At 69.8% G+C, this 56312-nt stretch carries 55 protein-coding genes and 1 pseudogene (1 of these 56 running past the window's edge); 24 read left to right on the top strand and 32 right to left on the bottom strand.

Annotation, left to right across the window (positions count from 1 at the left end; all coding sequences use genetic code 11):
- Window positions 1–322 precede the first annotated feature (322 nt).
- The 3 genes and pseudogenes from BUB75_RS19180 to BUB75_RS48525 form a co-directional block, all read right to left on the bottom strand.
- Entirely contained in the window at window positions 323–1747 is a 1425-nt protein-coding gene (locus BUB75_RS19180; RefSeq protein WP_073258909.1) for an ATP-binding protein, read from the bottom strand.
- Window positions 1748–2522: 775 nt separating this feature from the next.
- Window positions 2523–2729, bottom strand: coding sequence for a hypothetical protein (locus BUB75_RS19170; protein ID WP_073258908.1), 207 nt, complete (start codon window positions 2727–2729; stop codon window positions 2523–2525).
- A gap of 10 nt (window positions 2730–2739) precedes the next feature.
- Window positions 2740–2850 (bottom strand): annotated as a pseudogene (locus BUB75_RS48525) (peptide-methionine (S)-S-oxide reductase MsrA); the annotation flags it as partial.
- 334 nt (window positions 2851–3184) lie between these two features.
- Between BUB75_RS48525 and BUB75_RS19165 the strand changes: the two are divergent.
- From BUB75_RS19165 to BUB75_RS45290, 6 genes are all read left to right on the top strand, one after another.
- Window positions 3185–3367 carry a hypothetical protein gene (locus tag BUB75_RS19165; protein ID WP_073258907.1) on the top strand — a complete coding sequence of 61 codons (183 nt, stop codon included), beginning with the start codon at window positions 3185–3187 and terminating at the stop codon, window positions 3365–3367.
- On the top strand, window positions 3364–3795 hold the full coding sequence (locus BUB75_RS19160; protein WP_073258906.1) for a type II toxin-antitoxin system VapC family toxin: 432 nt from the start codon (window positions 3364–3366) through the stop codon (window positions 3793–3795). Before BUB75_RS19165 ends, BUB75_RS19160 begins: the two co-directional genes overlap by 4 nt.
- A gap of 199 nt (window positions 3796–3994) precedes the next feature.
- Complete coding sequence (locus BUB75_RS46320) at window positions 3995–4267, top strand: recombinase family protein (RefSeq protein WP_178379914.1); 273 nt, start codon at window positions 3995–3997, stop codon at window positions 4265–4267.
- Window positions 4268–4478: 211 nt separating this feature from the next.
- Complete coding sequence (locus tag BUB75_RS19150) at window positions 4479–5357, top strand: helix-turn-helix domain-containing protein (protein WP_218617629.1); 879 nt, start codon at window positions 4479–4481, stop codon at window positions 5355–5357.
- On the top strand, window positions 5354–5551 hold the full coding sequence (locus tag BUB75_RS19145; RefSeq protein ID WP_073258904.1) for a DUF397 domain-containing protein: 198 nt from the start codon (window positions 5354–5356) through the stop codon (window positions 5549–5551). Before BUB75_RS19150 ends, BUB75_RS19145 begins: the two co-directional genes overlap by 4 nt.
- Before the next feature lie 478 nt (window positions 5552–6029).
- A complete protein-coding gene (locus tag BUB75_RS45290) occupies window positions 6030–6728 on the top strand; it encodes a hypothetical protein (RefSeq protein ID WP_143175299.1) in 699 nt (232 codons plus the stop codon).
- A 21-nt stretch (window positions 6729–6749) separates the two neighbouring features.
- Here BUB75_RS45290 and BUB75_RS45285 read toward each other — a convergent pair whose 3' ends face one another.
- Entirely contained in the window at window positions 6750–7664 is a 915-nt protein-coding gene (locus BUB75_RS45285) for a hypothetical protein (RefSeq protein ID WP_143175298.1), read from the bottom strand.
- Window positions 7665–8322: 658 nt separating this feature from the next.
- Window positions 8323–9018: a peptide-methionine (S)-S-oxide reductase MsrA gene (gene msrA / locus BUB75_RS19135; RefSeq protein ID WP_073258902.1), complete on the bottom strand. Its 696-nt coding sequence runs from the start codon at window positions 9016–9018 to the stop codon at window positions 8323–8325.
- A 104-nt stretch (window positions 9019–9122) separates the two neighbouring features.
- Between msrA and BUB75_RS19130 the strand changes: the two genes are divergently transcribed.
- Window positions 9123–10724 carry a LuxR C-terminal-related transcriptional regulator gene (locus BUB75_RS19130; protein WP_143175297.1) on the top strand — a complete coding sequence of 534 codons (1602 nt, stop codon included), beginning with the start codon at window positions 9123–9125 and terminating at the stop codon, window positions 10722–10724.
- 74 nt (window positions 10725–10798) lie between these two features.
- Window positions 10799–11659, top strand: coding sequence for an alpha/beta fold hydrolase (locus BUB75_RS19125; RefSeq protein ID WP_143175296.1), 861 nt, complete (start codon window positions 10799–10801; stop codon window positions 11657–11659).
- On the opposite strand, the gene yczR is transcribed toward BUB75_RS19125, so the two are convergent.
- Complete coding sequence (gene yczR / locus BUB75_RS19120; RefSeq protein WP_218617628.1) at window positions 11636–13072, bottom strand: MocR-like transcription factor YczR; 1437 nt, start codon at window positions 13070–13072, stop codon at window positions 11636–11638. The two genes, BUB75_RS19125 and yczR, sit on opposite strands and share 24 nt — an antisense overlap.
- 142 nt (window positions 13073–13214) lie before the next feature.
- On the opposite strand from yczR, the gene yczE reads away from it, so the two are divergent.
- The 3 genes from yczE (at window position 13215) to BUB75_RS19105 (ending at window position 16469) form a co-directional block, all read left to right on the top strand.
- The gene (gene yczE, locus BUB75_RS19115; protein WP_073259186.1) at window positions 13215–13793 is read left to right on the top strand and encodes a membrane protein YczE; all 579 of its coding nucleotides are present in this window, start codon (window positions 13215–13217) and stop codon (window positions 13791–13793) included.
- Window positions 13794–13971: 178 nt separating this feature from the next.
- Window positions 13972–15114, top strand: coding sequence for a cystathionine gamma-synthase (locus BUB75_RS19110; protein WP_073258898.1), 1143 nt, complete (start codon window positions 13972–13974; stop codon window positions 15112–15114).
- Window positions 15111–16469, top strand: coding sequence for an amidase (locus BUB75_RS19105; protein WP_073258897.1), 1359 nt, complete (start codon window positions 15111–15113; stop codon window positions 16467–16469). The genes BUB75_RS19110 and BUB75_RS19105 overlap by 4 nt, the downstream gene beginning before the upstream one ends.
- Here BUB75_RS19105 and BUB75_RS19100 read toward each other — a convergent pair.
- Window positions 16444–16986, bottom strand: a complete 543-nt coding sequence (locus tag BUB75_RS19100; RefSeq protein WP_073258896.1) for a DUF2269 family protein — start codon at window positions 16984–16986, stop codon at window positions 16444–16446. The two genes, BUB75_RS19105 and BUB75_RS19100, sit on opposite strands and share 26 nt — an antisense overlap.
- Before the next feature lie 167 nt (window positions 16987–17153).
- On the opposite strand from BUB75_RS19100, the gene BUB75_RS19095 reads away from it, so the two are divergent.
- Window positions 17154–17672 (top strand): hypothetical protein, encoded by a 519-nt coding sequence (locus BUB75_RS19095; RefSeq protein ID WP_143175295.1) that lies wholly within the window; start codon window positions 17154–17156, stop codon window positions 17670–17672.
- Window positions 17673–17686: 14 nt separating this feature from the next.
- Here BUB75_RS19095 and BUB75_RS19090 read toward each other — a convergent pair whose 3' ends face one another.
- Entirely contained in the window at window positions 17687–18664 is a 978-nt protein-coding gene (locus tag BUB75_RS19090; protein WP_073258894.1) for an AraC family transcriptional regulator, read from the bottom strand.
- Between the two features lie 123 nt (window positions 18665–18787).
- On the opposite strand from BUB75_RS19090, the gene BUB75_RS19085 reads away from it, so the two are divergent.
- Window positions 18788–19579: an alpha/beta hydrolase gene (locus BUB75_RS19085; RefSeq protein ID WP_073258893.1), complete on the top strand. Its 792-nt coding sequence runs from the start codon at window positions 18788–18790 to the stop codon at window positions 19577–19579.
- Window positions 19580–19608: 29 nt separating this feature from the next.
- Here the strand turns inward: BUB75_RS19085 and BUB75_RS19080 are convergent, their stop codons facing one another.
- From BUB75_RS19080 to BUB75_RS19070, 3 genes are read right to left on the bottom strand one after another with little or no spacing between them, the layout of a single operon-like run.
- Window positions 19609–21606, bottom strand: a complete 1998-nt coding sequence (locus BUB75_RS19080) for a vWA domain-containing protein (protein WP_073258892.1) — start codon at window positions 21604–21606, stop codon at window positions 19609–19611.
- Window positions 21607–21615: 9 nt separating this feature from the next.
- Window positions 21616–23070 (bottom strand): sigma 54-interacting transcriptional regulator, encoded by a 1455-nt coding sequence (locus BUB75_RS19075; protein ID WP_073258891.1) that lies wholly within the window; start codon window positions 23068–23070, stop codon window positions 21616–21618.
- Between the two features lie 40 nt (window positions 23071–23110).
- Entirely contained in the window at window positions 23111–24073 is a 963-nt protein-coding gene (locus BUB75_RS19070; RefSeq protein ID WP_073258890.1) for a sensor histidine kinase, read from the bottom strand.
- A gap of 247 nt (window positions 24074–24320) precedes the next feature.
- On the opposite strand from BUB75_RS19070, the gene ilvA reads away from it, so the two are divergent.
- Window positions 24321–25553: a threonine ammonia-lyase gene (gene ilvA / locus BUB75_RS19065; protein WP_073258889.1), complete on the top strand. Its 1233-nt coding sequence runs from the start codon at window positions 24321–24323 to the stop codon at window positions 25551–25553.
- Window positions 25554–25578: 25 nt separating this feature from the next.
- Here the strand turns inward: ilvA and greA are convergent, their stop codons facing one another.
- From greA to BUB75_RS19050, 3 genes are all read right to left on the bottom strand, one after another.
- Window positions 25579–26079: a transcription elongation factor GreA gene (greA, locus tag BUB75_RS19060; protein ID WP_073258888.1), complete on the bottom strand. Its 501-nt coding sequence runs from the start codon at window positions 26077–26079 to the stop codon at window positions 25579–25581.
- 364 nt (window positions 26080–26443) lie between these two features.
- Entirely contained in the window at window positions 26444–27583 is a 1140-nt protein-coding gene (locus tag BUB75_RS19055) for a hypothetical protein (protein WP_073258887.1), read from the bottom strand.
- A gap of 228 nt (window positions 27584–27811) precedes the next feature.
- The gene (locus BUB75_RS19050) at window positions 27812–28210 is read right to left on the bottom strand and encodes a DUF4307 domain-containing protein (protein ID WP_073258886.1); all 399 of its coding nucleotides are present in this window, start codon (window positions 28208–28210) and stop codon (window positions 27812–27814) included.
- A 145-nt stretch (window positions 28211–28355) separates the two neighbouring features.
- Here BUB75_RS19050 and mca point away from each other — a divergent pair, with 145 nt between their 5' ends.
- The 4 genes from mca to BUB75_RS19030 all read left to right on the top strand — a co-directional run bounded on the left by mca (window position 28356) and on the right by BUB75_RS19030 (window position 34616).
- Entirely contained in the window at window positions 28356–29240 is an 885-nt protein-coding gene (gene mca, locus BUB75_RS19045; RefSeq protein WP_073258885.1) for a mycothiol conjugate amidase Mca, read from the top strand.
- On the top strand, window positions 29237–29533 hold the full coding sequence (locus BUB75_RS19040) for a hypothetical protein (RefSeq protein WP_073258884.1): 297 nt from the start codon (window positions 29237–29239) through the stop codon (window positions 29531–29533). Before mca ends, BUB75_RS19040 begins: the two co-directional genes overlap by 4 nt.
- A gap of 1315 nt (window positions 29534–30848) precedes the next feature.
- On the top strand, window positions 30849–33194 hold the full coding sequence (locus BUB75_RS19035) for a putative bifunctional diguanylate cyclase/phosphodiesterase (protein WP_084741481.1): 2346 nt from the start codon (window positions 30849–30851) through the stop codon (window positions 33192–33194).
- A gap of 201 nt (window positions 33195–33395) precedes the next feature.
- Window positions 33396–34616, top strand: coding sequence for a L,D-transpeptidase (locus BUB75_RS19030; protein WP_178379913.1), 1221 nt, complete (start codon window positions 33396–33398; stop codon window positions 34614–34616).
- On the opposite strand, the gene BUB75_RS19025 is transcribed toward BUB75_RS19030, so the two are convergent.
- From BUB75_RS19025 to BUB75_RS19005, 5 genes are all read right to left on the bottom strand, one after another.
- Window positions 34603–36252, bottom strand: a complete 1650-nt coding sequence (locus BUB75_RS19025) for an MDR family MFS transporter (protein ID WP_073258881.1) — start codon at window positions 36250–36252, stop codon at window positions 34603–34605. The two genes, BUB75_RS19030 and BUB75_RS19025, sit on opposite strands and share 14 nt — an antisense overlap.
- An 86-nt stretch (window positions 36253–36338) precedes the next feature.
- On the bottom strand, window positions 36339–36905 hold the full coding sequence (locus tag BUB75_RS19020; protein WP_073258880.1) for an NADPH-dependent FMN reductase: 567 nt from the start codon (window positions 36903–36905) through the stop codon (window positions 36339–36341).
- A 96-nt stretch (window positions 36906–37001) separates the two neighbouring features.
- The gene (locus BUB75_RS19015; protein ID WP_084741479.1) at window positions 37002–37469 is read right to left on the bottom strand and encodes a DUF3237 domain-containing protein; all 468 of its coding nucleotides are present in this window, start codon (window positions 37467–37469) and stop codon (window positions 37002–37004) included.
- Window positions 37462–39141: a CocE/NonD family hydrolase gene (locus BUB75_RS19010; protein WP_084741478.1), complete on the bottom strand. Its 1680-nt coding sequence runs from the start codon at window positions 39139–39141 to the stop codon at window positions 37462–37464. Before BUB75_RS19010 ends, BUB75_RS19015 begins: the two co-directional genes overlap by 8 nt.
- Window positions 39142–39153: 12 nt before the next feature.
- Window positions 39154–40698, bottom strand: a complete 1545-nt coding sequence (locus tag BUB75_RS19005; protein WP_218617626.1) for an AMP-binding protein — start codon at window positions 40696–40698, stop codon at window positions 39154–39156.
- Between the two features lie 131 nt (window positions 40699–40829).
- On the opposite strand from BUB75_RS19005, the gene BUB75_RS19000 reads away from it, so the two are divergent.
- Window positions 40830–41615, top strand: a complete 786-nt coding sequence (locus tag BUB75_RS19000) for an IclR family transcriptional regulator domain-containing protein (RefSeq protein WP_073259182.1) — start codon at window positions 40830–40832, stop codon at window positions 41613–41615.
- 13 nt (window positions 41616–41628) lie between these two features.
- Here the strand turns inward: BUB75_RS19000 and pcaC are convergent, their stop codons facing one another.
- The 8 genes from pcaC to BUB75_RS18960 are packed head-to-tail and all read right to left on the bottom strand — an operon-like array spanning window position 41629 to window position 48113.
- Window positions 41629–41976 carry a 4-carboxymuconolactone decarboxylase gene (pcaC, locus tag BUB75_RS18995; RefSeq protein ID WP_178379933.1) on the bottom strand — a complete coding sequence of 116 codons (348 nt, stop codon included), beginning with the start codon at window positions 41974–41976 and terminating at the stop codon, window positions 41629–41631.
- Between the two features lie 26 nt (window positions 41977–42002).
- On the bottom strand, window positions 42003–42785 hold the full coding sequence (gene pcaD / locus BUB75_RS18990; protein ID WP_218617624.1) for a 3-oxoadipate enol-lactonase: 783 nt from the start codon (window positions 42783–42785) through the stop codon (window positions 42003–42005).
- Window positions 42782–44104, bottom strand: coding sequence for a 3-carboxy-cis,cis-muconate cycloisomerase (gene pcaB, locus BUB75_RS18985; RefSeq protein ID WP_218617623.1), 1323 nt, complete (start codon window positions 44102–44104; stop codon window positions 42782–42784). The genes pcaD and pcaB overlap by 4 nt, the downstream gene beginning before the upstream one ends.
- Window positions 44094–44663: a protocatechuate 3,4-dioxygenase subunit alpha gene (gene pcaG / locus BUB75_RS18980; RefSeq protein WP_073258878.1), complete on the bottom strand. Its 570-nt coding sequence runs from the start codon at window positions 44661–44663 to the stop codon at window positions 44094–44096. Before pcaG ends, pcaB begins: the two co-directional genes overlap by 11 nt.
- Window positions 44660–45385, bottom strand: coding sequence for a protocatechuate 3,4-dioxygenase subunit beta (gene pcaH, locus BUB75_RS18975; protein WP_073258877.1), 726 nt, complete (start codon window positions 45383–45385; stop codon window positions 44660–44662). Before pcaH ends, pcaG begins: the two co-directional genes overlap by 4 nt.
- Window positions 45386–45394: 9 nt before the next feature.
- Window positions 45395–46573 (bottom strand): thiolase family protein, encoded by a 1179-nt coding sequence (locus tag BUB75_RS18970; RefSeq protein ID WP_073258876.1) that lies wholly within the window; start codon window positions 46571–46573, stop codon window positions 45395–45397.
- Window positions 46570–47295, bottom strand: coding sequence for a CoA-transferase (locus tag BUB75_RS18965; protein ID WP_073259179.1), 726 nt, complete (start codon window positions 47293–47295; stop codon window positions 46570–46572). Before BUB75_RS18965 ends, BUB75_RS18970 begins: the two co-directional genes overlap by 4 nt.
- Before the next feature lie 17 nt (window positions 47296–47312).
- On the bottom strand, window positions 47313–48113 hold the full coding sequence (locus BUB75_RS18960; RefSeq protein WP_073258875.1) for a CoA transferase subunit A: 801 nt from the start codon (window positions 48111–48113) through the stop codon (window positions 47313–47315).
- Between the two features lie 282 nt (window positions 48114–48395).
- On the opposite strand from BUB75_RS18960, the gene BUB75_RS18955 reads away from it, so the two are divergent.
- The gene (locus BUB75_RS18955) at window positions 48396–49592 is read left to right on the top strand and encodes a 4-hydroxybenzoate 3-monooxygenase (RefSeq protein ID WP_073258874.1); all 1197 of its coding nucleotides are present in this window, start codon (window positions 48396–48398) and stop codon (window positions 49590–49592) included.
- Here the strand turns inward: BUB75_RS18955 and BUB75_RS18950 are convergent.
- The 3 genes from BUB75_RS18950 to BUB75_RS18940 all read right to left on the bottom strand — a co-directional run bounded on the left by BUB75_RS18950 (window position 49584) and on the right by BUB75_RS18940 (window position 52192).
- Complete coding sequence (locus tag BUB75_RS18950) at window positions 49584–50981, bottom strand: MFS transporter (RefSeq protein WP_084741477.1); 1398 nt, start codon at window positions 50979–50981, stop codon at window positions 49584–49586. The two genes, BUB75_RS18955 and BUB75_RS18950, sit on opposite strands and share 9 nt — an antisense overlap.
- A gap of 223 nt (window positions 50982–51204) precedes the next feature.
- The gene (locus BUB75_RS18945; RefSeq protein ID WP_073258873.1) at window positions 51205–51462 is read right to left on the bottom strand and encodes a hypothetical protein; all 258 of its coding nucleotides are present in this window, start codon (window positions 51460–51462) and stop codon (window positions 51205–51207) included.
- A 64-nt stretch (window positions 51463–51526) separates the two neighbouring features.
- Window positions 51527–52192, bottom strand: a complete 666-nt coding sequence (locus tag BUB75_RS18940; protein WP_073258872.1) for a phosphatase PAP2 family protein — start codon at window positions 52190–52192, stop codon at window positions 51527–51529.
- 96 nt (window positions 52193–52288) lie between these two features.
- On the opposite strand from BUB75_RS18940, the gene BUB75_RS18935 reads away from it, so the two are divergent.
- Window positions 52289–52723: a hypothetical protein gene (locus BUB75_RS18935; protein WP_073258871.1), complete on the top strand. Its 435-nt coding sequence runs from the start codon at window positions 52289–52291 to the stop codon at window positions 52721–52723.
- Window positions 52724–52727: 4 nt separating this feature from the next.
- Here BUB75_RS18935 and BUB75_RS44305 read toward each other — a convergent pair whose 3' ends face one another.
- Window positions 52728–53126, bottom strand: a complete 399-nt coding sequence (locus tag BUB75_RS44305) for an ester cyclase (protein ID WP_073258870.1) — start codon at window positions 53124–53126, stop codon at window positions 52728–52730.
- Between the two features lie 66 nt (window positions 53127–53192).
- Here BUB75_RS44305 and BUB75_RS18925 point away from each other — a divergent pair, with 66 nt between their 5' ends.
- From BUB75_RS18925 to BUB75_RS18915, 3 genes are all read left to right on the top strand, one after another.
- Window positions 53193–53825 (top strand): TetR/AcrR family transcriptional regulator, encoded by a 633-nt coding sequence (locus tag BUB75_RS18925; protein ID WP_218617621.1) that lies wholly within the window; start codon window positions 53193–53195, stop codon window positions 53823–53825.
- A gap of 75 nt (window positions 53826–53900) precedes the next feature.
- Window positions 53901–54941 carry a DUF3500 domain-containing protein gene (locus tag BUB75_RS18920; protein ID WP_073258869.1) on the top strand — a complete coding sequence of 347 codons (1041 nt, stop codon included), beginning with the start codon at window positions 53901–53903 and terminating at the stop codon, window positions 54939–54941.
- The gene (locus BUB75_RS18915; RefSeq protein WP_073258868.1) at window positions 54938–56278 is read left to right on the top strand and encodes a nickel/cobalt transporter; all 1341 of its coding nucleotides are present in this window, start codon (window positions 54938–54940) and stop codon (window positions 56276–56278) included. Before BUB75_RS18920 ends, BUB75_RS18915 begins: the two co-directional genes overlap by 4 nt.
- Here BUB75_RS18915 and BUB75_RS18910 read toward each other — a convergent pair.
- Window positions 56267–56312, bottom strand: the end of a protein-coding gene (locus tag BUB75_RS18910; protein WP_073258867.1) for a lactonase family protein. Its footprint extends 893 nt past the window's final position; 46 of the gene's 939 nt are visible here — the last part of the coding sequence; its start codon lies beyond the right edge, outside the window; its stop codon occupies window positions 56267–56269. The genes BUB75_RS18915 and BUB75_RS18910 overlap by 12 nt on opposite strands.

The following is a 56312-nucleotide window of genomic DNA, read 5'->3' as shown; positions in this document are numbered from 1 at the left end:
CTTCGACGAGACTGTCCCCACCCGGTTCACTCGTCGAGATTAAGGCGCAAGAAGTGCCCTGGCCGAGCCGGATGGGCAGGCTGCAAGATTGCGCGATTTGACGCCAGATGTGAACTAGACGGGCTGCAAGTGCTACCGCGTCAGTGCGCGGCGCTCGGAGCCTCGACGGAGGTCTGCGCTGGCATGGCGCTGATGCCGATGGGGCAGCTCAGCCCGTTCGGCCCGTGGTTGCGGTAGCCGTACAGGTTCTTGGCGTCACTCAGGTACGGCTGGTGTCAGTCGTCTGCGCCATGGTGCATTTAGGTCGGCGTCGAGAGCCCGATCAAAGGGGCCAGGCGGGAATGAGGTCGTCCGGAGTGAGGGTTTTCAGCCCGTCAATCCTGGTGCCCGTCCGGCTGACGGCGAAAAGCGGGGTCTCGGGCGTCGTTCCGGGCAAACGGTCGCGGTGCTGGGCCAGCCGAGCCAGGTCTCTGACGTCGAAGGCTGCCTCGTCGTGCCATTTGATGGATCCGACTGCCGCGATGTGCTTTGCGACTGGACTGCGGTCAGCCGCGACGATATCGATTTCCGGATCGTTGGTGCGCGTCCAATAGCTGCCGATCACGTCGCTGCCGCTTGGCAGCTGGTCGTCAGCGAGACGCCACAGGGCATCTCTGACCACCGGCTCGATCGCGCGGCCTCGCCAATCCGTCCAGCGTGATTGGATACCTCGCAGCACTAGCTCTCCGCGACCGCGCTCAATCGTGGGAATTCCTGCCCGCACGAAGGCCAACCAGAACCGTAGATAGGGGTCACTGATTCGGTAGCGAGTCAGCTTGCTGGGCTGTGTCGATAGTGGAAGTTCCGCCGTCACCATCTGGCGTGAGACCAAAACGTTCAAGGCCCTGCTCAGCGTGGCCGGCGACATGCCGCCTGCCTCTCTCGCGATGAGCGTGAACGTGCGTTCCCCGTTGCCGATAGCAGCGAGTACCTGTTGCGCGAGAGTCTCGGTGGGGAATTCCGCTGCGAGTACCCGTTCCCCGCTGACGAGGAGCGGCGATGTCGGGCGGTCGAGAGCAGCGGCCAGATAGGTCCACAAGTCAGCGCCGTCGGGCCACTCCTCCAGAATGAGCGGCAGACCGCCGGTGACCAAGAAGGCGTCGAAGGCGTCGGCAGAGGTCAGCCCCAGCATGTCGCCGATCTCGGCTGGGTTCAGTGGGGGGACGACAAGGTCTGTGCCGCGTTGATAGAAGGGTCGGCCGTAGGTGTTCAGCTCCTCCATCATGCCGATGTCCGATCCGATCAGAATTAGCAACACCGGCAAGCGAGAGAGTGCTCGGTCGAATGCTTTCTGGAGCGAACCTTCGAAGGTAGCGTCTTCGCGGACCAGGTAGGGCAGCTCATCCAGGACCACCACGCTCGGAGTGTCTGTCGGGAGGACCTGCGCGAGCATGGTGAGAGCGGCGTCCCACGTCTGCGGCGCACCGAAGTCCACTGCAAGGTGGGCTTGCGGCAGGTCGGACTCCGCTACCGCCGCACTGAAACCGGCCAGATCTTGGGTGTACGACCCACCTACGGCCGTGAAGTACAGGCTGGGCAGTCCGGACCGCTCCACGAATTCTTCGACCAGGCGCGACTTTCCCACTCGCCGCCGCCCGCGAATCAGAAGCGCCTTGCCCGGTCTCCCGGTACGGCTGCCTGCTGCCACGGTGGTCGACAGGTCAGCCAGCAGCTTCAACTCCCGCGCGCGACCCACAAACCCAGCCATAGCTGCTCCTCGCCATCCTCGCCTTCGGCTATCGTAGGCGAGATAGCTTTCACTGATGAAACTTCCACCGACGAAAGTTTCATCAGCGAAAGCTACATATCGAGGTCCGCGATCGGAAGGTCTTAAGGGCGGCATCGGCCGGTGACCGACACGGTCGGCCCCACGGCGGAGCATGAGCGCTCACAGTCGGGCCAGACGGTGACTACGAAGCGTGGTGCGCTGCGCTCGGAGCCTCGATGGAAGTCTGCGCCAGGACCCTTACGGGCGGGACATGTATGCAGTCCAGACGTCGACGGCCTGCTGGAGATCGAGAGCGGCCACCTCTTCCCGGGGCACCCCACGGTGTGAATCAGGCGTGCTGCGAGCCAGTCCGGCACCGGCTCCCGCGGCGGGGCCTGCTCCAGGACGAGCTCACCGGCGAGCTTCCCCAGCTTGTCGACGACCTGAGCGAGTGCGATGAGATGAGGCTTCGTCTCTGACGCGCGCTGGAGGCGCATCGTGGCTTCGCGGTACACCGCCTCGTCGGCACGGGCGCCGATCGCCCAGATTTCGCAAATCTCGATCGTCTCGTCGGCGGTGATGCGGTAGACGACTCGCCAGGTGTTCCGCCCAACAACCAGCTTCCGGAATCCAGTCGGGTCACCGCCGAGGGGTAACCGGCCTCTGTGTCGTCTGTCAGCAGCAGAATCCTCTTGAGGATCTTGGGGACAGCATCCGGGCCGATCCGGCGGAGGTCATCGAGCGCGTCGTCAGTGAAGGTGATGCCCGCCATCGGTCAGGACCCGTCGTCCTCGACCGCCGCCAGCGATTCGCGGGTATGGCCGAACGCAGTGAGTACATCGTCGATCGAGGTGCGATGACCGGTGTCAGTCGCAGACCGAGCGAGGACCAGCGCAAGATCGTGGAGGTCGGAGATCACCGTGTCGATCTGCGCCAGCCGCTGGAAGCTCACGAGGACGGCTCGATGCCGGACCGCCCGCATTCGAACAGCGTCAGTGCGCTGCGCCCGGGACCTCTACCGAGGTCTGGGCCGGCATCGCGCCCACACCGATCGGGCAGGACAGCCCGTTCGGACCGTGGTTGCAGTACCCGTACGGGTTCTTGGCGTCCGAAAGATACTTGCTGGTGGTAGTTGTCCGGTTTGTTTTCGCGCGGCTGTGGCGCTATGAGCTGCGGTGACGAGACGGGTCGCGCCGGCTCGTCTCGCTGGGGGAGCGAACATTGCGGCCCCGGCGGAACTCAAAGGCGGGTCGGTCGAGGGCTGATGCCGGGGTGTTCGGACGCACGCCCCGCGGCATGGAAGTGGCGTACAGCCTGTGTCTAGCCTCGGCGCGTCAGTGATGCGGGCGGGCGGCCACAGCACCGTGAGCGAGCAGGTTGTCCACAAGTCGGCGTTCGGCGGCTGGAGACGTGATGACCGGCGCTTACACTCCACGTATGGCAGACCAACCGGACTCGCCGAAGCGGGACGACGAAGAGCCTGCGAACGAGCGAAAGTTGCCCCGGCACCTTGCCCGGCTGGTGGGTTCGCTGCGTGGACCTGCGGATCTCGCGCAGAACCACGACAAATACCTGGCGTATCCGCAGGAGCAGCAGGCGGGCGGAGCAGCCTCGGCGTGATCCTCTGCGATACGGGGCCGCTCGTCGCGGCCTTCAACGAGGCGGACGACAACCACGAGCGATGCTCTCGGTTCCTCGTCGAGAACTGGACCAGACTCGTCGTCCCGTCGCTCGCAGTGACAGAGATCTGCCACCTGCTGTCCGACCCGCGACGGCGGGGGAGTCAAGGGCTGGCGGCAGACTTCTGCGCTGCGATCGCCGAGGACGAGTTGCGCGTAGTAGAGGTCTCGCCCTACGACTACCGGCGGATGTCGGAGATTCTGAGTACCTACGCATCACTCCGCTTACAGGCGGTGGATGCCTGCGTCGTTGCGCTCGCCGAGCGATTAGACCTTCGCGAGGTCGCCGCGCTCGATCGTCGCGACTTCAGCGTGGTGGCGCCGCGCCACCTGCCGAAGGGCCAGCGCCTCAGGCTGCTTCCAGATTGAGTACGGGCGGCCCGGCTCGATGCCGGACCGCCCGCATTCGAACAGCGTCAGTGCGCTGCGCCCGAGACCTCTACCGAGGTCTGGGCCGGCATCGCGCCCACACCGATCGGGCAGGACAGCCCGTTCGGACCGTGGTTGCAGTACCCGTACGGGTTCTTGGCGTCCGAAAGATACTGCTGGTGGTAATACTCTGGGCCATGTGCATTTAACCGAGGCTCCACTGGACGACTGCATCCCGGTGGTCGCCTACGCCCGGATCAGTGATGACACTGAGAAAGACGGGCACGGCGTCCGCGATCAACACCGCGTCAACCGTCAGACGGCTAAGCGGCTCGGCCGGGTCATCGTCGCTGAGCTGACCGACAACGACCGCTCGGCGAGCAAGGCCGATGTCGTCCGATGGGTCGGGGAGATACCCGGCTCGCGATGCGTTTGCTCGTTGGCTGAGGTCCATCTCGTTCGCCAGGAGTGAGCTGAGCGGGACGTCGAGCAGGTCCCGTGGATCGGGTGCCACGGGACGGTCCCGGTCGCGTCCAGATGCCGCGAGCGGAGCGCCGTAGTGAGCCAGACTGTGCATCATGGATCGACCTTCCGTCGTCGAATCTCTCCTCCTGAGCGTCTCTTAGTGAGAGTCTCATCACTAGGCCGTAGGGTGCTTTGGCGCTGCGATTAGCAGTCTCACGGTGAGACAGAATGTGCGCGTGACGGGAGATGAGCTGGTGTCCGGAACAGCAGCAACGCCCACAGTCATCCGTCGTCAACTCGGCCGGCGGCTGCGACTCCTCCGCGACGCGACGGGCCGCTCCGTGGAGAAGGCCGTTGCCGATCCTCGTCTCGGCATCTCGCGGGCGAAGCTCTACAAGCTGGAGGCGGGTAAGCACCCAGCAAAGCCGCAGGACGTCGCTGCGCTCTGCCGTCATTACCGCGCTTCGGCCGAGGAGACCGCGGCGCTCACCACACTGGCTCTGGCGACCCAGGGCGACAGCTGGTGGCACATCTTCGGCGAGGACGCGGTACCGACCTGGTTCAGTCTGTACGTCGATCTGGAGCCCGCGGCGGCCTCGATCCGGTCGTACGAGCCAGAGCTAGTGCCTGGGTTGCTCCAGACCCCCGAGTACGCGTTGGCGGTCTACCGGGCGCGAAATCCTGCCGACGACGAAAGCGACCTACGGCGGCGCGTCGCGGTGCGAATGGAGCGCCAAGCCATCCTCGCTCGGCGAACCCCGCCCTCCTTGCACTGCATCCTGAACGAGGCGGTCCTGCTTCGCGAGGTCGGCGGGTCCAAGGTGATGAGTGCACAGGTGGCAAAGCTGCGCGCGGCTGCGGGTCGTCCATCGATCACTCTTGACGTCCTACCGCTCAAGGCCGGTGCGCATGCCGCGATGGAAGGCTCGTTCGTGATCCTCGACTTCCCCGACACGGACGAAGACCCGTCCGTGGTCTACCTCGACTCGCCCAGCTCTGCGGCCTACTTCCAGCAGCAGGCAGAGTTGGAGCGGTACACGACGATCTTTGAGACCGTCCGGACCGGCACCGTTCCGCTTGAGGAGTACCTGAAATGACCGACCCGCGGTTTTTCAAGAGCAGCTACTCCGGCGGCAGCGGGGGCAACTGCGTCGAGTGCGCCTACGGGTCCGACTCGGTGCTCGTCCGCGACAGCAAGGACCGCAGCGGAACCGTGCTCTCGTTCGGGCGGCAGACGTGGGCGGCCTTCCTCGACGGCGCCCGGCGCGGAACGTTCGACCGACAGGCCTAACCCTCTGCATCCCGTCTGCCGTCGACCCACTCTTCGGGGAGCGGGCCGGCGGCGGGGTCGCCACCTGCTAGACGTCGGAGCGACAAGTCGGAGGACGGCGAACCCGCTGCTGGTCTGCTCGGCTCGGACGGGTCGACGACAGGCGGAATGCCCCATCTGCGAGCCTGAGCGTCTCCGCCCCCAGCAGTATCGGACTTGGGAGCGGGTTAGCGTTGCGACGCCTGGATACTAGGCCCCGTAGCGAGCGTCCGCGCGGTTCGTTCGCTCTCACTGTATCGGGTCGATCTGCGCAAGAGCCGCTCCGGTTTCCCGCAAGGCCTCTATTCTGAATGCGGCCTCGAACCCGGTGTTGAACCTTCTCTGTAGCGAGTAAGGGGACCAAATGGTGTCAGCGGCTCGAAATTATTCGGCGGGCGTCCAGCCAGCGTTAGCTCATCTTTGTGATGGAACATGCCATTGGCCGGGATGTCTTGAACCTGTGACAGTTTTCGTCAATAATGTTCCAGTAAATAATCTCGAAATAGCCCACATAAGGGCGGCTGAAAAAAACGGCCCGCGATGGGATCCGGCGATGTCGGAGGCTGACCGAGCCCACTTCGACAACCTGATCCTGCTTTGTCGACCGCATCATAAAATGGTCGACTCGATTGCTCCAGCCGATTACCCCGTCGAAGCTTTGACCTCATGGAAGAGCGAACGAGAGCGGGGCGCTGCCGCGCAGTTGCGGAGTTTGAGACAGCTGACCGAGGAAGGCCTACAGGAGATAATCGCGCAGGTGGTTCGATCCAGGGACGAGGAATTGCAAAGCGCTTTGGATAGATTCTCGCAGGTTGACTCCGAGGCTGCCTCTGTCCTCCGTGGGCTGGTAGATGAATTGCAGTATCTTCAGCGGCGGCCTTTGCTCGATCAGGACGTGGTCCACCAATTGCAGCTCGCATCTGAGAACCTTCACTACCTCAGTGTGGACAACGTTCATCGACTCTATCTGGCGGCCGAGGGATTAAGTGGCCTAAACGTGGATACGGTTCATCAGCTATACCTCGCTGCCGAAGGGCTTAGTACTCTCAAGATAGATACCGTCCGACAGCTTTACCTCACAGCGCAGAAGCTCGAAGAGCTAATTCCACGACTTCATGAGGCTGTCAACTCTCTCCGCTCGGCGCATCCTGAACTATGAGTAGGGCGAGAAGACTCGATGTTAGAGGCCCGGAGACGCTTGGCGTGAGTGTCTGGTGCTGGAAGTTGATATATTACCTAGGATGGCTTCCGGCGTGGTCCCGATGGCTGAAGCTGTCATTGAGATTGCCACAGTGGCGACATTCATCAACCCGGCCACCATGGAATTCAGGCCCACGGAGTCGACCTGTCGGTTAAGGCTGTCGTTGAGGTAGGTCGAAGGACCGCCATGTTGAAGGAAGACGGACAGGAGTGAGGCACCCCTACTGAGAGACGCCTCATACTGCGGGTCGTCGACTTCCTGCTCCGCGTCGGCGAGTGGGTCTACGGCATCGTTCGCCAGTTCAGGGAACAGGTCGGAGATTTCGTCAGCCCGAATCTGATCCCGCAAACGCAACGCGAAGTCAACCGGAAGGAGGTGATGCTTTAGGTTTGTAATAATGCCGCTGCTCGTTTTTTCAACCTCGACGAGACACGGCGCTCCTGTACTATCCGCCCTCTCTGCCGCTTCGATTATTTCTGGTGAAGACTGAATAGCGTGTTCAATCTGCACCGTCTTCACTTCGCGATAGATCCTACGAAAACACGCTATCGTATCGCGAATAAGGGGCTCGATCGTGAAATGCCGAGGAAGGGCTCGGAGGTCGGCGGTAACCTTTGATTTCCAGTCGAAGGTCGCTAGGAGTTCGTCCCGATCCAGATGAAACTGGACGGTCGTCGCCTCTTCGGACGATGGATCCTGAGTAGATTCCATCTTGATATGATCTAGCGGGAATCCGCAGTGCAGGTTGTAGTCTCGGAGTTTATAAATGATCCCGTACGCTGGCCATGCATCATATTCGCGAGCTTCGGCGGCCTTCAGTCGCGCGAATTCGGAGGAATCTTTTCCGTATGTGCGTTTGAAGTCGGTCTCATGATGGTCGAGGAAGAGGCGCATGCTCGCTAGTAGGTTCACTAGTTCGAAACTAAGGACAGTTCCGGAATCCTCCGGCCGAAGACTGCTACGGGCCCGGCCGCCTGCCAAGAGGTGTGCATGGAATCGTGCGGTTGATTCAAAGCGCTTATAATTGCGTAGTACAAGTGAGTATTGCTGTAGATCTGCGACTCGGGAAACGCATCGCACGGCCTCCAAGTACCTATCATAATCTGCTTGATCGAGTTCTGCGCCGAGAGAAATCGACGCTCGGACCTCTGCGTCTCCCGGTCCCCAGGAACCGATCCTCAACTCATGAGCCGTCATAAGGGAATCCTATTGCGGACTGCAAGCGCATAACGTCGTGCGCCATTAGCGACCTGGTCGACTGAACGTGCGGTGTGCCCGCGCGCCACTCCCCGCATGTAGCCGCCCGACCCCCCGAGGATCAGGCGCGGAGGAGTCGTCACAAGCGATCGCGTCGTCCGGGTGCTCTCGGAGTCTGGCGGGCTCCGCTGACGGTCTGCTCGGCTCAACTTCTGGCCGGCGGTAGGCGGGAACCCTTTTCCTCCCCTAGAGCCCAATGCTCTTGCCGGAGGCATTTGACAGTGAAATGCGACAGGCGGTCCGGCTCGAAAGCCAGACCGCCCACCGTCGTGCGGAATGCTACTGCGTCATCGCGTCAGTGCGTGGCGCCCGGAACCTCTACCGAGGTCTGAGCCGGCATGTTCCCTACACCGATGGGGCAGCTCAGCCCATTCGGACCGTGGTTGCAGTACCCGTACGGGTTCTTGGCGTCCGAAAGATACTGCTGGTGGTAGTTCTCGGCGTAGTAGTACTCGCCGAGCGGCCGGATCTCCGTCGTGATCTGACCGAGGCCGGCAGCGGTCACCACCGGCTGGAACGCCTCCAGGCTCGCCTTCGCGGTGGCCGCCTGAGCGTCCGAGGTGGTGTAGATGGCCGAGCGGTACTGCGTGCCACGGTCGTTGCCCTGCCGCATGCCCTGCGTCGGGTCGTGGTTCTCCCAGAACGCCTTGAGCAGCGTCTCGTAGGCCACCTTGGCGGGGTCGTAGACGACGAGCACGACCTCGGCGTGTCCGGTCAGCCCGGAGCAGACCTCCTCGTACGAGGGGTTCTGCGTGAACCCACCCGCGTAACCGACGGAGGTGGAGTACACGCCGGGGATCCGCCAGAAGATGCGCTCGGCGCCCCAGAAACAGCCCATACCGAAGACGGCGGTCTCGTAGCCCTCCGGCCACGGGCCGGTCAGCGGGGTGTCGAGGACGGTGTGGCGGTCGGCGACCGGCAGCGGCTGCGCCCGGCCGGGGAGCGCGTTCTCCGCGTCGATCAGCTCGGACTTGCTGCGGCCGAACAGCATGTTTTGCCTCCTGCGAATTCAGCGGGGCCGGGTCGTACCGACCCACGTCCAGCTCAACACGGCGACCCTCCCCACTGTTCCAGCCCGGTCGTACGCTCGGGATCGTGTCGACGGACGACGACTGGGGACGCGAGTACGCGCACCTCGCTGCGTCGGACCTTCGCCGGCCCCGGGACCTGGAGCGTTTCGCCGCAGCGGCCTACCTCACCGGCCACGACACCGACGCTACGGCAGCGCTCGTCCGGGCGCACCGGATCGCCCGGCGCGACGGTGACCGTCCGGCGGCGGCGAGGGCAGCGTTCTGGCTCGGGCTGCACCTCGTGTTGCGCGGCCGGCCTGCCCAGGGTGGCGGGTGGCTGACGCGGGCGGGTCGCGTCCTTGATGAGGACGACGTCGACTGCGTCGAACGCGGCTACCTTCTCATCCCGGCCGGGCTGGCGGCGATCGCCAACGGCGGGATCGCGGACGCTCGGGACCGCTTCGAGTCCGCGATCCGCATCGCGGAGCACCACGCGGACCAGGACCTTCTCACGCTGGCCCGGCTGGGGTTGGGGCAGGCCGCCGTCCGCGGCAGGGAGTACGCCGCCGGTCGTCGGCTGCTGGACGAGGCGATGGTCGCGGTGACCGCCGACGAGGTGAGCGCGGTCGTCGCGGGCATCGTCTACTGCGCGGTCATCGACGCCTGTTACGAGCTGTACGACATCGACCGGGCACAGGAGTGGACCGCCGCGCTCAGCGAGTGGTGCGAGGGAAAGCCGTCGCTGGTGCCCTACCGCGGCCAGTGTCTCGTGCACCGCGCCGAGATCCTTCGTCGCTCCGGCTCCTGGGGCGACGCGATGGAGCTGGCCCGGCAGGCCGAGGAACGGCTCGGCGGGCAGCCGGCGCTCGGCGCCGCCTGTTACGAGCTCGCCGAACTGCATCGCCTCCGCGGCGATCGGGCCGCCGCCGAGACGTACTACCGGCGCGCGGGCACGTGGATCGGCGAGCCGCAGCCCGGGCTCGCGCTGTTACGGATGGCGCAGGGCCGGATCGACGCCGCGGCGGCCGCAATGCGTCGGCTGCTGCCGTCGGTGGCCGACGACACGGCCCGGTGCCGGCTCCTGGCCCCGTACGCCGAGATCATGCTCGCGGCCGGCGACCTGTCCGCCGCCCGTTCCGCCGTCGACGAACTGGGGCGCATCGCCCGGACCCTCGGTAGCCGGTGGCTCGCGGTCACGGTCCACCACCAGCGCGGCCTGGTGCTCCTCGCGGAGGGGGCCACCGACGCGGCGCTCGGCGAGCTCCGGACGGCCTGGCTGGGGTGGCGCGACCTCGGGACGCCGTACGAGGCAGCCCGTGCGCGGCTGCACGCGGGTCTGGTCTGCACGGCCGTGGGCGACGAGGACGCGGCGAGCGCCGAGTTCGACGCCGCCCATCAGGCGCTGGCCGCGCTCGGTGCGATTCCGGACGCCGAGCACGCGCGTCGCCTCGGGCAACAGGCCAGGGCCCGCGGCACGCTCACCGGCCGGGAGACGCAAGTCCTGCGGCTGGTGGCGGCCGGTAGGACGAACCGGGCCATCGCCGTCGAGCTCCACCTCAGCGAGAAGACGATCGACCGGCACGTGAGCAACATCTTCGTGAAGCTCGGGGTGTCCTCGCGGGCGGCGGCCACCGCCCGCGCCTACGAGCGGAACCTCGTCCAGTACCCAACCGAGACCGGTGGGTAATTCTCCCGATGTCCCCGGCAGGCGCGCTGCCTAGCGTCGCGATCGTTCAACGACGACGCGAAGGGGGCACCAAAATGACCCGCGACCGAGTACTCGCCGACCTCCCGGCCACCGACCAGCGGATCGACGTCGGCGGGACCCCGACCGCCGTGCTCACGGCGGGAACCGGACCGCCGGTCGTCCTGCTGCACGGACCGGGCGAGTTCGCCCCGCTGTGGCTGCGGGTGCTGCCCGGCCTCGCCGCCGACCACCGGGTCATCGCACCCGACCTCCCCGGCCACGGTGCCTCCCCGGTGCAGGCGCCCGACGTGCTGCGGTGGCTCGACTCGCTCGTCGCGGTCACGTGCGACGTACCACCGGCGCTGGTCGGCCGTGCCACCGGTGGGGCGCTCGCCGCCCGGTTCGCCGCAGCGCACCCCGACCGCGTCCGCGCGCTCGTCCTCGTCGACACGCTGGGCCTGGCGCCGTTCGATCCGCAGCCGCGCTTCGCCGACGCCCTCGGCCGGTTCCTCGCCGCACCCGGCCCGCGCACGTACGAGCGGCTCATGCAGCTCTGCGCCTACGACCTCCAGCGCATCGAGGACGGGCTCGGCCCGACGTGGGACGCGCTGTGCGACTACGCGATCGACCGCGCAGGCACCGCCTCGGTCCAGGCCGCGGCGGGCGCTTCCCTCGGCGAGTTCGGCCACCGGCTCCTGGAACCCGAGACCCTGGAGCGCATCGCGGCGCCGACCACGCTCGTCTGGGGACGACACGATATGGCGACGCCGGTCGCGGTCGCCGAAGCCGCGAGCCGGAAGTACGGGTGGCCACTCCACGTGATAGAGGACGCCGCCGACGACCCGCCGCTCGAAACCCCGGACGCGTTCCTGGACGTCGTGCGGCCGCTGCTCGGCCGCGCGTCGAACGGCTCAGGTCACCCCGCGCAGCGGTAGCTCCTCCGTCACCTCCCCGCCCAGCGCGAGATACGCCGCGGCCAGGCGGTCGACCGCGAGGTCGAGCGTCTCCGCTTCGAGCGTGTACGGCAGGCGGACGTAACGCTCGAACGCGCCGTCCAAGCCGAACCGGGGCCCGGCGGCCAGCGCCACACCCTGCCGCTCCGCCGAGATCGCCAGCGCCGACGCGATCGGTGCGCCCAGATCGACCCAGAAGCCGAGCCCACCGGCCGGAGCGTTCGGTGTCCACGACGGCAGTCGTAGTTTCAGCCGTTCACGCAGCCGTGCGCGCGAGCCGCGCAGCCACACCCGCCGGATCTCCGCGATCTCCTCGGTGCGGGGCACCAGGTCCGCGGCCATCAGCTGTTCCAGGATCGGGCTGGCCAGGTCCATCGACGCCCGGGCCGCGCCCATCCGCCGCACCATCGTCGGTGAGGCCCGGAGCCAACCCACCCGCAGCCCGCCCCAGAACGTCTTGCTGGTGGAGCCGGTCGTGACGATCAGGTCGGAGGTGTCCACCGGCGGCAGCGCACCACCGTCGAGCCACAGCTCCGCCACGGTCTCGTCGATCACCAGCGTCGTCCCGGTCCGCGCCGCCAGCTCCACCAGCGCGACCCGGTCGTCGGCCGAGAGGCGGAACCCGGTCGGGTTCTGGAAGTCCGGCACCAGGTACGCCAGCCGCGGCGCGGTGTGCCGGATCGTCGCCGCCAGCATCTCCAGGTCCCACCCGTCCGGGCCGAGCGGCACCGGGACCGGTCGACAGCCCGCGCGGCGCACGGCCTCCAGCGCGTTCGGGTACGTCGGGTGCTCCACCACGATCCGGTCGCCCGGAGAGGCGAGTGCCCGGAGGGTCAGCGCGAACGCGTGCTGCGCCCCGCCGGTCACCAGCACCTGGTCCGGCGTGGTGGGGGCACCCCGTGCGGTGTAGCGGGACGCTATGGCGGTACGCAGCACGGAGAGCCCGAGCGGGTCGTATCCGTGCGTCGGCAGGTAGCGGGTGAGCTGGGTGACCGCGCACTCGGCGGCGGCGTGCAGCCATTCGGCCGGAGCGGGCGGCGCGGCGTGCGCGAGATCGATCAGGTCGTCGTCCTCGACCAGCGTCGCGACCGGCCCCGCGGCCGACACCCCGGCCGGAGGCAGGTGGGTCCACGTACCGGCGCCGCGCCTGCTGCGGAGGAACCCGTCCTCCCGCAGCCGTTCGTACGCGGCCGCGACCGTCGTCCGCGACACCCCGAGCGCGTCGGCGAGCTCGCGCTCCGCGGGAATCCGCGTGTGCAGCGGTATCCGCCCGTCCAGGATCAGCAGCCGCAGCCGGCTGGCGAGGCCGGCGTACGCGGTCGGCAGCGGCCCGGTGCGCCAGTCGCCCAGCAGGCGGACGAGGTGCGAGCCATTGACCCGGCGATCGGTGTTCACCAGTCCACTATCCCGAAATTGGCTATTGGATAGAAGGCCAATTCAGGTAACCGTAGACACCGTGAACAGCTTGCTGCCCTCGGACCACCGGCCGCGTCGGCTCACTCAGCTCTACGTCGGGCTCGCCCTCTACGGATTCTCGATGGCGTTGATGCTCCGTGCCGACCTCGGTCTCGATCCGTGGGACGCCTTCCACCAGGGCATCGCGACCCACGTTCCGTGGAGCTTCGGCACGGTGACGATCGTGGTGGGTGCAGCTGTGCTGCTGCTGTGGATCCCGCTGCGGCAGCGGCCCGGTTTGGGCACGCTCAGCAACGTCGTGGTGATCGGCGTGGCGGTCGACGCTTCCCTCTGGCTGCTACCGACAATGACCTGGACGCCAGGCCGCTGGACGTTCTTGATCGCGGGCATCCTGCTGAACGGTGTGGCCGGAGGCTGCTACATCGGCGCCGGTCTGGGCCCCGGACCGAGGGACGGGCTGATGACCGGGGTGGTCGCGAAGACCGGCTGGTCGATCCGGCTGGTTCGCACCGGGATCGAGCTGGCCGTGCTCGCGATCGGCTGGCTGCTCGGCGGCACGGTCGGCATCGGCACCGTGCTGTACGCGATCAGCATCGGCCCGGTCGTCCACGTGACGCTGCCGCTGCTCACGGTGCACGGCTCCGGAGCGTCCGAAAATGGACCCTCAGCCGACGACGGCGGCCTGCCCGCCGCGGCCTAGGCCGCACTTCACGAGCCCGTGCTCTGCTGCGGACGCGCCCAGACGCCGCCCGACGGCGGCGGAGATCCGCCCGAAGACCAGTGCACGTATGCGGACGGATCTCCGCCGACGCCGGACGACGTCTGAGTGGGGCCTCGCGAGAGCGAGGCTCGTGAAGCACGGCCTAGGCTGAACAACCATGAGTGCACACTCCTTCGAGACGCTCGCCATCCACGCCGGGCAGGAGCCCGATCCGACCACCGGCGCGGTCGTACCTCCGCTGCACCTGTCCTCGACGTTCAAGCAGGACGGGGTGGGTGGCCTGCGCGGCGGGTACGAGTACGCGCGCAGCGGCAACCCGACCCGGACGGCGTTGGAAGAGTGCCTCGCGGCCCTCGAAGGTGGCTCACGAGCGTTCGCGTTCGCGTCCGGGCTGGCCGCGGAGGACACGCTGCTCCGGTCGGTGGCCCGGCCCGGAGCGCACGTCCTGCTGCCGGGCGACGCCTACGGCGGCAGCTACCGGCTGATCGCCGGTGTGCTCTCGAACTGGGGCATCACCCACACGAGCGTCGACCTGGCCGACCTCGACGCGGTCCGGGCGGCGATCCGCCCGGAGACCGCAGTGGTCTGGTGCGAGACCCCCACGAACCCGCTGCTCGGCATCGCCGACATCGCCGCGCTGGCCGGGATCGCACACGACGCGGGCGCGCTGCTGGTGGTCGACAACACGTTCGCCTCGCCGTACCTGCAGCAGCCGCTGACGCTCGGCGCGGACGTCGTCGTGCACTCGACCACGAAGTACGTCGGGGGCCACTCGGACGTGGTCGGCGGCGCGCTCGTCGTCAACGACCAGACGCTCGCCGAGAAGATCGGGTACCACCAGAACGCGGTCGGCGCGGTCGCCGGTCCGTTCGACTCCTGGCTGACGCTGCGGGGCATCAAGACGCTCGCGGTCCGCATGGAGCGGCACTGCGACAACGCCGAGCGCATCGTCGAGGTGTTGAGCAGCAACCCGGCGATCGAGAAGATCCTCTACCCGGGGTTGCCCGACCACCCCGGCCACGAGGTCGCCGCCAAGCAGATGCGCCGTTTCGGGGGCATGGTCGGCATCCACCTCCGCGGCGGGATCGACACCGCGCTGGCCGTCGTCGCGAAGACCAAGATCTTCACGCTGGCCGAGTCGCTCGGCGGCGTCGAATCGCTGATCGAGCACCCGGGCAAGATGACCCACCAGAGCGTCGCCGGGTCGCCGCTCGAGGTCCCGGACGACCTGGTCCGGCTGTCGGTCGGCATCGAGAACGTCGACGACCTGATCGGTGACCTGCTGCAGGCCCTCGAATGATCGGCGCGACCGCGGTCGAGATCGCGGCTGCGGTCCGCGAGGGGCGCACCACCGCACGCGAAGTGATCACCGCACACCTCGCCCACATCGACCGCGTCGACCCGCGCTACGGGGCGTTCCGCCGGGTCCGCGCCGCCGAGGCGCTCGCCGAAGCGGACGCGATCGATCAGCAGGTCGACAAGAGCAGCCTGCCCCTGGCCGGTGTGCCGGTCGCGATCAAGGACCACGTCGACGTCCGCGGCGAGGTGCGCGCCGACGGTTCGCTCGCCACCTCCCGGGAGCCCGCCACCGACGACCACCCGCTGGTCGCGCGCTGGCGGGCGGCCGGTGCGATCGTCGTCGGGCTGACTCGGGTGCCCGAGCTGTGCATCTTCCCGACGAGCGACGACCCCGAGGGCATCGCCCGCAGCCCGTGGAACACCCGGATGTCCGCCGGCGGGTCGTCCGGCGGCGCGGGGGCCGCGGTGGCTGCGGCCATGGTGCCGCTCGCCCACGGCAGCGACGGGATGGGTTCGATCCGGATCCCGGCCGCGTGCTGCGGCGTCCTCGGGCTCAAACCGGGCGGCGGCGTCACACCGCACGTCGACGGTGAGGGCTGGCTGGGGCTGTCCGAGCACGGCGTGCTGGCGACGACCGCGGACGACGTGGCGCTGGGCCTGAGCGTCATGGCGAACCGGGATTTCACCCCGGAACGGCCCGGACGGCTGCGGATCGCGGTGTCGTCCCGCACGCCGGTCGTGTTCGCGCCGCCGGACGCCGAGACCGTCGCCGGCCTCCACCGGGTCGGCCGGGCGCTCGGGCTGGCCGGCCACTCGACGTTCGCGCGCCACCCCCGCGTTCCGGTGTCGTTGCAGACGCTCGCCGGTGCGTTCTGGGTCGGCTCGGTCGCCGCCGAACTCCCTGCGAACGTCGACGAGTCGCTGCTACAGCCACGGACCCGCACGCACGTCGCGCTCGGTCGCGCGGCCCTGCGGGCCGGGCTCGCCGATCAGAAACAGCGCGACCGGTGGCGCGACCGGGCACTGGCTTTCTTCGACGACGTCGACCTGCTGGTCGTCCCGGTGCTGGCCCGTCCACCAGCGGCGGCGGAGTCCTGGTCGACCAAACCGTGGTGGACGAACGCGCAGATGTCCACGCGGGTGGCGCCCTACCCGAACCTCTGGAACCTCGCGTCGTTCCCGGCGCTGGCGGTGCCGGCCGGCGTCCGTGCCGACGGGGCACCCGCCTCGGTCCAGCTGGTCGGGCCGCCCGGAGCTGAGGACTTGCTGCTCGGGACCGCCGCGCAGCTCGCCGAAGTGCTGCCGTGGGAGCGGCACCCCGACGGCATGGTCAGTCGAACGGCCGAACGACCATGAGGACGACGATGATCAGCAGCAGGAGCGAGACGACGCCGCTGGAGGCCGCGATTCGTCCGTAGGCCGCGTCGACCTTGCGCCGGGCCTCGACGTCGATCGTCGCGGTGTCGGTACCGGCCGGCTCCGCCGTCGTCGGATCGACCGTGGTCTCGGCCGGCGTCGAGAGCGGGGTGGCCGGCACGGTGGTGGACGCGTCGAGCAGCCGGGCGGCGCCGGTCAGCCCCGGCGCGACCACGCCGATGCCGAGCAGCAGCGCGATCACGTAGAGCGTCGTCGAGATGACGATCCAGGTGTCACCGAACGACCACCGGTCGTTGTTCACGGCGATGAGCAGGAAACCCAGCCCCGCGACGACCAGCGAGAGCAGCGTGTAGAGCGTGGTCGTGCGCGCAGCCTCGTGGACGCCGCGCGCGTCGTGCCGACGGATCGCGCGCATCCCCATCATCGGAGCGATCGCCATCGGTCCGATGAGGAAGACCGCAGCGAGCACATGCAGTGTCAACACGAACTTCGTCATGGCGGTCACCTTAACGACGAGTTGGGTGTAGGACTGACTACCCCTGTGCGGTGGCCACAAAGCGCGCGGTGTCGGCTGTGAATTTGCCCTACAGGTGGAAGTTGCCGGTATTACTGTGAACGTCGCTGACAAGCGAGACGTAGGTCACGTGCCGGGAGGGCGAATCGATGCGAGTTGCGCCTCCGCCTCCGGAGCTGACGAGCCGCAGCTGGGAGCGCCGGCGGAAGCGGCGACGTCGTCGGCGGACCGTGCTTCTCAGCCTCGTCGCCGTCGTGCTCTCGTTGACCGTCACGACGGTCACCGCGGTGCTCGTCTTCCGCTCCGGCTCGGTCGGTCCGAAGACCCCGCAGGCTGCCGCCGAGAAGTTTCTCCGCAGCATGGCGAAGAACAGCATCAACGAGTTCGAGCAGACGCTCTGCGAGCCGAAGCGGCATCAGGCCGGCGGGATCCTGCGCGAGTTCAACAGCGGGCTGGTCGACGTCGGTCAGGAGCTCGAGGACATGTCGTGGCGCATCACGAACGAGACCCGGCGCAGCGCGGAGGAGGTCGAACTCGACGTCGACGTCACGTTCGCGGTGATCGAGAAGCGGACGCAGCGGCGCGAGGAGACCCCGTTCCCGATGCGCATGCAGGCCGTCAAGGACCGCGGCTGGTACATCTGCGAAATCCAAATCCTTACTTTGTGAGCGGCCCGCCCAGGTCAGTGAAGAGGGTTTGGGCGGAGGTTGGCCCGCTCGGTGGTGGTGAGTAGCCGCCATTCGGAGGGGGTGCAGCCGTAGCGCTGTCGGAACGCGCGGCTGAACGTGGAGTGGTCGGCGAAGCCTGACCGGTGCGCGACCGCCGCTACCGAGGTCAGCGCGTTTGCGGGGTTCTCCAGCGTCTGCGCCGCGCGGTCCAGGCGCTCGGCGCGGATCCAGTCGCCCAGCGACACCCCCATCTGCGCGAGCACGGCGTAGAGGTAGCGCTTCGAGATACCGAAATGGGCCGCGAGCGCGTCCGCGGTGAGGCTCCGGTCGGTGACGTTGTCCCGTAGGTACAGCATCACCCGGACGCCCAGCGTGCGGCTCAGCGGTTGCCTGCTCAGGAACTCGTCACCGCCCGCGGTGGTCAGCAACGCTCGCAGCAGGTCGATCGTCGGCTGCGTGAGCGCGCGGGCGTGGTGCTCGGAGATCGGCGGTAACGCGCTGAGTTCCCGCAGGTAGCGGCTCACCAACGGCCCCAGGGGGCTGGTCGCCAGGTTGCGCATCAACACGTCACGGACGAACAGGTGCGGCAGCCCGAGCGCGGCCAACGGCACGGTGATCGACCGCGCCTCGACCTCCTCGGTCGCCTCCAGGCGCATCGGGGCGAGGCTCCAGTACGGCACGATCGCGCCCGCACCGCTCCGGTCGCAACGGTCGTTCTGCTCGATCGTGTACGGGCCGTCGGACATCGTCAGGATCAGCCGCGGCTCACCGTCCCGGCGCGCGACCGCCCTCGACCGGGACCCGTAGAAGTTGTCGAGCCGCGTATGGGTGACGTTGACCGGTCCGAAGTAGCGATCGAGGTGGCGGAACACGATCGGTCGACGTGAGTCGGCGGCGCGGGCACGGAACGGCACCGAGCACGAGCGCGCCGCCTCGTCCAGGACGTCGACGTGCGCGAATCGCTCCACGTCGCTCAGGTCGAACCTCTGCATGAGAGGAATCTTCGCGGTTCACGACCTGCACAGGAAGATGCACGCTCAGCCGAAGCGCAGAGCGGAGAGCGCTCTCTACCGTCCGAGACAGCGTCTCTTTCCACGATTCAGCGGAGTACAGCGATGACGGACACGATCGTGCTCATCCACGGTTTCTGGGTCACGCCCCGGAGCTGGGAGCACTGGATCACCCACTACGAGAAGAAAGGCTTCCGCGTCCTCGCACCGGGCTACCCCGGGTTCGAGGTGGAGGTCGAGGCACTCAACGCCGACCCGACCCCGATCGAGAAGCTCACCGCGCCGGCGATCATCGAGCACCTGTCCGCGATCGTGGGGGCGCTCCCGGAACCGCCGATCCTGATCGGACACTCCGCGGGCGGCGCGTTCACCCAGGTGCTGCTCGACCGGGGATACGGCGCTGCGGCGGTCGCGCTCAACTCGGCACCGACCGAGGGCGTCAAGGTGATCCCGTTCTCCCAGCTGAAGTCGACGTTCCCGGTGCTGAAGAGCCCGGCCAACCGGCACAAGGCCGTCGGCTTCACCTATGAGCAGTTCCACTACGCGTTCACGAACAACTTCCCCGAGGACGAGTCGCGCCGGCTGTACGAGCGGTACGCGATCCCGGCGTCCGGCGGCATTCTCTGGGACAGCGTGCTGGCCAACCTGCTGCCCGGCCCGCAGGACATCGCGGTGAACTACCACAACGACAACCGCGCGCCGCTGCTGTTCATCTCGGGGTCGCAAGACCACATCATGCCGCCCAGCGTGCAGGCGTCCAACGCCAAGCACTACAAGGGCAACACGGTCACCGAGGTGAAGCTCTACGAGGGGTACGCCCACCTCCTCCCGGCCCAGGAGGGCTGGGAGGAGATCGCCGACTACGCGCTGGAGTGGGCGCTGTCCCACGCCCGCTAGTTCGCGCTGACCCGTTCGCCTCCGGCCGTCTAGCGGCGGCCGGAGGCGATTGCGGTGCGGCGCTTGAGGAAGTCGCGCACCACGTACTCGCCCAGGTTGTCGGCGTCGGACGTGAAGATCCGGCCGCCGTTGCGCCGTGCCACCTCGGTCATGAAGTCGATCAACCGCGGGTCCTCACCCAGCATGAACACGTTGATCGCCACACCGGCGCGGGTGGCCCGGTCGACCTCGGCCAGCGTCAGCGCCAGCGTCTCCGGCATCGGCGGCCACATGAACACCGCCTCGCCGTCCCGCTCCAGGTGAGCGGTCGGCTCGCCGTCGGTCACCACCAGCAGTATCGGCTCGGCGTCCGAGTGCCGGGCCAGGTGCCGCCGCGCCAGCATCAGCGCGTGCTGGAGGTTCGTGCCCTGCACCGGGTCGAAGTCCAGTCCGGCCAGCTCCGCCGGACGGAGCGGCCGCGCGTACTGGCTGAAGCCGATCAGCTCGATCGAGTCCTGCGGGTAACGCGTGGTCACCAGGTGGTGCAGCGCCAGCGCGGTGGACTTGGCCGCGCCCCACGTCCCGTTCAGCTCCATCGAGTACGAGAGGTCGACGAGCAGTGCGACCGCCGCCCGTGACCGCCGCTCGGTCTCCACGACCTCGAAGTCGTCGACGGTGAGGTGCACACGACCGGTCACCGGCCCGGTCCGCAGCACCGCGTTCCGCACCGTGCGGACGACGTCCAGCGGCTGGGTGTCGCCGAACCGCCACTCCCGGCTGGTGCCGGTGAGCTCGCCCGCACCGCCCGCGTCCGCGATGTCGTGGTCCCCGCGAGGACCGTCGTGCAGCTGCGCGAACACCCGCTTCAGCGCCGTCGCGCCCAGCCGCCGCAGCGCCTTCGGCGCCAGCTCCAGCTGCCCGTTCCGGTTCTGCAGCCACCCCTGCCTGGTCAGTTCCCGTTCGATCCGGCGCAGGTTGTTGAGGTCGTCGACGGCCTCCCGGCCCAGCGCACGCTGCACCAGTTCTTCGTCGACGTCGTCCAGCCCCGCACCGGCGTACTGCTGACCGAGCTGCCGGTCCAGCGACTCGACGTCGGACAGGTCGGCGATCGCGCTGGTGGCGTCGCCCATGCCCAGGCCCTCCTGCCCGGACATCCGCGGGTCACCGCCCCACCGCAGATCGGGCCTGGCCGCGCGGAGTTGCTGGTTGAGCCGCTCCATCTCCGCGGAGAGCCCGAGATCGCCACCGAGCATCTGGTCCATCAGATCGCCCAGCTCGGCCCGTTGCTCGGCGGTGAGGCCGTCCATCATGCGCTGGGTGGCGGCGGCTCGCCGCGCCAGCTGGTCGATCAGCTCGTCGATGCTGCCTGGCCGTTCCGGGAAGAACTCGCCGTGCTTGTCGAGGAACCGGTCGAGGTCGGACTGCGTCGCCTCACCGCGCGCATGCTTGCTGAGCAGGTTGTTCAGGTCCGCGATCATGTCCCGGACCCGCTGCATGTCCTCCGGGGAGGCGTTCTGCAGCGCGTTCTTCATGCCGGCGAACTGCGAATCCAGTACTTCCCGCCGCAGCAGGTCCTGGATCTCCTGGTACTTCTCCGCCGCCTCGGGGGAGCGCCACTGCCGGTCGGTCAACGCGCGGACGGCACTCGCGGTCTCGTTCGGCAGAGCGTCCAGCTCGGCTTCTTCGAGGCGCGCCAGGTCGTCCGGGTCAGCGAACAACGTACGCTTCTCGGCCTCGAGCGCCTGATCCAGCAGTTCCCGGATCTGATCCAGGGTGCCGTCCAGGCGCCCGGACCGGCGTAGCTGGTCGCGCCGCCTGCGCAGCTTCCGGCGCAGGTCGTCCAGGCCGGAGAGGCCGTCCCGGCCGCGCTGCAGCAGCCGGCGCAGTGCGTCGGCCGGGGTGGACCCGGCCAGGATGTCGTCGCCGATCCCGTCCAGTGCTTCGCGGACGTCGAACGGCGGGGCCAGCGGGTCGGCGCCGCCCGACCAGCGGCCGTACCGGTAGCCACCGCGGCGCCGGGGAGGAGGCTCGATCGGTTCTGCGCTCATCGTGGCCCCTCAGGAACCGTAGAGGGTCTGACCGTCGGCCACGTCCTTGGCCAGACGGCGGTTGAGGTGGAGTCCTTCCATCGCGAACTCGATCGCGGCGGCGGCGAGACCGGGGGACTCGGCCCCGTCCGGCACGCCGAGCCGCTCGAGGATCTGGGCCAGGCCGGGCACGGTGCCGACCTGGTGCAGCAGGTCGGCCGCGGCCACGTTCTCCCCGGCCATCACCGTGCCGCCGTTCTCGAACTTGGTCTGCAACCCGGAGAGGTCGACGCCGGCCAGGTATCGCCGGAACGTCCTTGCCACCGCACGGCGGAGCAGGTGGTCGAGGACCTCGATCTCCCGCCCGTCCTCCAGGTCGCCGGAGAGGTCGGCGAACTCGACCTTGCCCCGGCTGGCCGGAACGACCGACGGCAGGTCGCTGACCCGGGCCACCGGCGCCTCGCCGGTCCGGGCGGCTCGCCGCACCGCGGACGCGGCCACGGTCTCCAGCGCCGCGATCGCGAACCGGGCCGAGACGCCGGAGCGCTGATCGACCTGCGGCGCCTCCCGGACCTCCCGGGTGAAGCGGGCGATGACCTCCCGCAGGTGGTCGGGCACGATCGGGTCGCCCAGCGGCTCGTCCGGCCAGCTGACCAGCGCTTCCTGCTCGATGACGGCCAGCTCGCCGGTGAGGTCGAGCGGGTAGTGGGTGCGGATCTCCGCGCCGAAGCGGTCCTTCAGCGGGGTGATGATCCGCCCGCGGTTCGTGTAGTCCTCGGGGTTCGCGCTGGCGACCACGAGCAGGTCGAGCGGGAGCCGCAGCGTGTAGCCGCGCACCTGCACGTCCCGCTCCTCGAGGACGTTCAGCAGCGAGACCTGGATGCGTTCGGCCAGGTCGGGAAGTTCGTTCACGGCGACGATGCCGCGGTTGGTGCGGGGAACGAGTCCGTAGTGGATGGTTTCCGGGTCGCCGAGCGTCCGGCCTTCGGCGACCTTGATCGGGTCGACGTCGCCGATCAGGTCACCGACCGACGTGTCCGGAGTGGCGAGCTTCTCGCCGAGCCGGAACGAGCGGTGGAGCCAGTCGACCGGGGTGGCGTCGCCGAGTTCGGCGACGAGGTTCTGCCCGTACACGCTGACCGGCGCGAACGGGTGGTCGTTGAGCTCGGAGCCGGCGATCACCGGTGTCCACTCGTCGAGCAGGGAGACCAGCGACCGGATCAGGCGAGTCTTGCCCTGCCCGCGCTCACCGAGCAGCACGAGGTCGTGGCCGGCGAGCAGAGCCCGCTCCAGCTCGGGAAGAACGGTGTCGTCGAAGCCGAGAATGCCGGGGACGGAAGGCTCGCCTGCCCGGAGTCGGGCCAGGAGGTTGTGCCGGATTTCGGCCTTCACGCCGCGGTAGGGGATCCCGGCGTCCCGAAGGGCGCCGAGAGTGGTGGGTTCGGGCCGGGCTGCCGCCTCGGCCGCCGAGGCATCACGCGTCACGGTCCGACGCTACGTCGGAATCGCCGGGCTGGCGACACGGTCAGTCGGACGCGATGGACCGCACCAGTTGTACGGTTGCGCCGTTCTCGTTCCAAATCGTCACGCGTTCGCAGATCTGCCGAGCCAGCCACAGGCCGCGCCCGCGCTCCTGTGCGGTTCCCGGCGGCCGGTACCCGGCGATCAGCGAGTTGACGATCGGCTCGGCGCTCCAGACGTCGCAGCAGAGCCGGCCGTCGTTCGCCCAGAAGCGTCCGACACCCCGGCCGCCCCCGTGCTCGACGGCGTTGCTCGCGATCTCGTAGATCGCGATCAGGAACTCCTGCGCCGCGTCCTCGGCCATGCCCGCGGCGCGGGCCCAGCCCAGCGTGGCCTGCCGGACGGCCGGGATCTCCGCCGCGCCGAACTCCAGCCGCATCGCGTCGGACGGCACCGCCAGCCGGCGTCGCGGTGGACGCGCGGCGAGGAAATCGGCCGCCGGGACGTAGGACGCCGAGGCCTCGACGCCCGCGGCGCCGATCGTCGAGGGATGCGTGCGGTGGGCGGTGTCCAGGACGTCCCCGTCGACGGCGGTCGTGTCGTACGCGCAGCAGAGGTCGACCGGCAAACCGGCCAGCGCGGTGTTGACCACCGCCTCGTAGCTCTCCCAGTCCGGGCGCGTCTCCGGGTCGTCCCAGCGGAGTTCGGTCAGTACCCGCAGGCGATGCCCGCCCCGGGCGCTGCGCTCGGCCCGGCGGGCGTACCCGCCGATCGTCCAGGCCGGGACGCGATGCCAGAACCGCTCGTCGACCACCTCGACACGATCGGCGAGGGAGCCCAGCGCCGCGGTCAGCTCAGCGGCGCGCGGGGTGGCCACGATGACCGCGTCGTCCTGCTCGATGCCCCGCCGGACGTACTCCAGCGCGCACCGGAGGAAATCATCCTCGGAGGAGTAGACCAGCGCGTGGTGCCCGAGCAGCGGGCCGGCGCCGGGCGGGGGATCGCCGTCGATCTGCGCCGCAGTCAACGCCGGCCCGAAACGGTCGGGCGCGGTACCCGCTGAACGGCTCCCACCGCTGAGCGCACAGTCGTCTCCTGCCCGTCGTCTCCCAGATGCACCGGCACTACCCGCGCAGCGAATTAGTAACCACCCCGGCGCCGGTAGGGTAACCACCGTTCTTAGACCCTCGCAGCACCCCCGGCACGAGCAGCGCCCGGACCAGTCAAGAGTGGCGAGGAAGCGCCCCCATCCGGCGGGTGGCACGATCGTCGACATGCCGACCGTGGATTCGTTGGTGACCCCGCCCGACCTGGTGACGTCGGACGACGTCCGGGCCGCCCGCGACGTGCTGGCCGGGGTGGTGCGGCGGACGCCGCTGGAGGAGTGCGAGCCGCTCCGCGCGGTGGTCGGCGGCCCGACGTACCTGAAGTGCGAGAACCTGCAGCACGCTGGTTCGTTCAAGCTCCGCGGCGCGTACCTGCGGCTGGCCAGGCTGTCGCCGGAGGAGCGGGCCACCGGCGTGGTCGCGGCCAGCGCGGGCAACCACGCGCAGGGCGTCGCGCTGGCGGCGCGCCGGGTGGGCACCCATGCCACGGTGTTCATGCCGATTGGCGCGTCGCTCCCGAAGGTCGCGGCTACCCGTGAGTACGGCGCGACCGTCGAACTGGTCGGTGACTCGATCGACCAGGCGATGGCTGCCGCCACCCAGTTCGCCGCCGAGCGCGGCGCCGTGTACGTGCACCCGTTCGACCACCCGGACGTCGTCGCAGGTCAGGGCACGGTCGGGCTGGAGATCCTGGAGCAGTGCCCCGACGCGCGGACGATCGTCGTCCCGACCGGCGGAGGCGGCCTGGTCGCCGGGATCGGGACCGTGATCGCCGCCGAGCGACCCGAGGTCCGGCTGGTCGCGGTGCAGGCGTCCGGTGCCGCGGCGGTGCCGCCGTCGCTGACCGCCGGGCGCCCGGTCGCGCTGGCCGAGATGCGGACGATGGCCGACGGCATCGCGGTCGGTCAGCCCGGCGCGCTCACCCTCGCGCACATCAGCGCCCAGGTCGACGAGGTGCGCACGGTCACCGAGGAGCACCTCTCCCAAGCCCTGCTGTTCGCGCTGGAGCGGGCGAAGGTGGTGGTCGAACCCGCCGGTGCGGCGGCGCTCGCGGCGGTACTGGCCGACCCGGAGGCGTTCGCGCCGCCGGTCGTCGTCGTGCTGTCCGGCGGGAACATCGACCCGTTGCTGCTGCTGCGGGTGATCGAGCACGGCATGGGGGCGGCCGGGCGGTACCTCGACATGACCGTGCGGTTCGCCGACCGTCCGGGCATGCTCGCCGGGCTGCTCGGCGTCCTGGCCCGGCAGCGCGCGAACGTGCTGGACATCGCGCACGTCCGGCACGACGCCGCGCTGCGGGTCGGGGACGTCGAGGTGTCGCTCACCGTGGAGACCGACGGGCCGGACCACTCCCACCGGACCGTGAACGCACTGCGGGCCGCAGGTTACTCAGTGGAGTGACCCGCGGCCCGCGTGACGAGACGAACTAGCCGGCGAACGGCTCGAGCTTGGCGATCGTGACGTTGATCGTGCGGCCGTTGGGCGCCTCGTAGGACACCTTGTCGCCGGGCTTGTGCTCCAGGATCGCGGCGCCGAGCGCGGACTCCGGTGAGTACACGGTCAGGTCCGTGGTGGAGGAGATCTCCCGGGAGCCGAGGAGGAAGGTCTCGGTGTCGTCGGGGTCGCCGTCGAACTCCACGGTGACGACGGTGCCGGGCACGACGACGGTCGCCTTGGTGGGCGCCTCGCCGACTCGTGCGCTGCGGAGCAGGTCTTCGAGCTGCCGGATCCGGCCCTCCTGCTTACCCTGCTCCTCCTTGGCGGCGTGGTAGCCGCCGTTCTCACGCAGGTCGCCTTCCTCGCGCCGCGCGTTGATCTCCGCCGCGATCACCGGGCGGTTCGACTTGAGCTCCTCGAGCTCGGCCTTCAGCCGGTCGAACGCCTCCTGGGTGAGCCAGGTTGCGCGCGCCTCATCGGTCGTAGACACGGGTGCTCCTCGGGGGTCAACGGATAGTTCTGGATCGAGCAGAGCTTCATAGGATAGCCCGGTAGAGCGTTTCCGGGCCGGGCTCGGGGAAGCCCAATGCAGTCACGTGGTTACTCAGCCGGTTTTTTCAACGACTGTGCGGACCGACGTCAACCTCGCCAGGAGCCGGCCCATCGTCGCTTCTCAGCTGGATGGCATCGGGTCCTGGCGTGATCGACTGCGGTGCGTCTCACCACGCTGACTACCTCTCTCGCCGCCTCGGGAGGACGCCCCCAGGCGACCGGATGACCAGGATGACATCTGGATGCCACCCCGTTCAACGACTCACGCGATCGGAAGTGCCCGAGCGATCAGGATTCCGGCCTCACGGGCAACCCGCAGCCGCACTGGAATCAGGCTGCTCGGCCGACTCTTCGGGGCTCGGCTCGGTGGTCTCGTCCGGCGACTCCGACGGGTCGGCCTGCGTAGTCGCATCGGTGGCCACCGTGGCGTCGGCCGAGGTGGTGGCGGCGAGCGCCCGGGCGCGGACCGACCCGAGGTCGGCGGCCATCGCCGCCGCGCAGGTCGGCGTCGGGCGGGAGGCGGTGCTCGGGCGGCTCGTCCGGCCGGGGTTGCCCGGCCGCGGGGGTGGGTTCCGGGTTTCCGGTTCCTCGGCGGTCCCACCGTCGTCGCCGGCCGGCGGTGCGGCGGGGGCGACCCCGGGCCGTGCCGCACCGGGGGTGGTGCCCGGGGCGCTTCCCGGCCCGGCCGTGCCGCTCGCGGTCGTCGCCGGTTTCGGACCGATCTGCAGGCGCGGGCCGGACGTGGGCTCCGTCCCGTCGGCAGGCAGGCCGTCCGGTCCGAGGGTGGCGGTGGCGCCCGGCGAGGCCGCCGAGAACGGCGGTGCGTTGCTGTCCGCCTGGTTGCTCGGTTGCGCGTGCAGCATGGCCAGCGTGACGCCGAGGACGCCGACCGCGACGGTCATCCCGACGGTGGACAGCCCGAGCCGGACCGGCGCCACGGGTTCCGGCATCCGGTGGCGCCCGGCGTAGGTCCGCCGGGCCAGCGCCGAACGCTCCGGACGCCGGGTGACCAGCGCCAGCGGGCGCTCGCGCGAGTCGACGGTCTCCGCCGCCGGGAACGGCACCGCGGGGAGGTCGACGGTGGTGGCGTCCTCGTCGCGGCGCAACGCCGGGAGCGAGTCGGTCGTGGCGTCGGCGACAGGCCTGCCGAGCGGTAACGGCAGCCGCCCCGACCACTCCGGGACGACCGGCTCTTCCGGCTCCGGAGCCGTCACCGGCAGTTCCTCGGTGACGTCGGAGAGGCGGTCGTACTCGCCGGTATAACCGGCGTCGTAGCCGGCGCGGTCGAGCGCGGCTTCCTGCTCGGCCGCCCGGGCGCGGGCCCAGTACAGCGGGTCGGTCGTCGCGGCTGCGTGCCGGGAGACGCTCCGACGGCGCGACGCATCGCCCCCGTCGTGGCGGTCGCCACCACGGGAGGACGTGGGTTCGTGCCGAGCAGCCATGCGGGCGAGGTCTCCGGTCGGTCGTCGTGACAACCGTCAGCGGAGAAGGCCGGCGGCTACGTGCGGAAGACCCCGTCACGCACTAGCCAGGTAACCCCGGGAATCTCCCAGCGGCGAGGCTGCTGTCCGGATGCGATCCCGCTACCCGACCTCACCGTCCATCGTTCGGAGGAACGGTTGCCCCTCTGGACACTCCAATTATCGGAACGGCGCGCAGAGGCTCCCGGTTCACGCCGGAACGCATCCGGCCGTCTCGCCGCTGACCGCGCGCTGCGTCGTGGGAAGGATCACGATCTGCGTGACCACGGAATCACCCTCCGGAACCGAGATCTCGGTACGGCCCACTTCGGAGCCGTCCTCGGCCCGGGAGCGCACCGCACACTTCAGCGGTGTGTCGCGCGGTCCGGACACCTCCACCTCGATCCGCACGGCCCGGTCGGAGGTCACCGAGTAGCGCAGCACCCGGGACTCGACGTGGTCGTCGCCGTAGGTCGTGTAGAGCTTTCCTGCGACGCCGAACCCCCCGACCACGACCACTCCGACCAGGGCCGGAACCAGCCATCGTGGATAGCTGCGCGATGCGCGTCGCCGGCCGTACCGGCCGGGCGGAAATACGGGTGCGGTCACGAGCGCTCCGGTAGTGGGGTCGGCGAGCCAGTGTGACGGCGGCTTCGCCGGTCGTGGACAATTCATCTATCAGCTACGCAGCAACGTATCCCGAGCTGTTCAGGGACGAAGTCGCGGTAGCACCGAGGCGAGGGAGAACCGGCGCGTGTCCGAGCAGATGCGTCTGATGGCGGTGCACGCTCATCCGGACGACGAGTCGAGCAAGGGGGCCGCCACCATGGCCCGGTACGTCCGGGCCGGCGTCTCGGTGCTGGTGGCGACGTGTACCGGCGGCGAGCGTGGCTCGGTGCTCAACCCCCAGATGGACCGTCCGGAGGTGTGGGCGAACCTCAGCGATCTCCGCCGCGCCGAGATGGAGCGGGCGCGCGAGATCCTCGGCGTCGACCAGGCCTGGCTGGGTTTCGTCGACTCGGGTCTGCCGGAGGGTGACCCGCTGCCCCCGCTGCCGGACGGATGCTTCGCGCTCCAGCCGCTCGAGGTGGCCGCCGCGCCGCTGGTGCGACTGGTCCGCGAGTTCCGCCCGCACGTGATCCTCACGTACGACGAGAACGGCGGTTACCCGCACCCGGACCACATCATGTGTCACAAGGTCTCGGTCGAGGCCTTCGAGGCGGCCGGTGACCCGGATCGGTACGTCGAGCAGGGCGAACCGTGGCAGCCGCTGAAGCTCTACTACCACATGAGCTTCAGCAAGGCCCGGGTGATCGCGCTCGACGAGGCGATGCGGGCGGACGGTCTGGACTCGCCCTACGCCGAGTGGCTGGAGAAGTGGCCGAACGACCGGCCGGATCCGGGGGACCGGATCACCACGCGGGTCGCGTGCGGCGAGTTCTTCTCGGTGCGGGACGATGCACTGCGGGCCCACGCGACGCAGGTCGACCCGAACGGCCGGTGGTTCGACGTGCCGCTGGAGATCCAGCAGCGGGTGTGGCCGACCGAGGACTACGAGTTGGCCCGGTCCGCGGTCGAGAGCGACACTCCCGAGGACGACCTGTTCGCAGGAGTACGAGAGGCGGTGAAGATCCGATGATCGTCGAGGCGACAGACACCGTCATCGAGGCGGCGAACAACTTCGGTGACACGCGGGAGGGCGCCGGCGCGGGGCCGATGGCGCTCGCCGTGGTGGCACTGCTGGCGATCGCGACGATTCTGCTGTGGCGGAACATGACCGCACGGATCAAGCGACTGCCCACGTCCTTCCCAGATCGGCCCGAGGGCTCCACCGAGACGAAGGTCGAGAGCACCACCACCGAGACGACCGCGGCGCGCACGGACGCTGCCGCGGGTCCCACCGGCACTGACGCCGGTAGCACCGAGCGCTGACCACGCACGGGCCGAACCCGGCAGGTATTTCGCGCCTGCCGGGGGCCGGCCCCTCCGTGGCCCGCCGGCCGTGACCGGCGGACGCTTCGGCGGCGCTGCGACCTGTACGCGGGGTCGGGCTCGCCGCCCACGTCGGTGACGCGCCGTATTGGCGCGCCGACGTTGCGCATATCTCTTCTATTCGTGTGCCGAAAAAGCGGTGACTTCCCTTCTGCGGGCACGGAGAGTAACCTTCAGTCGTAACGGCATGAGCTCTTTCGAATCCTTGTCGCAAAGGCTGATCGGTAACGCTTCGCCTATGAATAGACTACGCGCCGTATAGCGTCCCGTTAGCGATCGCGAGTATTTCCGACTAGCGGGTGAACGCACATTAATGATTGTCCATTGATGCGACTTCACGTATGGCGATAGCGCTACTACTCTCGGGCGTACTGCTATTCAAAGGCCGGCTGGTAAATCGGCGAGAGAATTTGCGGTCGAATATTTCTACTTACGTTGTCTGGCGTTCGGATGGTGAAACGCGAAGGACGCACTTATCCGTCCTGCGTAACCGAACGTGTACCGGCGGTGGAGCTCGGGAAGGAGATGTCGACGATGCAGGGCGCTACGTGGGGCTGAATTTAACCTGAGTGAACGATGTGAATGGTTGGCTTGATGTGACGGGAGGTGTGTAGTGATGCGTGGTGCTACCTGGGGCTGAGATGCCCGGATCTGTCTGATCGGGATGGGCGACGGAGGTGTGGACGTGCGCGGCGCAACGTGGGGCTGAGGGTCGGATGTGGACGGCGGTGACGAGATCGGCGGGAGGTGTTCGTCATGCGCGGCGCGACGTGGGGCTGAACCGGACAGACACGAGCGGCGTAGAGGGAACAGCGTGAGGAGGGACGTCATGCGTGGCGCAACGTGGGGCTGAATGCACGGTTTGTGGCCGGAGTGGAAATTCATGACTCTTGGGAATGGAGGGAATCGCCATGCGTGGCGCTACCTGGGGCTGAGTGCGAACGATGACCGGGAATTGCACTAGGAGGGGAGTTGCGTGATGAGCGGTGCCACCTGGGGCTAAACTGCGCAGCGTAGCGAGACCGTCATTGACGGCTCACAATTTCGCGGTAGATCCGGCTTCATACGCGTGAGTCGGTAAAGCTCACCCATCTATCGCCTCGTAACCCGTGACGCACCCGCCCTCCGTCGGAGAGGATCGTCGTGGCGTGGCCGTATCGGTCATGCGGTCGGCACCCAGGGAGGCGGCGTGGACGCGGTTATCGGCGCCCAACGACTGTCGCTTCCCAGTCGTCTTCGCGCCTTGATCACAGGTATGACCGTATTAGCGGCGGTCTGTATTGCGGGCGTCGCGCTGACTTTGCCCGGCCCCGGCACGGACTGGTGGGCCATCCCGCTGGTCACCGTGATGGTGGCGATCAGCAGGCTGTGGATCGTTCGCCGCTACATCGGTGGCAGCGGCATCCTCGTCGACTGGGGAGAAGCGGTTCTCATCGTCGGCCTGGTCCTTCTTCCGCCTGCCTGGACCGTCCTGACCGCTGCGCTCGGTACCGCGGTCGCGATGGCGTGGAAGCGGTTCGACCCGGTCAAAGCCTGGTTCAACGTGGCGACGACGATCGTCGGTGTCAGCGTCGCCGCGAGCGTCATGGTCGCGATCGCCGGCTCCCAGCCGGACCCGATCAGCTGGCGCGGCGCACTGGCCCTGACCGCGATGGCGACGATCTCGGCCGTCGTCAGCGAGTTGGCCTGTGCGGGAGCGGTCGCGTTCTCCCGCGGGGACACCTACCGCGCGGTCGTATTCGACGGGGCAGGCACCCGGACGCTCGGCCTGCTGATGAATCTCGCGATCGGCGCGATGATTCTCGCGGTCGCCCGGTACGCGCCGTATCTCTTGATCGTTCTGCCGCCCGTCACCTGGTTGCTGATCGAAGGCTTCGCCGGGCGGGTGCGTACCCGGATCGAGCGTCGGATGTGGCAGCGGCTCTCCGCGGCCACCCGGGAGATGAGTCACCTCGACATCGACGCGGTGTTACGGACAGCGATCGTGGAATCGGCGAAGTTGTTCTCCGCGGATGTCGTCGAGGTCGAATGGAAAAGGGCGAACGGCGATTCCGTCCTCACCCGGGGTGACGCCGGAGGCAAGATCTGGCAGGGCAAGCCGGGCGTCTACCGGCCCGAGCAGAGCGCGTATCCGGTCTCGTTGATGAACGGCTCCGGTCCCTCGTTCGGTGAGCTGCGCCTCTGCTTCCGTTCCCAGGTCAGGCTCCCCGAGCGCGAGCAGCTCGCGCTGGCGTCGCTGGGCAGCGCGCTCGCCGGCACCATGCAGAACGCGTACGTGCACCAGCAGCTGCACGACCTCGCGACGCAGGACACGATGACCGGCCTGGCCAACCGGGCCTGCCTGATGGCCGAGGGCAACGCGGTGCTGACCAGCGGGCACGGCACGGTCGCGCTGCTCCTGCTCGACCTCGACCACTTCCGCCAGGTCAACGACACGCTGGGGCACGAGGCGGGCGACGAACTGCTCCGCGTCGTCGCCGGGCGGCTCCGGGCCGAGGCGGCGCCGGGGGAGACGCTGGCCCGCCTGCACGGCGACGAGTTCGCGCTGCTGATGCCCGGCCAGGCTGACCTGCGGGCGGCGCTGGCACACGCGCGCGCACGCGGCGAGGCGCTGCTCGGCGCGCTGGGCGGCGGACCGCTCGTGGTGGACGGCGTCGAGCTCTCGGTCGAGGCGACGGCGGGGTTCGTCGCCGCCGAGACCGGCGGGTGCGACATGGTCGAGTTGCTCCGCCGTGCGGACTCGGCGATGTACCGGGCGAAGGCGGGCGGCATCCAGCTGCTCGAGTTCGACGCGGCCCGCGACACCGCCAGCGTCGACCGGCTGGCCCTGGCGTCGGAGATGCAGGCCGCGCTGGCCGCCGACGATCAGATCGTCATCCAGCTGCAGCCGAGCATCGATCTGGAGGCCGGTGTCCCGCTCGGCGCCGAGGTTCTGGTCCGCTGGCGGCACCCGCGCCGCGGCCTGCTGACGCCCGCCGCGTTCATCCCTGACCTGGAGCACACCGACCTGATCGCGCCGCTGACCCGGCGCGTGTTCGAGCTGGCCCTGGGCACCTACCGCGCCTGGCTGGAAGACGGCGTGGACGCCCCGGTGGCGGTCAACCTCTCCGCCCGCTCGCTCCTGGACCGGGACCTTCCCGAGGAGGTCGGGCGGCTGCTCGCCGAGTTCGACGTGCCGCCGGACCGGCTGGTGCTCGAGATCACCGAGACCGCGATGATGAGCGAGCTCGAGGTCGTCGACGAGGTGCTCACCGCGCTGCGGGAGCTGGGCGTCCGGCTCTCCCTGGACGACTTCGGCACCGGTTTCTCGTCGCTGACGTCGGTCGCGCGCGTCACCGTCGACGAGATCAAGATCGACCGGCAGTTCGTGATCGCGATGGGCAGCTCCCGGCAGGCGGAGGCCGTCGTCCGGATGACCGTGGGCCTGGCGCAGACGCTCGGCCTGCGGGCCATCGCCGAAGGCGTGGAGACCGCCCAGCAGCGCACCGAGCTGATCAAGCTCGGCTGCCACGGCGCGCAGGGCTTCTTCTTCTACCCTCCCCTCGACCCGGACGAGGCGAAGACCGTTCTCGCCGGACGTGGGCCAGGTCACCCGAACTGATCCGCGGCCGATTTTGTCTTAGGCCGGTCGACAAATACCGTTAACCACACCTTATTTGACGACGGCTCGTAGCCGGTGATCGCGATACTGGTCTGTTGAGGTGGGGCTCGTGTCGACTACTTGGTCGGCTGAGGCACGATGGAGCGGCCGACCGCGCCCCCACGCCGTCCTGCGGCGCACCGTCTCCCCACGGAGTTGCTTGTGACCACCCCCGTCCTCCGTCGCTATCTGACGTTTCTGGTGGCACTGCTCGCGACCGCACTCGTCGCGGCCGGCTGCTCCTCCGGGGGTGGCGGCGACAACGGGGGGAAGTCCGATGACCCGACCTCGTCCCCGTCGCCCGCCGGCCCGAAGCTGACCGTCGACCCGGCAGCGAACGCCACCGCGGTCTCGCCGTCCGCGCCGATTAAGCTCTCGATCGACAAGGACACGATCACCGCGGTCACGGTGAAGTCCGACAAGGGCGACGCGGTGGAGGGCGCGGTCGGCGCCGACAAGCGCAGCTGGGCCAGCTCCGGCAAGCTCTCGTTCGGCGCGACCTACACGGTCTCGGTCACGACGTCCGGCTCGGCGACGCCGCTCACGTCGAAGTTCACGACCGTGCCGACTCCCGGAGCCGACAGCTCGGTGCGGGCGTCGAGCATCCTCGGCGACGGCAAGACCTACGGCGTCGGGATGCCGATCATCCTGAAGCTGAGCCGCTCGGTGAAGAGCGACGCCGCCAGGGCCAGCTACGAGAAGATGCTGAAGGTCACCTCGAACCCGTCGACCACCGGTGCCTGGGGCTGGATCAGCTCCACCGAGCTGCACTTCCGTCCGGCCGAGTACTGGGCTTCGGGCAGCACGGTGCACGTCGCGGTCGACAGCGCCGGGCGGGAGATCGTCGACGGCGTCTGGGGCCGGACCGACCTCACCGTCGACTTCAAGATCGGTACCGACCGCCGGCTGGTCGCCGACTCCGCGACGCACACGATGAAGGTGTCGGAGAACGGTTCGGTCGTGAAGAGCATGCCGATCAGCCTCGGCAAGCCGAAGTTCCCGTCCAGCAGCGGCACGATGGTGGTCATCGACAAGCGTCGCGAGGCGATGTTCGACTCTTCGACGTACGGGCTGGCGGTCGACTCGCCGGACGGCTACCGCACCAAGGTCGAGTACCCGATGCGCCTGACCTGGGGCGGGGAGTTCATCCACAGCGCGCCGTGGTCGGTCGCCGACCAGGGCAAGCGGAACGTCTCGCACGGCTGCATCAACGTCGCCCCGGACAACGCGATCTGGCTCTACAACCGGCTGCAGGTGGGTGACCCGGTGACCGTCAAGAACACCGAGACGACCGTGGAGCTCGGCAACGGCTACAGCGACTGGACGCTGAGCTTCCAGGACTGGCTCAAGCACTCCAAGGGCGGCGTCGTCACGACTGCGTAGGACCCGCGGCGGGCGCCGGTGCGACCGGCGCCGCCGCTGCGGCCTCCTCGCGTGCCCGCATCCCGCTCTGGCTGCGCAGCGGCAGCTCCGGCAGCATCCAGAGGATCACGACGCCGATCACCGTGATTCCGGCGGCGAGCAGGAACACCGTGCTCATCGCGTCGGAGAACCCGACTTTGAAGGGGTGCGCGACAACGGCGGGCAGCGAGCTGATGAACGAGGTGTCCGACAGCGACCCCTCGGTCATCTCCAGCGACGTGTTGTCGCCCAGGGCGCGCTGGAAGGCGGGATCCTTCTCGGCGTCGGCCAGCGCCGCGCGGATGTCCCCGGTCAGCTTGGAGAACAGCACCGAGAGGAACACCGCGGTGCCGAGCGTTCCGCCCATCTGACGGAAGAATGTGACCGCGGCGGTCGCCACGCCCATGTCCCGCGGGTCGACCGCGTTCTGTACCGCGAGGATTACCGGCTGCATGTTGACGCCGAGCCCGGCGCCGAACATGGCCATGATCAGCATCGTCTCCCAGAGCGGCGTGTCCGCGCCGATCCGGGAGAACAGCAGCAGCGCGAGCGCCATCAGGACGCCGCCGGTCAGCGGGAAGATCCGGTAGCGCCCGGTCCGCGTGATGACCGTGCCGGACACCCCGGCGGCGGCCATGATCCCGATCACCAGCGGCAGCATCTGCAGGCCGCCCATCGTCGGCGACGAGCCCTTGACGATCTGCAGGTACTGCGGGAGCAGTGCCATCGCCCCGAACATCCCCATGCCGATGATCAGGCTGCCCGCCGATCCCACCGCGTACGTGCGTTCGCGGAACATCCGCAGCGGCAGCAGTGCCTCGTCGCCGTAGGTGCGTTCGGCGAGCAGGAACAGCACGATCCCGATCACGCCGACGACGTAACAGCCGACCGACCGGCCGGACCCCCAGCCCCACTCCCGGCCCTGCTCGGCGACGGTGAGCAGCGGCACCAGCGCGAATACCAGCGCCAGCGCTCCCGGCCAGTCGATCCGGTGGTCCCGCGCGTGGTGCGGGATGTGCAGTACGCGGTAGACGACGACCAGCGCGATCGCGCCGACCGGCAGGTTCACCCAGAAGATCCAGCGCCAGCCGGCCGCGCCGAGGAACGAGTCGGTGCCCGCGAAGAACCCGCCGACGACCGGTCCGAGGACACTGGACGTCCCGAACACCGCCATGAAGTAGCCCTGGTACTTCGACCGTTCCCGGGGCGGGACGATGTCGCCGATGATCGCGAACGCCAGCGACATCAGGCCGCCCGCGCCGAGGCCCTGGACGGCGCGGTAGGCGGCGAGTTCGTACATCGAGGACGCGAGCCCGCAGAGCAGCGATCCGACCAGGAACAGCGCGATCGCGGTGAGGAAGAGCGGCTTGCGGCCGTAGATGTCGGACAGTTTGCCGTAGAGGGGCGTGACGATCGTCGACGTGATCAGGAACGCGGTCGTGGCCCACGCCTGCAGGCTGAAACCGTCGAGGTCGTCGGCGATCGTGCGGATCGCGGTGGCCACCACGGTCTGGTCGAGCGCGCTCAAGAACATCCCGAGCATCAGGCCGGCCAGGATCGTGACGATCTGCCGATGGGTCAGCTCACCCGTCGCCTCAGGTGTTCCGGTGTTAGCCACGATTCAGTGTAAAAGACACATTCGATGGCATAACGCTCTCGCCACGCCACGGCGCCCGGGTCTCTGACCCGGGTGCCGGCGCGGATTCAGGAGGCGCGCAGCGTGTGCAGCGCCTGGGCCCAGCGGCCCAACTCGTCCAGCATCGTGGTGGCGGACGTCTCGATCAGCTCGTTCGGGACGAACGCGCCGTCGGTGAGGAACTGCTGGACGAACGGGATCGTGACCTGCTCGGCGAGCGGCACGACCTTGAGCAGCTGCAGCACCGGCTTGAGTGCCTGACCGGCTCGCAGGCCACCCGAAACACCGCCGTAGGTGACCAGCCCGGCGGGCTTGTACCCCCACTCGCTGTTGAGGTAGTCGATCGCGTTCTTCACGCCCGCGGTGTAGCTGTGGTTGTACTCGGCCAGGACAAAAACGAACGCGTCCGCCGCGTCGACCCGGGCAGCCCAGTCCTTGGTGTGCTGCTGGGTGTACTGCCGCAGCCGGGGGTGGTGCGGCTCGTCCATCAGCGGCAGGTCGATCGCGCCCAGGTCGGACAGGTCGATCTCGTCGAAGCCGCCGTGCTTCTCGGCCACCGCCTCGACCCACTGGCCGATCGGCAACCCGACCCGGCCCGGGCGGGTGCTGGCGACGATGATCTGCAGCCTGGACATGCAGCGGCTCCTTGTTCGAGAGGTTTCGAACACTTGACTACCGCGCGCGTCGGAGCGCCGCAGGGGTGGATTCCGGACAGTGGTAGACGGAGTTGCTCAGGTCACGGCATAAGCGTCGTAGATCACGGCATCCGGATGTCGTACCGCGGACCCCACCGCCACCACACGGTTGAGCCAGCCGTAGGCCGGATCTGCGACCTCGAACGTCAGCCCGACCTTGAAGTAGTACGAGGCCGGGTCGACGTCGTCGCGTTCGGCGAGCGCGGCCAGCACCTCCGGTGGTCCGTGTCGGACGCCGCGGGTGGCCAGCGACACCAGCACGCCGTCGTCGGTGCGCAGCGTGTAGCGAGTGTCGATCGAGGCGCTGCCGTCGGCGTGGACGACCTGCCAGTCCGCGCCGCCGGGCAGGATCTCACCGGACAGCCGGGGGCCGGCGAACCGGCCCCCGGTGATGCCGATGACCCGGCGCCTGCCCCAGGGCGTATCGCCGATCTCCAGTGGATCCGCGAGCGTCACCGTGAACCGGGCGAGCAGCTCGAGCCCCGGAGCCAGCGGTTCAGACACGGGGAATGACCGGGAGGAGAACGTGCGAGGCCCGCTCGGCGTCGTGGAACACGGTCTGGTTCTGCACGGTGAGGTCGGCCTCGGTCGCGTCCGCGGACAGCGCCCCGTTACCGGGGTTGCGGTCGAAGCGCGGGAAGTTCGCGCTCGCGACGTCCACCCGGATCGAGTGGCCCGCCTTGAACACCTGGCTGGTCGCGACCAGGTTGATCCGGTACTCGTACGGCGTCCCCGGGGTGATCGGGTCGGGTGCCTCGACGCCGTTGCGGTAGCGGGCCCGCACGATGCCGTCGGCGACGTTCAGCGCGGTGCCGTCCGGGTGGACGTCGATCAGCTTGGCGGTCCAGTCGGTGTCGGCGGCGTCGGTGGCCGCGTGCAGCACGACGGTCAGCGGCCCGGTCACCTCGAGGTCGGCCTCCAGCGGCGGGCTGGTGAAGCGCAGGACGTCCGTGCGGCCGTCGAGCACTCGCTGGTCGTGCGGGCCCGCGGTGTTGAACTCCGGGAAGAGGAGGCTGCCGCCGACGGTCGGGACCGGGTCGCGCGGGTCGGCGGCGAAGTTCGATGAGCCGGTGGACGGATCGGTGCCGAGGCCACCCCCGGCTTGCAAATACCAGGGAGTGAACACCGTACGGGCGAGCGGCCACTCCTGCTCGTCCCGCCACACGTTGTCGCCCATCACGAAGATCTTCACCGGCGGCCGGGCCTCGTTCGATCGGCCGTCCACGGCTTCCCGGAGGAATGCGATCTGGTCGGCCTCCAGCTGCAGGATCGGCGCGGGCGAGGCCGGTCCGAAGTTGACGTCGCCCGCCCCGTTCGCCTGCATGCCGCCGTGGGTCCAGGGGCCGATCACCAGCGGGCCGCCCAGCGCGGCGTGGTTCTCCAGCGTCCCGGCCAGGAACAGGTCGAACCAGCTCGCCACGTGGTACACCGGCACGTCGATCGCGTCGTAGTTGTCCCGCGGGGTGCCGAACTTCGTCCAGTACTCGTCCCGGCTCGGGTGGTCCAGCCAGTCGGCCCAGAACGGCGCGGCGCCGGGCAGCCCGAGCGCGTCCCGGAGCGGCAGTGCGTTCCGGGCGGCGTCCGGAGTGAACATCGTCGGCAGCGCGGCACCGAGCAGCGGCCCGGCGTCCTCTCCGGCCAGCATCGCGTGCTGGCCGCCGAGCAGGCCCTGCATCGCCGCCCAGCCCTGGGCCGAACCGAGCGCGAGCGCGCCGCCGAGGTAGGTGAGGTCGTCGTAGAAGTCGGCCGGGGTCTGCGCGGCGACGATCCCGACGTAACCCTCCGGCCGCTCGATCGCGGTCTGCAGCGCGGTGCCGGCGACGTAGGAGATGCCGAAACCGACCACCTTGCCGTCCGACCACGGCTGGGCGGTGATCCACCGGACGGTGTCGGCCCCGTCGGCCGGCTCGTCCGCCCAGGGTTCGAACATGCCGTCGCTCGTCCCGCGTCCCCGGCAGTGCTGGACCACGACCGCGAAACCGGCCTCCAGCGCGGGCACCACCGGCATCGCGCGGCCCAGGCCCTCCCCGTACGGGTTGCGGATCAGCAGCGTCGGCACCGGCCCGCCCTCGGCCGGGCGCTGCACGTCCGCCCGGAGGATCGTGCCGTCGCGCATCGGGATCGGCTGGTCGTGGACAGCGGTCACCGGCAACGCGACGCGGTCGAGCTTGCGCATGTACTCGGGCTCCTAAGAGTTTCGGAGAACGCGGCGGAGGATTTTGCCCGCCGGAGACTTGGGGATCGTGTCGACGAACTCCACCGCCCGGATCCGCTTGTACGGCGCGACGCGCTCAGCGACCCACGACAGCAGTTCGGCCTCGGTCGGCGTGCCGACGACGAACGCTTTGGGTGCTTCGCCGCCCTCGGCGTGCGGCACGCCGATCACCGCCGCGTCCTCGACGTCCGGGTGGGTGAGCAGCAGCGCTTCGAGCTCGGCCGGGGCGACCTGGTAGCCCTTGTACTTGATCAGCTCCTTGAGCCGGTCGACCACCCACCAGACACCGTCCGCGTCGACCCGCAGGATGTCGCCGGTGCGCAGCCAGCCGTCCTCGACCAGCGTCTCGGCGGTCGCGGTGGGGTTTCCCAGGTAGCCGGCCATCACCTGCGGCCCGCGCGCCCACATCTCACCCTCGGACTCGCTGTCCTCGCCGGTCGCCGGGTCGACCAGCCGGGCCTCGGTGTTCGGGACTAGCCTGCCCACGCACCCGGACGAGAGGACCCCGACCTCCTCGTCCGCGACGAACGTGAGGCCGGGGGACGCCTCGGTCATGCCGTAGCCCTGCCCGATCGGCGCGCCGGTGCGTGCGGTGGCCCTGGCGGCGACCGCTACGTCCAGCGGCGCCGCGCCGCACATCGCCAGCCGCAGCGAGGACAGGTCGTGCGCGTCCACCTCGGGAGCGTTGGCCAGTGCGAGAACCAGCGGTGGCGCGAAGTGACCGCGGCTCACCCGGTGCCGCTCCACCAGCCCGAGGTAACCCGACAGGTCGAAGCGCGGCAGCGTCACCTGGGTCGCGCCCGCCCGCAGCGCGTAGTTGAGGATCATCGTCGTGCCGTAGATGTGGTAGTACGGCAGCACGGCCGCGCATACGTCGTCGTTGGTCAGCCGGTACAGCGGCGCGTGCTGAGCGAGGGCGGCGACGAGGTTGCGGTGGGTCAGCATCACCCCCTTCGGGGTTCCGCCGGTGCCGCTGGAGTACGGGAGCAGCGCGACGCCGTCGTTGCCGACCCGGGGTAGGCGCGCCCCCGTCGCGAGGGCTCGTTCGCCGTCGGCGACCGACTCGTCGAACGCCGCCTCCTCCAGAACAACAACATCCAGGGGGACGCTCGACCGCGCGGCACCGTGGAGCGTGGGTGCCGCCGCAGCGGACGCGAACGCCAGCACCGCTCCGGAGGCCCGCAGCTGCCTCGCCATCTCCTCCTCGGTGGCCAGCGGGCTCATCGGCGTCACGGTGGCGCCCGCCGCCAGCACCGCGTGGAACGCGACCGCGTACCGCGGTTGGTTGTGGCTCACCAACGCGACGACATCACCGCGCCCGATGCCGGACGCGAGCAGCCCGGCGGCGAGCGACCGCACCTGGTCGACGAGGTCGCCGAAGCTGATCTCCTCACCGGTGGCGCCGTCGATCAGCGCCGGGTGCCTGCCGCGGGCGTCGGCGCCGGCCAGGACGTACTCGCCGAGCGACACGTCCGGGACGTCGACCGGGGGATACGGGCTGCGGTGGATCCGGGCCACTCTGACCTCCTCGTCAGGTGCCGGGCCGTGTGATGCGGAAACCGTATATTCGCCGGTGTCGACCGTCAATCAGTTGTCGCTTGTCCGAGGTGGCAGCGCGGAACGTCCCGGTGGCTGCGATCCTGTGGGGCATGGAATCGGCGCCCTCGGTCACCAGCAAGGCGCTGGCCATCCTCGCGGCGTTCACCGCCCAGCAGCCCAGCCTGACGCTGTCCGAGATCGGTCGCCGAGCCGGCCTGCCGCTGACGACCGCGCACCGGCTGGTCGGAGAGCTGACCGACTGGGGCGCGCTGGAACGCGACGACGCCGGGCGGTACCGGATCGGGCTGCGGCTGTGGGAGGTCGCCTCGTTGGCACCGCGCAGCCTCGGCCTGCGGGAGCGGGCGATGCCGTTCCTCGAGGACCTCTACGAGGTCACGCACGAGAACGTCCAGCTCGCGGTGCGGGACGGGTTCGAGGCGGTGTACGTCGAGCGGATCTCCGGTCGGCACGCGGTCAGCGTCGTGTCCCGGGTGGGCGGGCGGCTGCCGCTGCACGCCACCGGCGTCGGTCAGGTGCTCCTCGCCTACGCACCGGCGGAGTTCCAGGACCAGGTGCTGGCCACGACGCTCAAGGCGTTCACGAAGTTCACGATCGTCGACCCGAAGCGGTTGCGGCAGGTCCTCGCCGAGGTGCGGCGCACCGGGATCGCGGTCTGCGACCGGATGGTCGACCCGGGCACGCTGTCGGTGGCCGCGCCGGTCTTCGGTCCGGCCGAGGGTGAGGACGCCGTCGCGGCCAGGGTGTCGACCGGCGCGGCGGTCGTCGCCGCGCTGTCGGTCGTCGTCCCGAGCGAGGACGCCGACCGTGTCGGCCTGGCGCCGGCCGTGCGGGCTGCTGCCCGCGGCATCTCCCGGGCCCTCGGCGCAGCGCCGTGACCACGGAATGTCGTCACGTTTCTTCGGCGAGCACCTTCTGGGCGATCGCGAACGCGGCGTTGGCGGCCGGTACTCCGGCGTAGACCGCGGTGTGCAGGAACACTTCCTTGATCTCGTCCGGCGTGAGGCCGTTGCGCCGAGCCGCCCGGACGTGCATCGGCAGCTCACCCTCGGCGCGCAGCGCGGTGAGCAGGGCCAGCGTCAGGCAGCTGCGGGTCTTGCGGTCGAGCCCCTCGCGCGTCCAGATCTCGCCCCACGCGTACCGGGTGATGAAGTCCTGGAAGTCGGCGGTGAACTCGGTGGTGTTCGCGGTGGCGCGGTCGACGTGGGCGTCGCCGAGCACCTCGCGCCGCACCTTCATCCCTTCCGCGTGACGCTGTTCGTCGGTCACTGGGCTCCCCCGAGGTGTGCGGTGATCAGTGTGGCCACGGTGTCGGGCTGCTCCAGCGTCGCCAGGTGCGCGGCGTCCGGGACGATCTGCAGCCGCGCCCGGGGCACCGACTCCACGATCGCCTCGGCGTGCGACGGCGGCGTGGCCGGGTCGTCCGCACCGGCGATCACCAGGGTGTCGGCGGTGATCCGGGACAGATCCGGGCGCAGGTCCATGCCGGCGATCGCCTCGCAGCACGCGGCGTACCCCTCGTCCGGGGTGGCCTCGAGCATGGCGACCGCGGCCGCGACCCGCTCGGGCTCACGCTCCCGGAAGCCCTCGGTGAACCAGCGGCCGGCCACCGTACCGGCGATCGCCCCGGTGCCCTTGGAACGCACGGTCTCGGCCCGCTCGATCCACGCGGTCGCCGGGGGCAGGTACGCGGACGTGCAGACCAGCGCCATCCGCTCGACCCGCTGCGGGGCGTGTGCGGCCAGCCACATGCCGATCATCCCGCCGAGCGAGAGCCCGGCGTAACGGAACGTGCTGATGCCGATCTCGTCGAGCACGGCCAGGAAGTCACCGCCGAGCTCGTTCAGCGTGTACGGGCCGGGCAGCACCTCCGATCCGGCGTGACCGCGGGTCTCCACGGCCAGCACCCGGAATCGGCGGACGAACTCCGGGATCAGCGGTGCCCACATCCCCTGGTTCGTGCCGATCGAGTTGCCCAGCACGAGGACCGGGGCGTCCACCGGCACATCGTCGATGCCGTACCAGGTACAGGACAGTCGAGCAGTCACCCCGCAGATCCTCTCCACGTCTCGGCATGTGCCGCCAGAGCCCGGTCGACCAGCGCGTCCGCGCTCCCGAGGTAGTTGGCCGGGTCGAGCGCGGCATCGACGCGATCGGAGGCGACCCCGGCATCGAGCAGTACCTCGCGCAGCGGCCGGCCACTGGCTACCGCATTCTTCACCAGATCATGCGCTGCGCTGCGCCCGAGTTCGCCGGCCAGCGCGCCGCTGACGTTCTCGCTGAGCAGGACTCCGCCGGTGGCGTCCAGCGTGGCGCGCATCCGATCGGCGTCCACCCGGAGGTCGGCCAGGATCCGGGCGGCGCGCGCGCTGGCTCCGCCCACGACGTCGAGCAGTTCGCGCAGCGGCTCCCACTCGGCGTGCCAGCCGCCGGTCGCCCGCTCGTGCTCCTGCTGGGCGGCCGCGGTGTGCAGCGTCGCCAGCAAGCCGGGCGTCCGCAGGCCCGCGGAACGGACCAGGATCGATCCGGCCGGGTTGCGCTTGTGCGGCATCGCCGACGAGCCACCTCCGCCGCCGCCCTCGGCGACCTCGGCCACCTCGGACTGGGCCAGCAGCGTCAGGTCGAGCGAGACCTTGCCCAGGGCGGCCGCGATCCCGGCCAGCCCAGCACCGAGATCGAGGATGCGCTGCCGGTCGGTGTGCCACGGCACGGTCGGCTCCGCCAGCCCCAGTTCGGCGGCCAGCGCTGCCGCGACCGGCAGCCCGCGATCCCGCAGTGCCGCCAGCGTCCCGGCCGCGCCGCCGAACTGCACGGCCAGCGTGGATTCCCGCACCGTGCGGAGCCGGGCGGCTGCCGTGTCGAGCGCGACCAGCCAGCCGGCCGCCTTCAGCCCGAACGTCGTCGGCAGCGCCTGCTGCCCGAGCGTCCGCCCGACCATCAACGTCCCGCGGTGGCGCTGCGCCAACGCAGCCAGCGTGTCGGTGGCAGCGCGGAGCGCGTCGAGGATCGGCCCGGTGGCCCGGTACGCGACCAGCATCAGCGCGGTGTCCAGGACGTCTTGGCTGGTGGCGCCGTGGTGCACCCACGGCCGCGCGGACTCCGGCAGTTCCTTCTCCAGTGCCCGGACCAGCGGGACGACCGGGTTGCCCGACGACTGGGCGGCCCGGCCCAGCGCGGCCACGTCGAAGGACCCGGAGGTCGCGGCGACGATCGCGTCCGCCGCGTCCGCCGGGATCACCCCGACGGACGCTTCCGCGCGGGCGAGCGCCGCCTCGACGTCGAGCAGCGCGCGCAGCACGGCGCCGTCGTCGGTCTGTGCCGCGACGGCGTCGTCTGCGAAGAGTGGACCGAACAGGTCAGAGGGCAAAGAAAACCGTCTCCCCATCACCCTGGAGCCGGATGTCGAACCGGTACCCGTCGTCGGTGGGCGTCGCGAGCAGCGTGCCGCGCGACTCCGCGGGCACGGACGCCAGCACCGCATCCGACGCGTTCGCGGCTTCCTCGTCCGCGAAGTAGATGCGGGTGACGACGCGCTGGAGCATGCCGCGGGCGAACACCGAGACGTCGATGTGCGGCGCCTGGAGGGCACCGTCGACGCCGGGCACCCGGCCAGGCTTGAACGTGTAGACGCCCCACTCGCCGTTCGCGTCGGTCGCCGAGCGTCCGAAGCCGCGGAAGCCCTCGACGCTCGGCGCGGCCGCGCCCCGGGGGTCGTCCGGGTGGTCGAAGCGGCCCTCCGGGTCGGCCTGCCAGGTCTCGATCAGGCCGTCCGGGATCACGTCCCCGTTGCCGTCGGTCAGCCTGCCCCTGATCCAGAAGCCGCCCGGCGTGCCCTCGGGAGCGACGTACACGCCGTCGTCCCAGGTCAGCCCGATCGACAGGTACGGGCCGACGGTCTGCGACGGCGTAGTTCCGAGCTGCGTCATTCGTCGTCCACCTCGGATTCGAACGGGGTCTGCTCCGACCCGCGCAGAACGATGTCGAACTCGAACGCCAGCGCCCAGTCGGGCTGGGTGGAGTCCAGGTCGAAGCGGGAAACCATCCGCTGGCGGGCCTTCTCGTCCGGCACCGAGTTGTAGATCGGGTCGTACGGGAACAGCGGGTCGTCCGGGAAGTACATCTGGGTGACCAGGCGCTGGGTGAACGCCCGCCCGAACAGCGAGAAGTGGATGTGCGCCGGCCGCCAGGCGTTGTGGTGGTTCTTCCACGGGTACGCGCCGGGCTTGATCGTCGTGAACCGGTACCGACCCTGGTCGTCGCTCAGCGTCCGGCCGAGCCCGGTGAAGTTCGGGTCGAGCGGCGCCGGCCAGTTGTCGACCACGTGCCGGTAGCGACCGCCGGCATTCGCCTGCCAGATCTCCAGCAGCGTCTGCGGCACCGGCCGGCCGTCGCTGTCGAGCACCCGGCCGTGGACGATGATCCGCTGTCCCTGCGGCTCCTCGGCGTGCTGCCTGGTGAGGTCGTTGTCCAGGTCGCCGAGGCGCCCCTCGCCGAGCAGCGGCCCGGTGATCTCGGTGAACGCGTGCGGCAGCGCGATCAGCGGCTGCTTCGGGTGGCGCAGCGCCGTCGACTTGTACCCCTCGTAGTCGAGGTGCGGGTGCACGTCGGCGTCCTGCAAGTACCGGGGCAGGACGAGATTCGAAGTCATGGAGCCTCCTCAGGCTTCCAGCACCACGGCGAGGCCCTGGCCCACGCCGATACAGATCGCGGCGAGTCCCCAGCCGCCGCCGCGGCGGCGCAATTCGTGGGCGAGGCTGCCCAGCACGCGGACGCCGGAGGCGCCGAGCGGGTGGCCGATCGCGATCGCGCCACCGTTCACGTTGACGATCTCCGGGTCGAGTTCCGGCCAGTCGGCGAGGCAGGCCAGCGACTGGGCCGCGAACGCCTCGTTCAGCTCGACCACGCTCAGGTCGCCCCAGCCGATGCCCGCCCGGCGCAGCGCGCGCTCCGCGGCCTGGACCGGGCCGATCCCGAAGTACTGCGGCTCGACGGCCGCGACCCCGCGTCCGGCGATCCGGGCGAGCGGCTGGCGCCCCAGCCGGGCCGCGGTGGCCTCGGACCCGATCAGCGTCGCGGCCGCACCGTCGTTGAGCGGCGACGCGTTGCCCGCGGTGATCGTGCCGTCCGGCCGGAACGCGGGCTTCAGCCGCGCCAGCTTCTCGATCGCCGAGTCGGGGCGGATGCCCTCGTCGCGGTCGAGGTCGGTGTCCGGAACCGCGACGACCTCATCGGCGAAGGCCCCGGCGTCCCAGGCCGCGGCCGCCCGCTGGTGGCTGCGGACCGCGAACGCGTCCTGCGCCTCGCGCGTGATGCCGTACTTGGCGGCGAGCTGCTCGGTGGCCTCGCCCAGCGACACGGTCCACTCGTCGTTCATCCGCGGGTTGACCATCCGCCAGCCGAGCGTGGTCGAGTGCAGCGTCTCGTGCGAGGTGGGGTAGGGCCGGGAAGGCTTGAGCAGCACCCAGGGCGCCCGGCTCATCGATTCGACGCCGCCGGCGATCAGCAGGTCCGCGTCGCCGGTCTCGACCGCGCGGCTGGCCTCGATCGCGGCCTCCATCCCGGAACCGCAGAGCCGGTTGACGGTCGCGCCGGGCACCGAGGTGGGTAGCCCGGCCAGCAGGACCGCCATCCGCGCGACGTCCCGGTTGTCCTCGCCCGCGCCGTTCGCGTCGCCGAACAGCACGTCGTCGATCGTGGCGGGGTCGAGGTCCGGCGTGCGGTCGACCAGGCTCCGGACGACGTGCGCCGCGAGGTCGTCGGGCCGCACGCCCGCCAGCGCACCACCGTACTTTCCGAACGGCGTCCGGACGGCGTCGAGGATGAATGCGTCGGTCACTTCGCCTCCTTCAAAGCACGCAGGGCACTGAGCTGCTCGTCGGTGGGCTCGGCGGTCGTCTGGAGGTCCTCGGCAACGCGGAGATCCCACCCCGTCGCCTCGCGGACCTGGTCCAGCGTCACCCCCGGGTGGATCGCGGTGAGGGTCAGTTCACGGGTGGACGGGTCCGGTTCCAGGATGCCCAGATCGGTGATCACCTTCACCGGGCCCTTGCCCGGCAGGCCGAGCCGCTCCCGGAATCCCGCGCCGTCCCCGTACCCGACCGACGTGATGAAGTCGACCTTCTCCACGAACGCCCGCTTGTTCTGCCGGACGATGACGAGAACCTCGCGCGCCGAAGCCGCGATCTCCGGCGCACCACCGGCGCCGGGCAGCCGGACCTTCGGGTCGCCGTATTCGCCGACGACGGTCGTGTTGATGTTGCCGAACTTGTCGATCTGGGCGGCGCCGAGGAACCCGACGTCGATTCGGCCCGGCTGCAGCCAGTAGTTGAAGATCTCGGGCACGCTGACCACCGCGTCGGCGGTCTCCCCGAGGATCCCGTCGCCGATCGAGAGCGGCAGGCGGTCGGGCTTGGCACCGACCGCTCCGGCCTCGTAGATGAGCACCAGCGAAGGCGCGTGCAGCCGCCGGGCCAGGTTCGCGGCGGTGCTCGGCAGCCCGATGCCGACGAAGCACACCGCGCCGTCGCCCAACGTCCCCGCCGCAGCGACCGTCATCATCTCGTCGGACGTGTAGCTCACAGGACGTTCTCCTTCAGCCAGTTCGTGAACGTCTCCCGGTCGCGGCTGATTGCGTCCCAGGCCTGGTAGTACTCGTTGTCGCGCTCGGAGTAGTCCTGCGCGTAGCTCGGATGTGCGCCGCCGGGTACCTCGGCGACCGCGGTCACCGCCCAGCTCGGCAGCGTGATCGCGCCCGGCCGCGGCTCGAGCTCGTCGACGATCTCCTCGACCGTGACCAGCGACCGCTTCGCGGCCAGCACGGCCTCCTTCTGGACGCCGAGCAGGCCCCAGATCTGGACGTTGCCCTTGCGGTCGGCGCGCTGGGCGTGGATCACCGTGACGTCCGGGTTGATCGCGGGCACCGCGGTCAGCGTCTCTCCGGTGAACGGGCACGTGATCGGCTTGATGGTGTCGGTCTGGTTCACCAGGTCGGTGCCGACGTAGCCGCGGAGCACCGCGAACGGCAGCCCGGACGCGCCGGCGACGTACCGGTTGGCCATGCCCGCGTGGCTGTGCTCTTCGATCTCCAGCGGCGCGGGCCAGGCGTGCTCGACGGCGTCCCGGAACCGGTGCAGCGAGCCGACGCCCGGGTTGCCGCCCCAGGAGAAGATCAGCTTGCGGGCGCACCCGGCGCCGATCAGCTGGTCGTAGACGATGTCCGGGGTCATGCGGACGAGCGTCAGGTCGCGCCGACCCTGCCGGATGATCTCCTGCCCGGCGGCGACCGGAATGAGGTGCGTGAAGCCCTCCAGAGCAACGGTGTCGCCGTCCCGGACGAGCGTCCGCACCGCGTCCGCGAGAGTCAGGAGCTGAGCCATGCGGCGGGCGTCCTTTCGGTATGAGGTGCGTACTGAGTGCATTGCAGCGCGACGGTGTCGCCGTCCCGGACGAGCGTCCGCACCGCCTCGGAGAGGGTGAGCAGTTGAGCCACGTGCACGTCCCCTTGCGGTCGGGTTCAGTACGGGGTTACCTCACGCTAGTGACCGCACACGGGGCCGCGGGATTGAGCTTCCGGCCAACGGAAGAGCCAGGTCATCGACCCGCAATGTCTCCGTAATCCTGTGTCTCCCACCCCAGCGACGAATTCAGTGGAGCGTGCGATGCGGACCCGCACTCAAGTTGGCATCATCGGCGCCGGACCGGCCGGTCTGCTGCTGCAGCACCTGCTCGCCCAGCAGGGCGTCGATTCCGTGCTGGTGGAGAACCGCAGCCGGGAGTACTGCGAGAAGCGCCAGCGGGCAGGCGTCCTGGAGCACGGCAGCGTCGAGCTGCTGAAGGAGATCGGCCTCGGCGACCGGATGGTGCGCGAGGGGCTCACCCACAGCGGCATCTACCTGCAGTTCGACGGCGAGCGGCACCACATCGACTTCCCGTCGCTGACCGGTGGCCGGACGCTGACCGTCTACGCGCAGACCGAGGTGGTCAAGGACCTGATCGCCGCCGGGCTCGCGGCCGGGCACCAGCTGCACTTCGAGGTGTCGGAGACCGCGGTCCGCGACATCGACACCGAGCGTCCGGTGCTCTCGTTCGTCGACGCGGACGGCGTCGCCCACGAGGTCGAGTGCGACGCGATCGCCGGATGCGACGGCTTCCACGGCGTCTCCCGGCCCGCGATCCCCTCGCTGCGGGTCTCCGAGCGCACCTACCCGTTCGCCTGGCTGGGCATCCTGGCCACCGTCCCGCCCTCGACCGACGAGCTGATCTACGCGCACTCCCCGCACGGTTTCGCGATGCACAGCATGCGCTCCACCGAGGTGAGCCGCCTCTACATCCAGGTCGACCCGGACGAGAAGATCGAGGACTGGTCCGACGAGCGGATCTGGGAGCAGCTGCAGCTCCGGCTCGGTCACCCCGGCTGGACGCTGTCCGAGGGGCCGATCACCGAGAAGAGCATCACGCCGATGCGCAGCTTCGTCGCCGAGCCGATGCGGCACGGGCGCCTGTTCCTGGCCGGCGACGCCGCGCACATCGTGCCGCCGACCGGGGCCAAGGGCCTCAACCTCGCGGTCGCCGACGTCAAGGTGCTGGCGAACGCGCTGGTGCGGCTGCTGGTCGAGGGCAAGGCCGACCTGGCAGACGCCTACTCCGAAACCTGCCTCACCCGGGTCTGGCGCAGCACCTGGTTCTCCTGGTTCATGACGTCGATGCTGCACAGGTTCCCGGTCGAGTCGTTCGCCTCGCCCGCCGAGGCCGAGTTCCAGGAGCGGCTCCAGATCGCGCAGCTCCGCCAGGTCGTCAGCTCGACCGCCGCGGCGACCAACCTCGCCGAGAACTACGCCGGGTGGCCGCTACCCTAGGCCCGATCCTTGTTTCAGCCGCGCGTAGCGCAGTTGCTCGGCTGACCGCGGCTTGGTCTCCGGCAGCGCGAGCGCGCAGAGCACGGTCAGTACCGACGCTCCGATCAGGAACCACGGAACGCCGCTCTCCACATAGGTTGGCAGCTTGAGCACCGCGACCTGGGCGGCGCCTCCGGCGACCGCCGCGCCCAGGTGGTAGGCGAGCGCAGTGCCCGTGTACCGCGACCGGCGGTCGAACAGCTCGGTCAGGTACGCGGCCACTGCGCCGTACCCCAATGCGGACGCGAGGCCGCTGACTGCCATCGAGAACGTGATCAGCTCGACGGCGGCGGTGTTCACCAGCCAGAAGAACGGGAACGCCCAGAGGCCGCTGGCCACCGCCCCGAGCATCACGACCGGGCGGCGGCCCATCCGGTCGGCGAGCGCTCCGCCGCCGAGCGCGCCCAGCACGCCGACGACCGCGGCGATGAACGCACCGCCGACCAGGTCCGCGCGGGCCAGCTTGAGTTCGGTGACGCCGTACTCCACGGTCCCGGTGATCGTCACGTAGAACGCGGCGTTGGCGGAGAACAGCAGCCCGGCCGCCATCAGCAGACGACCGGGTCGGCGCAGCGTGGACCGGATCGGGTGTGGCCGCCCGATCTGCTCCACCTGCTGATCGGGGTCGCGAGGACGCACCGCGATCGCGACGACGGCGACCAGCAGCACACCGCCGGCGAGGAAGGGGATCCGCCAGCCGAAACTCGCGAACATCTCGTCGTCGAACGCCGAGTTCGCCGCGTAGATCGCGATGTTCGCGAGGATCGCGCCGCAGGACACGCCGCCCTGGACGAAGCCACCGATCAGGCCGCGCCGCCGTGGGGGAGCGGCCTCGGTGAGGCTCAGCGCCATCCCGCTCCAGATCCCGCCGATCGCGAACCCGTGCAGGAGCTGCAGCGACACCAGCAGTGCGGGCGCCAGCGTGCCGATGTTCTCCTCGGTCGGCAGCGCGCCGATCAGGACGATGCTCGTTCCGGCCAGCGCGAGCGACGAGAGCAGCGCCGCCCGGCGTCCGACCGTGTCGCCGAGGCGGCCGAACACCAGCGCGCCGATCGGGCGGGCGAGGAACGCGACCCCGGCAGTGGCCAGCGCGAATACGTTGCCGGTCGCACCACCGAAGCGGGTGAAGAACAGCGGGCCGAGGATCGCGGGCGCCCCGGCCGCGAACAGGAACATCGTGTACCAGGTCGCGGTACTCAACATCAGCCCGGCGGCGGGAAGACCCCGACCGGTCGGGCGCCGGACTGCCGCGCCGACCTGCTGTTCGGCTCGCGGTCCGGCCGTCGGGCGGGCGTTCGCCCGCGCCGGTCTGTAGCCGAGGGGTACTCCGAGCGCATCGGATGGATACACGTGTCTCCTCCCGCCGCCCGGGCACGAAAGCCCGCACGACGGCGAGGAACGAGGATCGCTCTGCCCCCCGTGCCGTCGGAAGCAAAGCGCGCCCGGCACAACACTGTGCAGTGAGTCGAGCTTGCTCCCTTGCCTCGCCGATGAGACGGCATTAGACAAACTCGTGACGAGGTACTACGTACCGTGGTGCCCGAATCGCCTCGGGGTGACAAAAACGCTCGGGTCAGGCCGCGGACACCCGGGGCTTCTCGTCGCCGGAACGGGCACCGCGTGGCGCCGGGTGCTCAACGAGAGCTAATACGCGAGCGGCCATGAAGCGGGCGGTTCGGACGGTGGTTCCGCCCCGCGTCACTTCGGTCACCTCGACGACTCCGCGACGGTGAGTGACGTCGACCCGACGGCCGGCTCTGGTCGCGACGACCTCGTAGGTGCGGGTGGAATCGCCGGCATCGATGACTATCTCGACTCGGTCGCCCTTCATGGGACACCTCGCAGCGGCTGCGCGTCCGAACTGGTGTACTACCCATTGTCGCACGTGGAGGGGCCTAGCGGAGCCATCGCGCGAACGCAGTTACCGCGAGCGCACCCAGCGCCACGCCCAGCGCCGCACCGGCGAACGCGTCGGTGGCCCAGTGGTAACCCAGGTAGATCATGCAGACCCCACAGATGGTCAGGCTCACCGCGCCGACGATCAGCAGGCGGTTCATCCAGCGGCGGTCGCCGGTCAGCGCGACCACGAGGACGGCCAGCGTCGCGCTGAACACGACGACGTTCGCCGCGTGCCCGGACGGATAGCTCATCCGCAGGTGCAGATCGGCCGCGACCGCGTGCAGGTGCGGATCGCCGGTCCCCGGCGGCGGACGCCCGGCCCAGAGCTTCGCGGAGCCGACGACCAGCGTGTGGACGAGCCAGACGCCGACCAGGCCCACCACCGGGCGCGCCGATCGCCGTCGGATCGCGAGCGCCACCGCGGCCACCGCGGACGCGGCCGGGAACACCCAGTTCTGGCCCAGCGAGAACCCGGCGCGGGCCGGCCAGTACAGCGCCGAAGCGCGGTGCTCGGCGCTGCCCTCGGCCATCGACCGGTCGATCCCCAGCAGGAATCCGGTGGCCACACCGACCGTGATCGCCGCGAACACGGTCGCGGCCAGCGCCGCCGTCCACCACGGCCGCGCGGTCCGCTGTTTCGCTGCGGCCCAGGTCGGAGACATGCCAAAAGGCTACGTTCAGCGGAATTCTTGCCGAGATTGGGCGACAGCCGGACGGTGCTCGTCTTCCTTCTGGGGGCACACGAAAGGACTCCGAGGATGGTGCTGGCGCTCCTGCTCGACTTCGCCAATATCGCGGGCGGCCTGCTGCTGGCCGCCGTCCTGCTGCAGCGGCTGCCGAAGGTCGGATCCGACCTCGGGCTCGCCGCGCGGGCGGCCGCGCCGTACGGCTGGCTCGTCGGTCTCGTCGCGCTGGTCACCGCGGGGTACTACCTGCTCGTCCACCTGACCGACGGACCGCGGGTGTTCCACTTCGAGATCGTCGGTCTCGGGGTCGGCGTCGCGCTGCTGTGGGACCGGCTGCGCGGGCGGTCCGGTCCAGGCCGGAGCCCGGCGCGGACGAACGGCCCGCCCGGAGCGACACGCACCGAACCGGCCGTCAGGGCGCCCACCGGCGCCGCGCTGCTGCTCGCGGTCTTCGGGATCATCGCGGTCATCGTTGGTTTCCAGGGGCTCTTGACCCCCGACTACTGACCCGTCACCCCAGGAACGCCGAGAGGTCGAGGTACTGCCGGTCGTGGGTGACCAGCCCGGCGTCGTCGAAGACCAGCACCTTCGCGTACTCGTGCCGCAGCGTCCGGCCGGTCGGCGGGAGCGCCGGCTGACCGGGCAGCTCGAACGGGCCGGTGTGCGTCGCGGTGCCGGCCACCTCGGCCACCACCGTGTCGTCGGTGACGTGCAGGTGGTGCACGGTCTCGCGGTAGTCCGGGTAGGCGGCGAACACCGCCCGGCTCCAGGCCAGCGTCTGCGGCACGTCGAGTTCCCAGCCGGGTAGCGGGCGGAACGTGTAGCCGGGCGCGCAGGTGGCGCGCCACGCGTCCCAGTCCTGGCCGGTCCAGGCCGCGTTGACGGTGGCGAAGCGAGAAGCGAGGTCCACGGCGTCCTCCAAAGTATTTGCACGGTCGTGCGTATAGTTTGCCGCACGGACGCTTACCCTGGCACCGTGATCGCAGAACGGAGGCGGCCGAAGGCCGACGACGGCCGGATCGCCCGTGGCGCCGCCACCCGGCGCGAGATCCTCGACCACGCGGCCCGGGTCGCGTCGGTCGACGGGCTCACCGGGCTGTCGCTCGGACGGCTGGCCACCGACCTCGGGCTGAGCAAGAGCGCTGTGTTCGCGCACTTCTCGTCGACCGAGCGCCTGCACCTGGCCGTCGTAGCGGCCGCGGTCGACGTGTTCCGCGCGCGGGTCGTGGAACCGGCCCTCGCGGTCGAGCCGGGGCGCGCCCGGGTGGAGGCGCTGACCGGCGGCTGGCTCACCTACTCCGAGCAGCGCGCGTTTCCCGGCGGCTGCTTCTTCCTGCACGTCGGTGCGGAGTTCGACGCCCGGCCCGGCCCGGTGCGCGACGCGCTCTCCGGGGCCCGGCGCGACTGGCTACGGCTGCTGACCGGGACGATTCGCGACGCCGTCCGGCTCGGTGAGTTCGCGGCGGACACCGATGCGGCCCAACTCGCGTTCGAGGTGGACGCGGTGGCGGCGGCCGCCAACTCCGCCGCGCTGCTGCTCGACGACCCGCAGGCCTACGAGCGGGCCCGGCGCGCGATCCGCGCCCGGCTCGTCGGCGCGCCCGCTTGACCGGTGCTTTCGCGCAGTATGTCGTAGAAACTTGTGCCAATACGTCAGCTTTCTGCGAGCGTCGTTACCGCGCTCATGCTCGCGACGACCTGCGCCGCCTGCGGATCCGACGACGACAGCGCCGACACCTCGTCGGCGACGAGCGCCGCCGCCACGTCCGCGTCGGCCACGGCGTCCGCCGCTGCGGCCGCCGCGGTGCTGACCGCGACCAACGCGTTCCTGGCCACGCTGAGCACGGCCCAGAAGACGTCGGTCCAGGGCGAACGGACCGCGGCGAACCTCGCGCAGTGGTCGAACCTGCCCGACCAGCTGTTCAAGCGGGCCGGGTTGCGGATGGACGCGCTCAGCGCCGCGCAGCAGGCCGCGGCGCTGAAGGTTCTGCGGGCGGCCCTCAGCGACGAGGGGTACACCCAGGTCACCGGCATCACGACCGCGGACGGCGTCCTCAAGGACAGCGGCGGGATGGACCTCGACTTCGGAGCGGACCACTACTGGATCCGAATCCTGGGGACGCCGAGCGCGAGCGGTAAGTGGACCGTGCAGTACGGCGGCCACCACCTGGCCGTGAACGTGACGATGGCCGGCTCGGAGATGACGCTGGCGCCGACGCTCTGGGGCGCCCAGCCCGCGTCGTACACCAAGTCCGGCGCCACCACCGAGCCGCTGAGCGGGGAGACGACGAAGGCGTTCGCGGTCGTCGGCGCGTTGGACGCGACCCAGCTGAAGTCCGCGGTGCTGACCACGTCGATCACCGAGATCGTGCTGGGCGCCGGGCAGGACGGGAAGACGCTCGCCACCACCGGCGTCAAGGCGTCCACGTTCACCGACGCCCAGAAGACACTGCTGCTGGCGCTGATCGACGAGTGGCTCACGCCGCTCAACGACGAACAGGCCGCAGCCAAGGTGGCCGAGGCGAAGGCGAACATCGACCAGACGACGTTCTCCTGGTACGGCAAGACGACGATCGGCAACCCGATCTACTACCGGGTCCAGGGGCCGACGTTCACGATCGAGTTCGCCCACCAGCAGGGTCAGGGAGCCAACGCGGGCGGGGTCACCCACATCCACTCGATCTACCGCGAGCCGGACAACGACTACGGCGCCGAGCTGTCGTGACGGCGGCGGCCCGCTGGGCGGCCGCAGTGGTGCTCGGCGCGCTGGCGTCGGGGCTCGCCGGGGCCTCCGCGGTCGCGCACCCGCTGGACGAGACGCTGCAGCAGGTCTACGTCACGCCGAGCCGTACCGGCCTGGACGTGGAGCTCGTCGTCACGCCGGGCGTCCTCGTCGCACCGGCGTTCGTGCGCTCGCTCGACACCGACGGCGACCGGGCGCTCAGCGTCGCGGAAACGTCGGCGCACGTGCGGACCGCGGCCTCGACCCTGCGCCTACGGGTCGACGGCGCGGTCGTTCCGCTCACGGTCACCGGGCACGCACACTCGGAGTACGCGCTGCTCGCCGCGGGCGGTGGAACGGTGACGCTGGAGGCGACCGCGCCGCTGCCGGCCGGCGCCCGGAACGTCGTCCTGACCGACGGATACCGCCCTGGTCGCACCGCTGTGCAGATGGACGTGCTGGTAGCGAAGGACGATCCGGTCGGTGCGGAAGCGATCATCCACGCGGACGGCGGCCGGACACTCGCGCTGACGCTGGTCGACAAGGCCGCCGCGCCTGTAGTTCCGGCCGAGCCGGTTGCGACGGACGGATCGATGCTCGACGCGCTGCGGAAACCGCTCACGTCACCGTGGGCGATGGTGGCGCTGGTCGGCGTCTGCGCGCTGCTCGGCGCCTTCCATGCGCTGACGCCGGGGCACGGCAAGGCACTGCTCGCGTCGTACCTCGTCGGTTCCGAGAGCACACCGAAGCAGGCGATCCAGCTCGGAGCGGTCATCACCGTCACGCACACGGCGGCGGTGATCCTGCTCGGCGCGGCCGTCCTGGCCGCGGGCCGGTACGTCGTCCCGGGGCTGGTCGTCCCCGTCCTGGAAGCCGTGGTCGGCGTCGTGGTCGTCGTACTCGGCGTGCGGCTGCTGGCCCGGCGCCGACGAACCGGGCCTGAGCCCGCGCACCCTCACCATCATCACCATGCGCACTCCCACGGAGGCGGCGTCGGCACGCTGGTGGCTCCGGAAGTCCGCACGCTGCCGACGACGTTCCGGGGCCTGGCCACGATGGGTGTCGCGGGCGGCGTCGTCCCGTGCCCGGAGGCGTTGAGCGTCCTGCTGCTGGCGATCGGCCTGAACCGCACCGCGCTCGGGTTGACGATGATCGTCGCGTTCAGCGTCGGGCTCGCCGCGGTCCTGGTGGGGCTCGGGCTCGCGCTGGTGACGGCACGCTCCGCGGTCACCCGGTTCCGCCCGCGCGGCCTGTCCTGGCTCCCCGTGGTCAGCGCGGTCGTCGTGACGGCCCTCGGCGCGGCGATGGTGATCCGGGGCGTGGCGGCACTAGCCGGGTAGCACGCAGGTCGGCGATCCGATCTCGATGACCTCG

Origin of the sequence: Cryptosporangium aurantiacum (genome assembly GCF_900143005.1) — a bacterium.
In the GTDB taxonomy this organism is placed as follows: domain Bacteria; phylum Actinomycetota; class Actinomycetes; order Mycobacteriales; family Cryptosporangiaceae; genus Cryptosporangium; species Cryptosporangium aurantiacum.
This window is presented reverse-complemented; position numbering and strand designations above follow the sequence as displayed.

Bases quoted from the DNA above. Each gene is read 5' to 3' on its own strand.
- BUB75_RS19100 (WP_073258896.1), bottom strand. From the start codon at position 16,986: ATGACGAAGTTCGTGTTGACACTGCATGTGCTCGCTGCGGTCTTCCTC.
- BUB75_RS19170 (WP_073258908.1), bottom strand. From the start codon at position 2,729: ATGCGGGCGGTCCGGCATCGAGCCGTCCTCGTGAGCTTCCAGCGGCTG.
- BUB75_RS19035 (WP_084741481.1), top strand. From the start codon at position 30,849: ATGACCGTATTAGCGGCGGTCTGTATTGCGGGCGTCGCGCTGACTTTG.
- ilvA (WP_073258889.1), top strand. From the start codon at position 24,321: ATGCCGACCGTGGATTCGTTGGTGACCCCGCCCGACCTGGTGACGTCG.
- BUB75_RS19165 (WP_073258907.1), top strand. From the start codon at position 3,185: ATGGCAGACCAACCGGACTCGCCGAAGCGGGACGACGAAGAGCCTGCG.
- pcaG (WP_073258878.1), bottom strand. From the start codon at position 44,663: ATGACGCAGCTCGGAACTACGCCGTCGCAGACCGTCGGCCCGTACCTG.
- BUB75_RS18920 (WP_073258869.1), top strand. From the start codon at position 53,901: ATGCTCGCGACGACCTGCGCCGCCTGCGGATCCGACGACGACAGCGCC.
- BUB75_RS19020 (WP_073258880.1), bottom strand. From the start codon at position 36,905: ATGTCCAGGCTGCAGATCATCGTCGCCAGCACCCGCCCGGGCCGGGTC.
- BUB75_RS18960 (WP_073258875.1), bottom strand. From the start codon at position 48,113: ATGGCTCAGCTCCTGACTCTCGCGGACGCGGTGCGGACGCTCGTCCGG.
- BUB75_RS18940 (WP_073258872.1), bottom strand. From the start codon at position 52,192: ATGTCTCCGACCTGGGCCGCAGCGAAACAGCGGACCGCGCGGCCGTGG.
- yczE (WP_073259186.1), top strand. From the start codon at position 13,215: ATGGCGTTGATGCTCCGTGCCGACCTCGGTCTCGATCCGTGGGACGCC.
- pcaC (WP_178379933.1), bottom strand. From the start codon at position 41,976: ATGAAGGTGCGGCGCGAGGTGCTCGGCGACGCCCACGTCGACCGCGCC.
- BUB75_RS18955 (WP_073258874.1), top strand. From the start codon at position 48,396: ATGCGGACCCGCACTCAAGTTGGCATCATCGGCGCCGGACCGGCCGGT.
- pcaH (WP_073258877.1), bottom strand. From the start codon at position 45,385: ATGACTTCGAATCTCGTCCTGCCCCGGTACTTGCAGGACGCCGACGTG.
- BUB75_RS19110 (WP_073258898.1), top strand. From the start codon at position 13,972: ATGAGTGCACACTCCTTCGAGACGCTCGCCATCCACGCCGGGCAGGAG.
- BUB75_RS45285 (WP_143175298.1), bottom strand. From the start codon at position 7,664: ATGCGCCTCTTCCTCGACCATCATGAGACCGACTTCAAACGCACATAC.
- msrA (WP_073258902.1), bottom strand. From the start codon at position 9,018: ATGCTGTTCGGCCGCAGCAAGTCCGAGCTGATCGACGCGGAGAACGCG.
- BUB75_RS19105 (WP_073258897.1), top strand. From the start codon at position 15,111: ATGATCGGCGCGACCGCGGTCGAGATCGCGGCTGCGGTCCGCGAGGGG.
- BUB75_RS18945 (WP_073258873.1), bottom strand. From the start codon at position 51,462: ATGAAGGGCGACCGAGTCGAGATAGTCATCGATGCCGGCGATTCCACC.
- BUB75_RS19180 (WP_073258909.1), bottom strand. From the start codon at position 1,747: ATGGCTGGGTTTGTGGGTCGCGCGCGGGAGTTGAAGCTGCTGGCTGAC.
- BUB75_RS19040 (WP_073258884.1), top strand. From the start codon at position 29,237: ATGATCGTCGAGGCGACAGACACCGTCATCGAGGCGGCGAACAACTTC.
- BUB75_RS19145 (WP_073258904.1), top strand. From the start codon at position 5,354: ATGACCGACCCGCGGTTTTTCAAGAGCAGCTACTCCGGCGGCAGCGGG.
- BUB75_RS19095 (WP_143175295.1), top strand. From the start codon at position 17,154: ATGCGAGTTGCGCCTCCGCCTCCGGAGCTGACGAGCCGCAGCTGGGAG.
- BUB75_RS19090 (WP_073258894.1), bottom strand. From the start codon at position 18,664: ATGCAGAGGTTCGACCTGAGCGACGTGGAGCGATTCGCGCACGTCGAC.
- BUB75_RS18965 (WP_073259179.1), bottom strand. From the start codon at position 47,295: ATGATGACGGTCGCTGCGGCGGGGACGTTGGGCGACGGCGCGGTGTGC.
- BUB75_RS19000 (WP_073259182.1), top strand. From the start codon at position 40,830: ATGGAATCGGCGCCCTCGGTCACCAGCAAGGCGCTGGCCATCCTCGCG.
- BUB75_RS18935 (WP_073258871.1), top strand. From the start codon at position 52,289: ATGGTGCTGGCGCTCCTGCTCGACTTCGCCAATATCGCGGGCGGCCTG.
- BUB75_RS19055 (WP_073258887.1), bottom strand. From the start codon at position 27,583: ATGGCTGCTCGGCACGAACCCACGTCCTCCCGTGGTGGCGACCGCCAC.
- BUB75_RS19125 (WP_143175296.1), top strand. From the start codon at position 10,799: ATGACCCGCGACCGAGTACTCGCCGACCTCCCGGCCACCGACCAGCGG.
- BUB75_RS19010 (WP_084741478.1), bottom strand. From the start codon at position 39,141: ATGCGCAAGCTCGACCGCGTCGCGTTGCCGGTGACCGCTGTCCACGAC.
- BUB75_RS19080 (WP_073258892.1), bottom strand. From the start codon at position 21,606: ATGAGCGCAGAACCGATCGAGCCTCCTCCCCGGCGCCGCGGTGGCTAC.
- BUB75_RS19085 (WP_073258893.1), top strand. From the start codon at position 18,788: ATGACGGACACGATCGTGCTCATCCACGGTTTCTGGGTCACGCCCCGG.